The sequence below is a fragment of the Terrabacter sp. P2_E3 genome, from assembly GCF_056403915.1.
In genome coordinates this window covers 1-57170 of sequence record NZ_JBFUEN010000014.1, presented here as the reverse complement: position 1 = coordinate 57170, position 57170 = coordinate 1, and the positions used below count along the sequence as shown (strand labels likewise).

The window sequence follows — 57170 nt, the reverse complement described above, 5'->3', positions numbered from 1 at the left end:
CTCCGGGACCGTTGGAGAAGAAGACGCCGTCGGGGCCGGACTCCCCCACCGCCAGGACGTCGTCGATCGTCGCGGTGGCCGGCAGCACGTGCACCTCGATGCCGCGCTGGGCCATGAGCGCCGGGGTCATCGCCTTGATGCCGAGGTCGACGGCCGCGACGGTGAACCTCTTGTCGCCGACGGCCGGGACGGCATACGGCTCGGAGGTGGTGACCTCGGCGGCGAGCGCGGCCCCGGCCATCTGCGGGCTCGTGCGAACCGCCTCGAGCAGCTCGGCCTCGGGGCGCTCGGCGGCGTCACCGCTGAAGATGCCGACCCGCATCGCCCCGCGCTCGCGCAGGTGGCGGGTCAGGGCGCGCGTGTCGATGTCGCAGATGCCGACGACGCCCTGGTCGACGAGCTCGTCCTCGAGGTCGCGCGTGGCGCGCCAGTTCGACGCCCGGATGGCGGGGTCGCGCACGACGTAACCGGCGACCCAGATGCGGCTGCTCTCGTCGTCCTCGGTGTTGACGCCCGTGTTGCCCACGTGCGGCGAGGTCATGACGATGACCTGCCGGTGGTAGCTCGGGTCGGTCAGCGTCTCCTGGTAGCCCGTCATGCCGGTGGAGAAGACGGCCTCGCCGACGGTCTGGCCCAGTGCACCGTAGGAAGACCCGTGGAAGGTGCGGCCGTCCTCGAGCACGAGGGTCGCCGCCACGCGGGTGCGTCTGGGCCACCCGTCACGGGTGGGCACGGTCAGGGGGGTCTGGGTGGTCACAGGTCTGCTCCCGAGGTCGTCGCGTTCGTCAGTTCTCGTCGGGTGCCCGCGCCGTTGCGGACGTCGTGGGTGACGCGCCCCGCGTGGACCGTCGCGAGGACGGCTCCGTGCAGGGTGCGCCCGTGCCACGGGTTGTTGCGCGAGCGGCTGCGGCTCGCGGCGGCGTCGACCGTGACCTCGCGGTCGGGGTCGACGAGGGTGATGTGGGCGGGGCTGCCGACGGCGAGCTCCCTTCCCTGGTGGGCGAGCCCGCCGATCCGTGCCGGCGCGGTCGACATGACCCGTGCCACGTCGGCCCAGTCGAGCAGGCCGGTTCGCACCATGACGTCGCTGACGACCGAGAGGGCCGTCTCGAGGCCGAGCATCCCGAAGGCCGCGTCGACGAAGGCGTGCTCCTTGTCGTGAAGAGCGTGGGGGGCGTGGTCGGTGGCGACCGCGTCGATGGTGCCGTCGGCCAGGGCCGCGCGCAGGGCCTCGACGTCCTCGGTCGGGCGCAGCGGCGGGTTGACCTTGTAGACGGGGTCGTAGCCGAGCAGGAGGTCGGTCGTCAGCACGAGGTGGTGGGGCGTGACCTCGGCGGTGACGTCGATGCCCTGCGCCTTCGCCCAGCGGATGACCTCGACGGTCCCGGCGGTCGAGACGTGCGCGACGTGGATGCGGGATCCGGTGTGTCGGGCCAGCATGACGTCACGCGCGACGATCGACTCCTCGGCGATGCCGGGCCAACCGGGCAGGCCGAGCCGACCGGAGACCTCGCCCTCGTGGCAGCAGGCCTCGCGGCCCGCGAGGCGCGGGTCCTGCGCGTGCTGGCTGACGACGCCGCCGAAGGGCTTGATGTACTCGAGTGCCCGGCGCATGATCCGCGCGTCGTGCACGCAGTGGCCGTCGTCGCTGAAGACACGCACCTTCGCCCGCGAGCGGGCCATGAGACCGAGCTCGGCGAGCTCGGCGCCCTCGAGGCCCTTGGTCACGGCGCCGACGGGGACCACCTCGGTGAGCCCGCACGCGCGCCCGAGGTCGAGCACGCGTTCGGCGGCCTCGGCGGTGTCGGTGACGGGGCTCGTGTTGGCCATGGCGAAGACGGCGGTGAAGCCGCCGGCGGCAGCGGCCGCCGAGCCGGTGGCGATCGTCTCGGCATCCTCGCGGCCCGGCTCGCGCAGGTGCACGTGCAGGTCGACGAGGCCGGGAAGTGCGACGAGGCCGTCGGCGTCGAGCACCTCGGCGTCCGAGGGCACCGAGACCGAGCCGACCTCGGTGATGACGCCGTCCTCGACGAGCAGGTCGGCCTGGTCGGCACCGAGCAGCCGGGCGCCGCGGATCACGAGGCGGGTCATCGGACGGCTCCTTCGGTGGCACTGGCGGGCATGGGCGCGGGCGTGTCCTCGCCGGCGAGCAGGTGGTAGAGCACGGCCATCCGGACCGCGACGCCGGCCGAGACCTGGTCGAGCACGACCGACTGCGGGGAGTCGGCCGCCTCGGGTGCGATCTCGAGGCCGCGGTTCATCGGGCCGGGGTGGAGCACGAGGACGTCGTCGTTGCGGGCGACGAGGCGCTCCAGCCGGTCGCGCGTCAGGCCGTAGCCGACGGTGTACTCGCGCGCCGTCGGGAAGTAGCCACCGCTCATCCGCTCGCGCTGGACGCGGAGCATCATGACGGCGTCGACGGGCCCGTGCTCGCCCTCACCGTCGAGGACGGGGTCGAGGTCCCAGCTCGTCGCGAAGCCGTCGGCCGCGCTCCACGCCCCGATGCCGCTCGGCATGAGCGTCGGCGGCGCGACGACCGTGACGCGGGCGCCGAGCGTCTTGAGCGTGATGACGTTGCTGCGGAAGACGCGGGAGTGGGTCAGGTCGCCGACGATGACGACGTGCTTGCCGTCGAGGTCACCGAGCCGGGTGCGCAGCGTGTACGCGTCGAGCAGGGCCTGCGTCGGGTGCTCGTGGGTGCCGTCGCCCGCGTTGATGACGCTGCAGCGCACCCACTGCGCGACCTGGTGGCAGGCACCGGACGCGTGGTGCCGGATGACGAGCGCGTCGACCGCCATGGCGGCGACGGTCATCGCCGTGTCGCGGAGGCTCTCGCCCTTGCTCGTCGAGGAGCCCTTGGCCGAGAGGTTGATGGTGTCGGCCGACATCCACTTGCCCGCGATCTCGAACGAGCTGCGGGTGCGGGTCGAGTCCTCGAAGAAGAAGTTGATGACCGTGCGCCCGCGCAGGGTCGGCACCTTCTTGACCTCGCGTCGCTGGAGGTCGTGCATCGAGGCCGCGGTCTCGAGGATGTCCTCGACCTCGGCGCGGCTGAGGTCGGCGGAGGAGATGAGGTGCTTGGTCATCGCGCGTCACCCCCGCTGATCCGCACGATGTCGAGGCCGTCGACCTCGGCGACCCGGACGTGCACCCGCTCGGCGCTCGAGGTCGGCAGGTTCTTGCCGACGTGGTCGGCGCGGATCGGCAGCTCGCGGTGGCCCCGGTCGACGAGCACGGCGAGGCGCACGGCGCGGGGTCGGCCGAGCTCGGAGAGCGCGTCGAGGGCGGCGCGGATGGTGCGCCCGGAGTAGAGGACGTCGTCGACGAGGACGACGACCTGGTCGTCGATGCCGCCGGCCGGGATGCGCGAACGATGAGCCGTGCGCACCGGGTTGCGGCGCAGGTCGTCGCGGTGGAGCGTGATGTCGAGCTCGCCGACGGGCACCGCGGTCCCCTCGACCTCCTCGATGCAGGCCGCCAGGCGGCGGGCGAGCGGGACCCCGCGCGAGGGGATGCCGAGGAGGACGAGCCCCTCGCTGCCCTTGTTGCGCTCGAGGATCTCGTGACCGATGCGCCGCAGCGCCCGGGAGATGTCTCCCTCGCTCATGACGTCGCGAGCGTCCTCAGGGATGCTCGAGCGGTCCGTCGATGACTGGTCAGGTGCGCTCAGGTCAGGGCAGGGCATCGCCGCTGGACCTCCTTCCCCGCCTCACAGGACGGTGGTTAAAGGATGTCTACGGCGCCGAGTGTAACGTCCGGCTCACGACGCCCCGACACCGCGCCACACCGTGAGAACGTCCCGAACGGTCGCAACGACGGGTCCGTCCGTGACCCGGACCCCGATCGTCCGCCACCGCGGCTAGCCTCCGAGGGTGTCGATCACCTGGGCCGGGGCCCTCTCCTGGCGGCTGCAGCAACAGCTCCTCGATCCCGTGGGCGGAGGGTCGGTCGCCGAGGTCGTGCGGCGGCTCGGGGCCGTCCCGGCCAAGGAGGAGCGGCTCGCCGAGCTCACCGTGCGGCTGCGGCGCGCTCGGTCACGCCCCCACGAGGTGGCCCGGGCGCTCGTCGACGGTCGCCTCGTCAAGGTGTACGCGTTCCGCGGGGGCACCCACTACCTCACCCCGGAGGACGGCGGCGCCTACCTCGCGCTGCGCGCGGCCGGCCGTCAGTGGGAGCGGAAGAGCTGGCAGGAGTACTACCGGCTCGGCCCGAAAGACTGGCCGGGGTTCCGCGCTGCCGTGCGCGAGGCCCTCGCCGACGGGCCGCTCACCGTCGCCGAGCTCGGCTCGGCCGTGACCCGGGGCTCCGCCTACCGCCACCTACGCCCCGTCTTCGACGAGGGAGCCGTCACCCTCAGCAAGGCACTGACGTGGCAGGGCGACATGGGGTTCGGGCCGCCACGCGACGGACGGGCGACGTTCCAGCGGCTCGAAGCCAACCCCCGGTGGGCGGGCGTGTGGGACCTCGCTGCGGCGGGCCCGCACGCCGTCCGCGCCTACCTCCACGCGTACGGCCCCGCGACGCCCGAGCACGTCCACTACTGGCTCGGCGACGGCCTCAGCGCCGGACGCCGGCGGATCGACGGCTGGCTGGCGGACCTGCGCGAGCACCTCGAGCCCGTCGAGGTCGCGGGCGGGACAGCGTACGTGCTCGCGGAGGACGCCGACAGCCTGCGCGCGGCCCAGCCGACGGACGCCGTGCGGCTGCTCCCCGGCCACGACCCGTGGGTCATGGGCGCAGGCACGAAGGACGCGCATGTCGTGCCCCCGGCGTTGCGCCCGGCGGTGACGCGGGGAGCCGACGTCGTCCTGCGCGGCGGGGTCGTGTGCGGCACGTGGTCGGTCGTCCGCGGAGAGCTGCGGGTCGCGTGGGCCGCCGGTCACGGATCGCCCCCGAGGACCTCGCTCGACGAGGAGGCCGTGCGGTTGGGCGAGGTCCTCGGGCGCTCGCTCGAGCCGGTCGTGACGACCGCCTGACCGACCCTGACCGACCCCGAGCGACCCCGACCGACGGGGCAGCGACGGCGAAGGGCACCCACCGGCCGCGGTGGGTGCCCTTCGATCGCAGGGGCGTGCGCCGCTGCGTCAGACGATGGTGGCCTTGACCTCGGCGATGCGCGCGAGCAGTCCGTTGACGAAGGCCGGCGACTCGTCCGTCGAGAGGTCGGTGGCGAGCGCCACGGCCTCGGAGATCGCCACGCCGTCGGGGATCTCGTCGTTCCAGAGGACCTCCCACGCGCCGAGGCGCAGGATCGTGCGGTCGACGGCAGGCATCCGGTCGAGGGTCCAGCCCTGGCTGTAGTCGGTCAGCGCGGCGTTGATGTCCTTCCAGCGCCCGACGACGCCGCGCACGAGGTCCGCGGTGTACGGATTGTTCGCGGCCCGCGACTCGCGGTCGCCGAGGCGCTCGTCGAGGAGCGTCTCGGCGTTGAGGCCGCGCTGGTCCGCCTCGAAGAGGATGTCGAGCGCCCGGGTACGGGCCTTGCTGCGTGCTGCCAAGGGAATTCGCGTCCGCTCAGTCGTTGACTCGGCCGAGGTACGACCCGTCGCGGGTGTCGACCTTGACGCGGGTGCCGGACTCGAGGAAGAGCGGCACGTTGATCTGGGCGCCGGTCTCGAGGGTGGCCGGCTTGGTGCCGCCGGTCGAGCGGTCGCCCTGCAGGCCCGGCTCGGTGTGCGTGATCTCGAGGACGACCGACGCGGGCAGCTCGACGTAGAGCGGCAGGCCCTCGTTGGTGGCGACGAGCGCGTTCTGGTTCTCGAGGAGGTAGTTGGCGGCGTCGCCGACGACGGTCTCCGACACGTTGAGCTGGTCGTAGGTGTCGGTGTCCATGAAGACGAAGTCGGTGCCGTCCTTGTAGAGGTACTGCATCGTCCGCTTGTCGACGTTGCTCGTCTCGACCTTGGTACCGGCGTTGAACGTCTTGTCGACGACCTTGCCCGAGAGGACGGCCTTGAGCTTGGTGCGCACGAACGCAGGGCCCTTGCCGGGCTTCACGTGCTGGAACTCGACGACGGACCAGAGCTGTCCCTCGATGTTGAGCACCATGCCGTTCTTCAGGTCGTTGGTCGAAGCCATCGTCACAAACCACTTTCGTATGCCGGCCGGTCGGGGCGCGCGCCTCTGGGCACGCCGGATCGCCGGGCGTTCACTGTCTTGGGGAGTTGCCGCACGAGTCTAGCCGGGACGCCACCCGATCGCGGAATCGCGCACACCCGTCGCCGTCCTCGCCGGTGTACGCTGACCCGTTCCCCCGCCCGCAACGCACCGAGCAGGTCGCCACCCACCGCCTCGAAGTCCCGGTGAGTCTGCACCTTCTCGGCGTGCTGCCCTGCACGGAAGGCTGCTGCGCGTGACGTCGCTCGACTCCGAACTCGCCCGGGAGCAGGCCTACCTCGACGACGCGCGGGAGCAGCTGGCCCGGATGCGCCGGCTCGCGGAGTCGCTCGACGCGTCGAAGGCGAGCGATGCGATCTCGGGCGAGGTCCTCGGCTGGGTGCTGGCCCGACGCATCGCGTCGCTGCAGGACGACCCGCGCACGACCCTCTTCTTCGGCCGGATCGACCTCGACCCCACGGACGGGCCGGCGGAGCAGTTCCACATCGGCCGACGGCACGTCTCCGACGAGGCGGGCGACCCCGTCGTCGTCGACTGGCGCGCCCCGATCTCGACCGCGTTCTACCGGGCGTCGCCGCTCGAGCCGATGGACGTCGTGCTGCGGCGTCGGTTCGGCGTCGACAGGGGTCGCCTCACCGCCCTCGAGGACGAGCACCTGCGCGAGCCCGATCAGTCCGGCTCGCCGGCAGGCTCGCTCCTCGCGGCCGAGATCGAGCGCCCCCGCACCGGTCCGATGCGCGACATCGTCTCGACGATCCAGCCGGAGCAGGACGACATCGTCCGCAGCGACGTGGCCGTGAGTGTCTGCGTGCAGGGTGCGCCGGGCACGGGCAAGACGGCCGTCGGACTGCACCGTGCTGCGTGGCTGCTCTACTCCTTCCGCGACCGCCTGGACCGCTCCGGTGTGCTCGTCGTCGGCCCCAACCGCGCCTTCCTCGACCACATCGGCGCCGTCCTGCCGTCGCTCGGCGAGGTGCGAGTCGGCCACGCGACGATCGAGAGCCTGCTCGACCACGGCCGGGTGCGCGCCGAGGAGACGGCCGACGTCGCCGCCCTCAAGGGCGACCCGCGCCTCGCGTCGGTGCTGCGCCGGGCCGTCTGGTCGAGCATCGTGCGCCCCACGGAGGCGGTCGTCGTACCGCGCGGTGTGCGCAAGTGGCGCGTGCCGGCCTCCGAGGTGGCCGACATCCTCGACGAGCTGGCCGCCCGCGGCGTGCGCTACTCCGCCGCACGCGACCTCCTCCCCCAGCGGCTCGCGCACCACGTCCTGCTCGAGATGGAGCGCGCCGGCGAGGCGCCCGACGACCGCGTGCAGGACGCCGTCGCCAGGTCGGCCGCCGTCAAGACGTACGTCTCGTCCGTCTGGCCCGCGCTCGACCCGCAGGGGGTGCTGCACCGGTTGTGGTCCGACGCCGACGCGCTGCGGGCCGCTGCCGGCGACGACCTGACCGACGCGGAGCAGTCGATGCTGCTGTGGGACAAGCCGGCCCGCACCAAGGGCGCCGCCCGCTGGTCGCGGGCCGACATGGCCCTGCTCGACGAGCTCGCCGACCTGCTGCGTCGCCTGCCGAGTCTCGGCCACATCGTGCTCGACGAGGCGCAGGACCTCTCCCCCATGCAGCTGCGCGCCGTCGGCCGGCGGTGCTCGACGGGCTCGGTCACCGTCCTGGGCGACATCGCCCAGGGCACGACGCCGTGGGCGACCGCGTCCTGGGACGAGGCCATGCGTCACCTCGGCAAGGAGGACCACGACCTCGTCGTGCTCGACCGCGGCTTCCGGGTCCCAGCCGTCGTCATCGAGTACGCCGCGCGCCTGCTGCCCGTCATGGCGCCGGGCCTCGGCGCACCGGTGTCGGTGCGCGACAACCCCGGACGGCTCGAGATCCGACCCGCAGCGGCGGGCGAGCTCGACGTCGAGGTCGTGCGGGCGGTCGAACGCGCTGCGAGCGCTGCCGGCTCGGTCGGCGTCATCGCGCCGGACACCGACGTCGACCGGGTGTCGGCCGCCCTCGCGGCTGCCAGTGTCTCCCACGGCCGGCTCGACCGCGACCACGGCGACGACGAGGACCACCAGGTCGAGGTCGTGCCGGCCAGCGTCGCCAAGGGTCTGGAGTTCGACCGCACCGTCGTCGTCGAGCCGGCCGCGATCGCCGCGGCCGAGCCCGACGAGCGCACCGGACTGCGGCGCCTCTACGTCGTGCTGACCCGAGCGGTCTCGGAGCTGACGATCGTGCACGCCGAGCCGCTCCCCGAGGCGCTCGGCGCTGCCTGACGCGGGCTCAGCCGAGCCCCTGGTGGGCCGCCCACCTCTCAGCGGCCCGGTCCGCGGCGGCCGCGACGAGTGCAGCGAGCTCGGGGCGGTCCGGCACGGTGAACGACACGTAGGCCCCGCGCCCGCCCTCGACGGGTCGGCCGTACGCCTTGGCCGCGAGGTGGCCGTCAGGGAGCATCCGGACGTTGAGGGTGTCGAGCCGGAACTCCTGACCCCGGCGGGAGTCGTTCCAGCGCAGCGGCTCCGGGATCGTCACGTTGATCGCCATCGCACTGACGACGAGCACCTCGTTGTCACTCATGGCATCAGGCTCCCACTCGTCCCGGTCTGATCGCGGTCAGACGCCGATCGTCAGCGCCGCGGTGTAGCCGGACGACGCGCTGCCCGACATCGTCGCGAGCTGGTGGATGCCACCGTCGTCACCGAAGACGTTGTCGCGCTGGAGACTGACCTGTGAGAGGTTGCCGACGCTCTGCTCGTAGCCGGTCGCGGCATAGACCGCCTCGCAGGTGGCTTGGGGCAGGGCGATCTGTGACGTCTTGACGATGGGGCCGCTCGACGTCGCGTCGCTCACCTTCGAGTAGACCTCGAAGTGGATGTGCGGCCAGCGCCCCGCGTAGCAGGCCGGGAAGATCGACGTGAAGGTCGCCGTGCCCGACTCGTCGGTGGCCTGCACGCCGCGCAGGTAGTTCTCGTCGGCCGCGGCCTGGCTGTACATCGAGTAGTTGCCGTCGCGGTCGCAGTGCCAGACGTAGACGGCGGCGCCGACGAGCGCCGAGCTCGTCGCGAGATCCTTCACCGTCAGCTTTACCGTGAGGGGCACTCCCTGGGCCGTCGTCGCCGACGAGCCGAAGCTGCTGCGGATGTCGCGGCGCACGATGCCCGAGTCGTCGAGGACGTTCTGGCCGTTGGAGCCGTCGCCCGGGTAGGGACCCGCGGTCTCGTCCGGCGCCTCGACGAGGTCGGCGTCGGCCGTGTCGCCGGAGGTGGCCGTAGACGTCCCGGCTGCGGCACTCGTCGTGGACGCCGAGGACGTGCTCGCACTCGTCGAGCTGCTCGTCGCCGATCCGGTCGAGGCCGCGGACGGCGTCCCGGTGCTGCACGCCGCGAGCGCGCCGGCGACCCCGAGACCACCGAAGAGGGTCAGGGCACGACGCCGGTCGACGAGCGTCTGGAGGTCGTAGACGAGACCCCGGTCGTGGTCCTCGATCTCGTGGCCGTGCTCGTCGAGCCACTCGTGCGGAGGAGCCGAGGGAGTACGCGGTGCCATGGGCCGACCCTTTCGTCGCGGGACCCGGTGGTCCCTCCTGAGAAGACTCTGGGAGTCGCGTCCGTGCTGAGCCGTTGCGCCGTCTGTGCGGCCGCTGTGAGAGGGGCTGTCATCGAGGGGCACCCTCGGTCCCAGGCATCACGAACGCTCGTCCTGCGTCCACCGGCCGGGGTCGAGCGCACACTCCTTGACCCTGGAGGCGTCGGGCGTGTCGACCGTGGCGAGGTAGACGTACCACCTGCCGTCGTGCTGGGCGGCGAGGCGACAGGCCGCCGACCATCCCTTGAGCTCGAACACCGGTGACCGGGCCGGGATGAAGCCGGCCGAGTGCTCAGTGGCCTCCGGCAGCTCGGACTGGGTGAGCTCGTTGAGACTCGAGTAGGTGCACGAGACCCGGAAGACCTCCGGTCCGAGCTGGGCGGGTGCGAGCGCCTGCGGCCGATCAGGGCGCGAGCTGTAGGTGACGCCGTCGTGCACGACGAAGTCGGTGAAGTCGATGAGTGCGCGCTGCACCGGCGTGACCACCACCGGCGGGCAGCCGGGCACCGCGACGGTGGTCGCTGCCGGGGCCGCTGGCGGATGCCGGACCGGCTGCACGCATCCCGACAGCGCGCCCGCGGCGACGAGCACCGCGCCGCCGGCTGCAAGCCGCCCTGCGAGGGTCACAACAGCAACGTACGACGTCCGGAGTCGAGCCGGACCGCCAGCCTCGGGCTCCGTCACCACATCGTGACGGGGCGCCCGTCCGTGGCGTCAGACGAGGGCGCGCAGCGCCAGCAGGTAGGACTGCAGGCCGAAGCCGGCGACGGTGCCGGTCGCGACGCCCGCGACGACGGACGTGTGCCGGAACTCCTCGCGCGCGGCCGGGTTGCTCAGGTGCACCTCGACGAGGCTGCGACCGCTCGTCGTCACGATGGCACACGCGTCGCGGACGGCATACGAGTAGTGGGTGAAGGCGCCCGGGTTGAGCACGACGTCGGCGCCGACGTCGACGGCCTCGTGCAGCCAGTCGATGAGCTCGCCCTCGTGGTTGGTCTGGCGGCAGTCGGCGACGAGTCCGAGTTCGCGCGCCTCGCGCTGCACCGCGGCGTGGACGTCGTCGAGCGTGTCGGAGCCGTAGACCTCCGGCTCGCGGCTGCCGAGACGGTTCAGGTTGGGGCCCGACAGGACGAAGACCGTGGGTGCCGTCATGGCCGTGAGTCTAGTGAGCCCTCGCGTCGGGGCGCCGCGACACGAGGCCGTAGGCCGCCTGGAGCAGCGCGTCGTCAGGCCCGGCCAGACGGTTCGGCCGGCCCAACCCGTCGAGCACGACGAAACGCAGCGTCGAGCCCCGGGACTTCTTGTCGCGTCGCATCGCGGTGAGCAGCTCGTCCCAGCGCCCCGCGGCATACGTCGTCGGGAGGCCGAGCGACTCGAGGACCGAGCGGTGTCGCGCGACGAGCGCGTCGCCCTCGGGACCGGTCAGGTGACCGGTGAGGCGGGCGAGCTCGGCGACGTAGACCATGCCGACTCCGACTGCCTCGCCGTGCCGCCACGAGTAGTGCTCCACCTGCTCGATGGCGTGGCCCAAGGTGTGGCCGTAGTTGAGGATCTCGCGCAGCGAGCTCTCGCGCAGGTCCGCGGCGACGACCTCGGCCTTGACCCGGACGGCGCGCTCGATGAGCTCACGCAGGTGCGGGTTGGCGGCGCTGCGCGCCTGCTCCGCGTCGTCGGCGACGGCCATCTCCACGAGGTCGAGGATGACCGGATCGGCGATGAAGCCGCACTTGACGACCTCGGCCAGTCCCGCGACGAGGTCGGCCTCGGGCAGGCTCGAGAGGACGTCGACGTCGCAGAGCACCCCGGCCGGGGGGTGGAAGGCACCGACGAGGTTCTTGCCCTCGGCGGTGTTGATGCCGGTCTTGCCGCCCACGGCTGCATCGACCATCCCGAGCAGGGTCGTCGGCACCTGGACGACGCGCACGCCGCGCAGCCATGACGCCGCGACGAAGCCGGCGAGGTCGGTCACCGTGCCGCCTCCGACTCCCACGACGGCGTCGGTGCGGGTGAAGCCCGCCCGGCCCAGCTGGGCCCAGAGGGCTGCCGCGACCTCGGCCGTCTTGGCGGCCTCCGCGTCGGGCACCTCGGCGACGTGGACGGCATACCCCTGGCTCTCGAGGGCCGCGGTGAGACGCGAGGTCAGCTCCGGCAGCGTCGGGGGGTGGACGACGAGGACGCGCTCGACGTCGTCGCCGAGCAGGTCACCGACCCGGTCGAGGACGCCGGACCCGATGACGACGTCGTAGTCGTCGCCGACGGGGATCGTCGTCGGCTCGGCCGCACCGCTCACGCGCGGGCCGCCTCGAGCTCGGCGACGACGACGTCGACGACCTCCTCGGGCGTGCGTCCCGCGGTGTCGACGCGCACGGTCGCGACGCGCTCGTAGGTGGGGCGACGGTCGTTCATCATCCGCACCCACGATGCGCGGGGGTTGACCGACAGCAGCGGGCGCGAGCGGTCGAAGCCGATCCGCTTGCTCGCGTCGGCGATGGCGACGTCGAGGAAGACGACGGCGTGGCGGGCGAGGGCCACCTCGGTGAGCGGGTCCATGACGGCTCCCCCACCGAGCGAGAGGACGCCAGACTCCTCCGCGAGGGCACGCGCCACCTCGGCACGCTCGAGGTCGCGGAAGACCGACTCGCCGTCGTCGACGAAGATGTCGGAGATCGAGCGTCCCTGCGCGGCCTCGATGGCCGCGTCGACGTCGTGGAACGGCACGCCGAGCCGCGCCGCGAGGGCCTGGCCGACCGTGGTCTTGCCGGCGCCGGGAGGCCCGACGACGACGGCGACCGGTCGGGTCACGTGCTCGTTCACCATGTGCGCAGCCCCTCCCGGATGCCGTCGAGGTATGCCGTGTGGTTGCGTGACGTCTCGGCCACCGAGTCGCCCCCGAACTTCTCGAGGCAGGACTGCGCGAGCACGAGCGCGACCATCGCCTCGGCGACGACGCCCGCTGCGGGCACGGCGCACACGTCGGAACGCTGGTGGATGGCGGTCGCGGCCTCGCCCGTCGCGACGTCGACCGTCGACAGGGCGCGGGGCACCGTGCTGATCGGCTTCATCGCGGCGCGGACGCGGAGCACCTGACCGGTCGACATGCCACCCTCGGTGCCACCGGCGCGGCCGGTGCGACGGGTGATGACGCCGTCGACCATCTCCATCTCGTCGTGCGCCTCGGAGCCACGACGGCGGGCCGTCTCGAAGCCGTCGCCGACCTCGACGCCCTTGATCGCCTGGATGCTCATGAGGGCCTGGGCGAGCTGCCCGTCGAGCTTTCGGTCCCAGTGGACGTGCGAGCCGAGGCCCGGCGGCACGCCGTAGGCGAGCACCTCGACGACGCCCCCGAGGGTGTCGCCGTCCTTCCTCGCCGCGTCGACCTCCGCGACCATGGCCGCGGACCCCGACGGGTCGAAGGCGCGCACCGGGTCGGCGTCGAGACGCTCGACGTCGTCGGGCGTCGGCAGGGCCGCGCCTGCGGGCACACCCGTCGTCCCGATCGAGACGGTGTGCGAGACGAGGCGGATGCCGTAGGACTGCTCGAGGAACCGGGCGGCGATCTCACCGAGGGCGACCCGGGCCGCCGTCTCACGGGCCGACGCGCGCTCGAGCACGGGGCGGGCGTCCTCGTGGCCGTACTTCTGCATGCCGACGAGATCGGCATGACCCGGCCGCGGGCGGGTCAGCGGCTTGTTGCGCGCGACCTCCTTCTCGGCGTTGACGTCGTCGGAGGCGGCGAACGCCTCGTCGCTGACGGCCTCGGGGCTCATCACGGTCGTCCACTTGGGCCACTCGCTGTTGCCGATGCGCACCGCGATCGGCGAACCGAGCGTCAGGCCGTGGCGCAGCCCGCCGAGGAACTCGACCTCGTCCTGCTCGAACTTCATCCGCGCGCCGCGGCCGTAGCCGAGCCGGCGGCGGGACAGGGCGTCCTGCAGGTCCTTCGCGCCGACCTCGACTCCGGCGGGGAGCCCCTCGATCATGGCGACGAGTGCGGGACCGTGCGACTCACCGGCCGTCAACCAACGCAACATGACCCGATCCTCCCACGGGGTCCGTCGTCGCCCCCGACCCGCCCGCTCCGCGGGACCGCGGGCCGGGGCCGGCTCCGTCGGGTTCGGGTCGGTCAGACGAGCGGGCGCACCTGGACGAAGAGCGAGATGAGCAGGCCGAGCAGCATCCACGGGCCGAAGGCGATGTCGTCCTTGCGGGTGCCGCGCCGGAGGACGAGCCGCACGAGCCCGTAGACCCCCGCGAGGATGAACGCGGCGTACGACGCGACCAGGGTCGTCGACACGCTCACGTAGCCCGTCGCGAGACCGACGAGTCCGGCGAGCGTCACGTCGCCGTAGCCGAAGCCGCTGCCGAGCAGCGCGGCCACGAGGGCGAGGACGAAGTAGATCGTCCAGAGGACGGCGCCGGCGATCGCCGCCCGCCGCAGCGCCTCCCAGTCGCCCGAGGCGAGGGACGCCAGCGCGAGCTGGGCGACGAGCAGGGGGTATGCCGGCCGCGTCAGTCCGCGCGGGAGGCGGTGCACGTCGGCGTCGATCCAGGCGAGTGCGACCGCGACGAAGGCGAACGCGAGGTAGGCCGGCGTCAGCGCCCAGTCCGACAGCGGACCGAAACGCCAGCCCAGCAGCCCCCAGAGCAGGGCGAGCGCGACGGGGACGACCACCGAGGGCACCCGCGGCAGCGGCCCCGTCTCGTCGTCGAGCCGGTAGCCACCCGTCGCGACGCGGCGACGGAGCACCGCTCCGACGAGCGCACCGGCGACGGTGAGCGCCAGGACGAACCACCACGGCGCACCGGGGGCCTCGGCCCACGTCATCGGCGGGATCACGGCTCGTCACGCCGATCGCGCAGCGCCACCCGGAGGGCGTCCGCCATGGCGCCGAGCGGTGCCTCGTGACCCGTCATGAGGCGTACCTGCTCGGTGGCCTGGTGCAGGAGCATGTCGGTGCCCTCGGCCACGCTCCAGCCACGCCCACGGGCTGTGCGCTGGAGGCGCGTCTCGCCCGAGCCGTAGACGACGTCGAGGACGACGGGGCGGTGGTCTCGGTGGGTCGCGACGGGGAAGCCGTCGAGGCCGGGCACCGACGCAGGTGGGACGGTGCTGACGACGGCGTCGACCTCGGCCCCTGCGGCCCACTCCCCCAGTCCGACGGTCTCGACGGCCAGTCCGGCCGCCTCGGCCTGTGCCAGCGTCTCGGGGCGGACCCGGTCGCGGACCATGAGGACGACGCGCCCGCCGGGTGCCAGCGTCGCGATCGCCGAGCGGGCGGTGGCGCCCGACCCGATGACCAGCAGGCTCGTGGGTTCGGTGCACCCGGCGAGGCGCAGCGCCGTCGTGAGGCCGTGGACGTCGGTGTTGTGGGCCGTCCAACCGGACGAGTCGTCTGCGTGGCGCACGAGGGTGTTGGCGGCCCCCGTGGCCGCCGCGACCGGCGTCACGGTCGTCGCAGCGCGCAGCGCGACCTGCTTGAGCGGCATCGTCAGCGACAGACCGACCCAGGTCTCGTCGAGCCCTGCGAAAGCGCCGGCGAAGCCGGCCTCGTCGACCTCGCGCCGCTCGTAGGACCAGTGGTGCAGGGCCAGGGCCGCATACGCCGCGCGGTGCAGCACGGGTGAGAGCGAGTGCCCGATCGGGCTGCCCCACACCGCACAGTGTCGGGCGACGCCGCGCCCCTCGCTCAGCACTTGCCCTTGTTGTCGGTGCACCACTTCTGGAACTGCGCCACGTTTCGCTGGTGCTCCTCGTACGTCGCGGCGAACTTCGTCTCGCCGGTGTCGAGGTTGACCGTCACGAAGTAGAGCCACGGTCCGGCCACCGGGCTGGCGGCTGCCTCGAGGGCGCTCTCGCCGGGGTTGGAGATCGGGCCGGGAGGCAGGCCCGTGAACCGGCGCGTGTTGTAGGGGTTGTTGCTGTCGAGCATCTCCTGCGTCGGCACGCCGCGCTTCTTGAAGATGTAGTTGACCGTCGAGTCGAAACCGAGCGACATCTTGGCCGCGAGACGGTTCTCGACGACTCGGGCGACCTTGGGGCGGTCGGAGTCGAGCTGGGCCTCACCCTCGACGAGGCTCGCGACCGTGACGACACGCTCCATCCGGTCGGGTGTGATGCCGAGTGCGTCCAGACGCTTCGTCGACTCGGCGACCATCTGCTTGAGCTGGTCGAGCGCCGTGGCCGTCGGGCCGAACTCGTAGCTCGCCGGGAAGAGGTAACCCTCGAGGTTGCCCTTGGCCGACGGCGGCAGTCCGAGCTCGTCGACCTTCTTGGCCGCGGCGGTGTACTGCGCCACCGGGATGCCCGACGACGCGGAGAGCTTGGCGTAGATCTCGGTCGCCCAGAGCCCCTCGGGGATGGTGACGCGGGTGACGAGGCGGTTCTTCGGGTCGACGAGGATCGAGAGGGCGTCGGACGCCTTCATCTGCTTCTTCATCTCGTAGACGCCCGGCTGGATGCCTGCGCTCTTCGGGTCGTTGTTGGCGGCCTCGATGAAGGCCTTGCTCGACTTGACGACGTCCTGCTCGGCGAGGGTCTTGGCGATCGCGCTGCCGCCCGCACCCTGGTCGACGGTCACGCGGATCTCGCCCGTGCCCGGCCCCGGGTAGTCGTTGGACTCGAGGAAGCCCTCGACGACGGGCTTGAGCGCCTTGTAGGCGACGGCCACGCCGCCACCGATGACGGCGAGGGCGAGCACGATGACGACGAGTCGCCGGAAGACGGACGGCCTTCCCTTCGGCGCACCGGAGGAGCCGCCCTTGCCGCCGCGACGGCTGCTGCGCTTGCGAGCGGCGAGCTCCTGCTCGCGCATCTCGCGTCGGCTCATCGGGGGCGCGGCGTGCGTTTCCTCGACGTGCTCGACGGTCTCCTCGTGGTCGCCGAAGATGGATGTCTCGAGATGGTCCTTCATCGGCGACGTTCCTTCTTCCGTTTGCCCCCCGGGGTGACGGTCTCTCCGGGCGGCCTGCCCGACAGCGCTTCGGTGTCGAGGGCCGACTGCAGGATGAGCACCGCAGCGGCCTGGTCGACGACGGCCCGTTGCCCCCGACCCGGGACGCCGCTGTCGCGTAGTCTGCGGTGCGCGTCCACGGTGGTCAAGCGTTCATCGACCATCCGCACCCCCACCGTACCCAGACGGGCCGCGAGCCGACCGGCATAGTCGCGCGCGATGCGGGCGGCCTCGCCCTCGTCGCCCGACAGCAGCCGCGGCAGGCCGACGACGACCTCGATCGCCTCCAGCTCCCGAGTCAGGGCGACGATGGCCTCGACGTCGCTGTCGGACGCGACGTCGCGGGGCAGCGTGCGCACCGGGTGGGCGAGCACTCCCGAGGCGTCCGACGCGGCGACGCCGACGCGGGCATTGCCCACGTCGACGCCGACGCGTGCCCCGGGACGGGTGCGGGGGTCGGTCAAGTCACGCGCTCCGGTTTCGGAGCTGGTCCTCGACGGTGCCGAGAGCCACCGAGACACGGGTCGCGTCGGTGCCTCCGCCCTGGGCCAGGTCGTCCTTGCCGCCGCCACCGCCGCCGAGCGCCTGAGCGGCCGACTTGACGAAGGCCCCGGCCTTGAGCCCGGCCTCCCGGGCGCGCTCGTTCGTCGCGACGATGACGACGGGACGACCGTTCGCCACGGAGGCCATCGACACGAGCACCGGCCGGTCGTTGCCGAGGCGGCCCCGCACGTCGGTGACGAGCTTGCGCAGGTCGTCGCCGGTGACCCCGTCACCCGCGTCGTGGCTGACGAACGTCACGCCGGCGATGTCGCGAGCCGACTGGACGAGACCGGACGCAGCCCCGAGCACCTGGCTCTGGCGCACGGCGGCGATCTCCTTCTCGGCGTCGCGCAGCCGTCCGAGGATCGTCGCGATGCGGTCGGGGAGCTCGTCCCGGCGGACCCCGAGCGTGTCGGTCAGCTGGCTGACGATCGTGGCCTCGCGGGCCAGGTGGGAGTACGCGTCGGCACCCACGAGCGCCTCGACGCGTCGCACGCCGGAACCGATCGAGCTCTCGCCGAGCAGCTTGACGACACCGATCTGGCCGACGCGAGGTGTGTGCGTGCCGACACACAGCTCACGCGACCACTCGCCGATCGAGACGACCCGGACCCGTTCGCCGTACTTCTCGCCGAACAGCGCCATGGCGCCGAGCTTCTTCGCCGCGTCGATGTTCATGACGTCCGCCGTGACGGGCAGGTCGTCGAGCAGCACGGCGTTGATCCGCGCCTCGATCTCACCCATCGCCGCGGCCGGGGGGGCCTGGAGCGACTTGAAGTCGAAACGCAGGCGGCCCGGGGAGTTCTCGGACCCGGCCTGCGTCGCCGTGTCACCGAGCTCGTCGCGCAGGGCCTGGTGCACCATGTGGGTCGCCGTGTGGGCGCGCGAGATCGACCGGCGGCGCACGACGTCCACCTCGGCCTCGGCGTCCTCGCCCAGGCCGGCCTCGCCCTCGAGCACCGTCGCGCGGTGCACGACGAGGCCGGTGATGGGTCGCTGGACGTCGGTGACCTCGATGAGGGCACCGTTCGCGAGGCGGATGTGCCCGTGGTCGGCCTGCTGACCACCGGACTCCGCGTAGAGCGGCGTGCGGTCGAGCACGACCTCGATCTCGTCGCCGGGACCGACCCGGTCGACGACGGCGCCGTCGCGGATCAGTCCCCGGATGCGGGTGTCGGTCAGCGTCTGGTCGTAGCCGGTGAACTCGACGTCACGCCCGAGGGTGTCGGACAGCTGCCGGTAGACGCTCGTGTCACCGTGCGCCGACTTCTTCGCCCGCGCATCGGCCTTGGCCCGGTCGCGCTGCTCGCCCATGAGCCGGCGGAAGCCGGGCTCGTCGACCTGCAGCCCCTGCTCCGCGGCCATCTCGAGCGTCAGGTCGATCGGGAAGCCGTAGGTGTCGTGCAGCGCGAACGCCTCGGCCCCGCCGAGGGTCGTCGCACCGGACGACTTGGCCCGCGCCACCGCCGTGTCGAGGATCGTCGTGCCCGAGCTCAGGGTGCGCCGGAAGGCGTCCTCCTCGGCGTACGCGACCTGGCTGATCCGGTGGAAGTCGGTCTCGAGCTCCGGGTAGGAGGCCTTCATCCGATCCATGCTGACCGGCAGCAGCTGCTCGAGGGTCGGCGCGTCGACGCCGAGCAGGCGCATCGAGCGGACCGCACGGCGCAACAGTCGGCGCAGGACGTAGCCGCGGCCCTCGTTGCCGGGCGTGACGCCGTCACCGATGAGCATGAGCGAGCTGCGCACGTGGTCGGCGACGACGCGGAAGCGCACGTCGTCCTCGTGGTCGGCGCCGTAGCGACGGCCCGTGAGGTCCTCCGCGGCGGCGATGACCGGGAAGACCTCGTCGGTCTCGTAGATGTTGTCGACGCCCTGGAGCAGGAACGCGACGCGCTCGAGCCCCATGCCGGTGTCGATGTTGCGCTTGGGCAGCTCGCCCGCGATGTCGAAGTCCTCCTTCGACCGGACGTTCTCGAGCTCGTACTGCATGAACACGAGGTTCCAGAACTCGAGGTAGCGGTCGCCCGCCTCCCAGTCGCCGTCGGCGCCGAACTCGCGACCGCGGTCGAGCAGGATCTCGGAGCACGGGCCGCCGGGACCCGCGACGCCCATGTTCCAGTAGTTGTCCTTGCGCCCGAGGCGCACGATGCGGTCGTCGGAGAGGCCCGCGATCTTCTTCCAGAGCGCGATCGCCTCGTCGTCCTCGTGGTAGACGGACGCGTAGAGGTCCTTCTCCTCGAACCCGAGGCCACCCTCGGCCTGGCTGCGGGTGATGAGCTCCCACGCCAGCTCGATGGCGCCTTCCTTGAAGTAGTCGCCGAAGCTGAAGTTGCCGTTCATCTGGAAGAACGTGCCGTGCCGGGTGGTCTTGCCGACCTCCTCGATGTCGAGGGTCCGCACGCACTTCTGCACGCTCGTGGCGCGCGAGAACTGCGGGGTCTCCTGACCGAGGAAGTACGGCTTGAACGGGACCATGCCGGCGTTGACGAACAGCAGGTTCGGGTCCTCGTGCACGAGCGGGGCGCTCGGCACGACGGTGTGGCCGCGGCTGCCGAAGTACGAGAGCCAACGACGCCTGATCTCAGCGGTTTCCATGATGAGTCCTTGGGGTCGACGGGTGTGGTCTGCGGGAGCCCGTCGCGCGTGCGGACGGGCGGGCGGGGCGGGGTCAGCGAGGCGCCTCACTCGGGCGCGGCTGACCCCCGGGGAGCTCGCCTCGCCGGCTGCAGGCCACCGCTCCGGGTCGGCCTGGGTCCCTTGTGGGCCACGATCATCGTCCTTCGGTCGTCGGCGCACGCTCGCGCCGAGGTGGTTCAACCCTAACGGACCGCGTGAGACTCGTCCCACCACCTTTGCCCGGGTATGCCGCTGGGCCGGCCCCCCGTGCGGGAGCCGGCCCAGCGGCACATGTCGTGCTGCGTCGCGCCCTCGGCGCTCACTCCGTGCTCAGGCGGAGTGCTCGACCTCCGCGACGAGGTCGGTCTTGACCTCCGGGAAGTGGCACGCCTGGAGGTGGACGCCGCCCTCACGGAAGGTCCGGGTCGACTCCTCGGCCGTCGCCGAGACGAGCGGCGGCTCCTGCTGGGCGCAGATGTCCTGCGCCTTCCAGCACCGGGTGCGGAAACGGCAGCCGCTCGGCGGGTCGATCGGGCTCGGCACGTCGCCGACGAGGCGGATGCGCTCCTTGGGGGCGATGCCGCGCGCGACGTTGATGTCGGGCGCCGCCGAGAGCAGGGCCTGGGTGTAGGGGTGCTCCGGGGCCTCGTAGATCTTCTTCTTGTCGCCGTACTCGACGATCTTGCCGAGGTACATGACCGCGACCTGGTCGCAGAAGTGGCGCACGACGCCGAGGTCGTGGGCGACGAAGATGAACGCGAGGTCGAGCTCGTTGCGCAGCTTGGCCAGCAGGTTCATCACCTGCGCCTGGATCGACACGTCGAGGGCCGACACCGGCTCGTCGGCGATGATCAGCTTCGGCTCGACCGCGAGGGCCCGCGCGATGCCGATGCGCTGGCGCTGGCCGCCCGAGAACTCCGACGGGTAGCGGTTGATGTGCTCCGGGTTGAGGCCGACGAGCTCGAGCAGCTCCTGCACGCGAGCCTTCTCCTTGCCCTTGTGCAGGCCGTGCACGCGCAGCGGCGTGCTGAGGATCGCCCCGACCGTCTGCCTCGGGTTGAGCGAGGAGTAGGGGTCCTGGAAGATCATCTGCACGTTGCGACGGATGTCTCGCAGCTCGTGCTCCTTGAGGTGCGTGATGTCGCGCCCCTCGAACTCGACGGTGCCGCCGGTGGGCTCGTCGAGCCGCGTCACGAGACGGGAGGTCGTCGACTTGCCGCAGCCGGACTCTCCCACGAGTCCGAGGGTCTGGCCCTCGTTGACCGTGAAGCTGATCCCGTCGACGGCCTTGACCGTCGCCTTGACCATGCGCAGGCCCTGGACCTCGCGGAACGGGAAGTGGCGCTGGAGGTCGGTGACCTTGAGCAGCGTCTTGTCGCTCATCGGACTCCCTCGTCGTGCTGCAGCGTGGCCACGGGGTCGGCCAGGTGGCAGCGGATCTCACGGTTGGACAGGCCCGGCGTCGGGCGCCACTCGGGCAGCTGGGTCCAGCAGGTGTCGCCCTCGACCTGCGTCTTGAACTCGCAGCGCGGGTGGAACGAGCAGCCCGACGGCAGGTTGAGCAGGCTGGGCGGCGTGCCCTTGATCGCCTTGAGCTCCTCGAGGTCCTCGGAGTGCGAGGGCAGCGACTGGAGCAGGCCGTAGGTGTAGGGGTGCGACGGCTGGGCCAGCACCTCCTTGGCACTGCCCTTCTCGACGCCGCGACCGGCATACATCACGAGGATGTCGTCGGCCGTCTCGGCGACGACCGCGAGGTCGTGCGTGATGAGGATGACCGCCGAGCCGAACTCCTTCTGGAGGTCGTTGACGAGGTCGAGGATCTGCGCCTGCACCGTGACGTCGAGAGCCGTCGTGGGCTCGTCGGCGATGAGCAGCTTCGGGTTGTTGACGAGTCCGAGCGCGATCATCGCGCGCTGGCGCATGCCGCCCGAGAACTCGTGCGGGTAGGAGTTGGCGCGCCGCTGCGGGTTCGGGATGCCGACGAGGTCGAGCATCTCGACGGCACGCTTGAGGGCCACCTGCTTGCTCACCTTGTTGTGGGCCTGGTAGGCCTCGGCAATCTGTCGGCCCACCTTGTGGAACGGGTGGAGCGAGCTCTGCGGGTCCTGGAAGACCATTGCGGCCTTGGTGCTGCGGATCTTCTGGAAGGTCGAGTCCGGTGCACCGACGAGCTCGAGGCCGTCGAGCTTGATGCTGCCGGTGATCTGGGTGCGCTTGGGGTTGTGCAGGCCGAGCACCGCCATGCTGCTGACCGACTTGCCGGAGCCGGACTCGCCGACGATGGCGAGCGTGCGGCCCAGGCGGGCCTGGTAGGTCAGGTTGGAGACGGCCTTGACCACGCCCTCCTCGGTGGGGAAGGCCACCGAGAGGTCGTTGACGTCGAGAACGACGTCGCCGGCGTTGCGGGCTTCTGTGGTCTGGGTCGAGATGGTGTTGACGGTCGCGGTCACGAAAGCCTCACTCGCGGGTCGATGAAGGAGTACGCGATGTCGACGACGAGGTTCATGACCACGACGACGACGGCTCCGATGAGCACGGTGCCCATGATGACGGGCAGGTCGAAGGACCTGAGGGCCGCGAGGCCGCGACGGCCGATGCCGTCGACACCGAAGATCTGCTCGGTGATGAGCGTGCCGGTCAGCAGCGCGGCGATGTCGAGACCCAGGATCGTGGCGATCGGGCTCATCGCGGCGCGGAAGCCGTGCTTGAACAGGACCGTGCGCTCGTGGATGCCCTTGGACCGTGCCGTACGGATGTAGTCCATCGAGAGCGTCTCGATCATCGAGTTGCGGGTGTAGCGGACGTACGACGACGCCGTGACGAGCCCGAGGATCAACGCCGGAGCCAGCATGCCCATGAAGTACGGGCCGACTCCTGCGGATATCGAGGAGTACTGCGGAAGGACGTTCCACAGGATGACCGGGTAGAGCGCGACGAGGAGCGCGAGGACGTAGTACGGGATCGAGCCGAGCACCTGGGAGGCGCCGACGAGCCCGCGGTCGGTCGCGGAACCGCGGCGGACCGCCGCGATGATGCCGAGCGTCACGCCCACGGTCACGAACACCACGGCGGCCATCAGGGCCAGCACGACGGTGTTCGGGAAGCGGGTGAAGAGCTCCTCGTTGACGGAACGACGCGTCACGAAGGAGAAGCCGAGGCAGGGAGCACCGCAGTGGACGGTGTCACCGGCGTAGACGAAGTCGCGGCCGACGAAGAGTCCCTTGAAGTACGTGAGGAACTGCTCGATGAGGGGCTTGTCCAGCCCGATGCTCTTGGTGATGGCCTCGAGCCGTGCGGGGTTGCACTTGGTCTCGGGGCACATGGCCTGGGCCGGGTCGGCGGGGCCCGCGAAGAACAGCAGGAACGCCGAGACCAGGGTGGCCATGATGACGCTCAGGGCGAGAGCCAACCGCCTGAGGATGTACGTGAGCACGTTTTGCCTTCCAAACGAGGTGGGCGCCGGTGGTGGGGGCCCGGGAAACCCGGACCCCCACCACGGCTGTCAGTTCAGATCTTGCTCCCCCGGAGGGGCGCTGTCACTGACGACTTACTGGTCGAGCCACACGTCGGTGAGGTCCGGCATACCCTTGTTCGGGTTGTTGTGGACGTTCTTGACCTTCGTGCCGAAGACCGAGTTGCCCTTGTCGTTGTTGTCCGGGATGGCCAGGAGGTAGTTCTCCGTCAGCCACTTGTCCATCTTGCCCCACTCCGGACCCTGCTCCGTGATGGAGAGGGCCTGGATGCGCTTGATCTCGGCGTCGATCTTGGCGTCGGAGAAGTTGCCGAACGTCGTGCTACCACCCGAGAGGGCGATCGTGCCGAAGGTGGGCGGGATGATCGAGTCGGCGGACGGCCAGTCGAAGCACCATCCACGCGGCGACTGGAGCATGTTGTACTTGCCCTTGGGGTCGCTGACGATCTTGCGACGCTCGGCTCCGGGGACACCGATGTCCTGAACCTTGAAGCCGGCGGCCTCGAGCTTCTGCTTGCGGACCTGGTTGACCTTCTGGGCGATGTCGTCGTCGTTCGTGTAGTAGTAGATGAGCTCGAACGGCTTGTCGGGGCCGTAGCCGGCCTTGGCAAGCATGTCCTTGGCCATCGTCGGGTTGCCGTCGCCCTGGCCGTTCATCTTGACGCCCGGGACAACCTCGGCCGTGTAGTCGAGGTGGCCGGGGATCTGCGGCGGGATGATCGTGCTGGCGGGCGAGAACGAGTGCGTGGTCTCACCGCCGGCCTTGTGGATCGAGTCGAAGGGCCACGCCACGGCGATGGCCTTGCGGATCTCGAGCGGGATCTTGCGGGCGTCCATGTTGACCATGAGCACGCACGAGGAGGGGCCCTCCTCGAACTGGGCCTTCTTGTCGCCCTCGATCTGCGGGATGAGCGAGGAGTCGATCGGGTCCCAGTTGAGGCTCGTGGCGTCGTCACCGTTGGAGGCGAGGATGGCCGTCTGCGTCTTGATGGTGTCGACGCCCCACTTGAAGTGGAAGCCGTCGGGGTAGTTGTGACGCGCCGGGTCCGTGGCGGGGTCCCAGTTGGGGTTGCGCTTGAGGACCAGCTCGGTGCCCGGGGTGTACTTGTCGAACATGTACGGACCGGTGGCGAGCGGGTGCAGCTGGTAGTCGGCCTTCTTGTCCTTCGCCTCGGGGATCGGCGTGAACTGGTTGAAGGAGACGAAGTAGGGCAGCGTCTCGAAGCGCTTCTCGAGGTGGAAGACGACGGTCTTGTCGTCGGGGGCCTCGACACCCTTCCAGTTCTTGTCGCCCTTGTAGGGGCCCTGGTAGTCGGCGCCACCCTTGAAGAACTCGCGCTGGTACGTCGGGCCGTTGGCCGCTAGGTCGGGGTCGAACGAGCGCTTCGCGGCGAAGACGATGTCGGCGGCCTTGACCGGCGTGCCGTCCTCGAACTTGACGCCGTCCTTGAGCGTGAACGTCCACGTCAGGCCGTCCTCGGACGCCTTGCCGAGGTCGGTCGCGAGGTCCGGAACGAGGACCTGCTTGCCGTCACGGCTGACGTAGGTCGTCAGGGCGCGGTGCGTGAGCGAGAAGATGACGGCCGTGTCCTGGAAGAACTGGTCGCTCGGGTCCATGTTGGCGGGCGTCGAGGCGTAGGGCACCGTGAGGATGCCGCCCTTCTTCGCACCGGGGACCTCCGGGGCCGGGCCCTTGGCGTTGGGGTCGAGGGCGGCACCGGCGGTGTCGACCTTGCCGCCCGTGCCGTTGGTGCCACCGGCACCGCCGTTGTTGGCGGCAGGTGCGCCGCAGGCCGCGACGAAGCCGAGGGAAGCCGCGGCTCCCACGGTCAGGACTTTGGTCCAGCGCATTGTTGTTTGCTCCCTTTGTGCTTGTCCCGGCGTTTTGCCGAGAACATCTGATGACCGTGACCCGGTGGGGTCAGCGGCGGCTGGTGGGGTCGAACGCGTCGCGGATCGAGTCGCCGAGCAGGCTCAGGGCGAGGACGAGGAGCGACAGGCCGATGACCGACGGCCAGAGCCACAGGGGGTACGTGGCGAAGAGGTTCTGCGCGTCGGCGATGGTGCGACCCCACGACGCGGTGGGCTCGACGAGACCGGCACCGAGGTAGCTCAGCGTCGCCTCGTAGGTGATGTAGGCCGGCACGGCGATCGAGGCCGACACGATGATCGGGCCGACGAGGTTGGGCAGGATCTCCCGGAAGAGGATCGAGCGGGTCGGCACGCCGATGGCTCGGGCGGCCTGGACGAACTCCCGCTCGCGCAGGCTCTTGACCTCTCCACGCACGAGTCGGGCCAGACCCATCCACCCGAACACCACGAGGATGACGATGAGGACCCAGAAGCGGATCGTCGAGGTCTCCTCGGGGGTCAGGTCACCGCCGGCGGCGATGCGCTTCTGCATGATCGGGATGATCGCCAGGACGAGGAGCAGGATCGGCAGCGACAGGAAGAAGTCGATGACCCAGGAGATGACCTTGTCCGAGGCGCCACCGAGGTAGCCGCCGATGAGGCCGAGCGCCACGCCGACGACGGTCGACGCGAAGGCCGCGACGAAGCCGATGATGAGCGAGGGGCGGGCGCCGTAGGCCCAGCGGGCGAAGAGGTCGCGGCCGAGGCGCGGCTCGACCCCGAGCCAGTGGGCCGAGCTGGCCCCGACGGTCGGCAGGCCGTTGAAGTCGACGAGCTCGGTGTGCACGGTGCTCGGGTCGGCCTTCGCGCCGGTGATGGGGTCGACCGCCTCGAGCGAGACGAGGAACGGGGCGAAGATCGCCACGAGCAGGAAGAACAGGATGATGGCGAAGCAGATGATCGCGACCTTGTCCCGCTTGAGCCGGGCCCAGGCCACCTGGCCGGGAGAACGTCCGGTGCGGACCTCCTGGTGCTCAGGGGCGGTCGTCGAAGACGTCTCCTCGGATTCCTCGGTCAGCGTTGCTGCTGAGGGCTCCGGCATTGCGTTCAACGCGTTGTCTCCATCCTTGTGGGATCACATCCGACCCGGGGATTCGTCACCCGAGCCGCCCTCGGGAGCGCACCAGTTGATCCGGATGCCACCCCCGCCGGGACGACGTGAGCCTGCCACACAGTTTCGCGCTGTCCAAGCATCGAGACGTGCATGGATGACAAATCGTTACCGAGTACCGCGTCCCGCGACACAATGTCCGTCCACGCGCGGCGGGCCCGAAACAATCCCCGACCACGCACCGGCTGACACGTCCGCCGCTCACTCTCCGCGCGTGCGCCCCAGACGTCCCGAGAGCCATTCCCAGCGCGCCCGGAGGCGCTCCTCGAACCCACGGTCCGTGGGGCGGTAGTAGCTGACGGTGTCGTGGAGGTCGTCCGGGAGGTACTGCTGCGCGGCGACCCCGTCGGGCTCGTCGTGGGCGTAGACGTAGCCCTTCCCGTGGCCGAGGCGCTCGGCCCCGGCGTACCCGCTACCCCGCAGGTGCGCGGGGACGACGCCGCCGCGCCCCGCGCGTACGTCGGCGATCGCCTCGTTGATGCCGAGGTATGCCGCGTTGGACTTGGGTGCCATGGCGTTGTGCACGACCGCCTGGGCGAGGATGATCCGCGCCTCCGGCATGCCGATCTGCGCCACCGCGTGCATCGCGGCCACGGCGGTCTGCAGGGCGGTCGGGTCCCCCATGCCGACGTCCTCGCTCGCGGAGATGACGATGCGGCGGGCGATGAAGCGGGGGTCCTCCCCCGCTTCGAGCATCCGCGCCAGGTAGTGCAGGGCAGCGTCGACGTCGCTGCCGCGCATCGACTTGATGAGGGCGCTCGCGACGTCGTAGTGCTGGTCGCCGGCGCGGTCGTAGCGGACGGCTGCCTGGGCGACGGCCTGCTCGACGTGGGCAAGAGTGATCTGGACGGGGTCGTCGCACGTGCGACCGGCCGGCTGCGCGTCGAGCGCCACACCCGCGGCGGCCTCGAGAGAGGTCAGCGCGCGACGGGCGTCGCCGCCGGCGATCCGCACGAGGTGCTCGGTGGCGTCGGCGGCCATGGTGTGCGCACCGTCGAATCCCCGCTCGTCGGTGAGCGCAGCGGCGAGGAGCTCGGCGATCTCCTCGTCGGAGAGCGACTCGAGCGTGACGAGCACCGACCGCGACAGCAGCGGAGCGATGATGCTGAACGACGGATTCTCGGTCGTGGCGGCCACGAGGATGACGGTCCGGTTCTCCACGCCGGGCAGGAGCGCATCCTGCTGGGCCTTGGTGAAGCGGTGGATCTCGTCGAGGAAGAGCACCGTCTGGCGGGCGTAGAGGTCGCGCTCGCGCACGGCCGACTCCATGACCGAACGGACGTCCTTGACGCCGGCCGTGACGGCCGAGAGCTCGACGAAGCGGCGCTCCGCCGCGGTGGCGACGAGGTGGGCGAGCGTCGTCTTGCCCGTCCCGGGCGGCCCCCAGAGGATCGCGGACAGCGGTCCGGCGGCCCCGCCGGAGCCCTCGATGAGCCGGCGGAGCGGGCTGCCGGGGCGCAGCACCTTGGCCTGGCCCCGGACCTCGTCGAGGGTGCGGGGCCGCATCCGGACGGCGAGCGGGGCGACCCCCGCCGACGCGGGCTGCTCGCCGCGCTCGGCGGCGGAGGCCGCACCGAAGAGGTCCTCCGTGCTGTTCGACATCACTGTGGAAGGCTATCCGCGTGCAGAACCCCTCAGCGGCGGGCCCGGCGCCGCGCACCCGTCTGGCTCGCCTCGGTGCACTCATCGCCCGCCACCCGCGCACGTGGATCGTCGCCTGGGCCGTCGTCGCGATCACGTGCTTCGCCGTCGCGGTCGGTGGGGTCACCGGCGAGTCGCTCTTCGAGCGCCTGCACTCGGGTGTGCCGACCGTCGAGTCCGAGTCGTCGCGCGCCCAGGAGGTCATCGCCGAGAGCCAGCCGGCGCTCGAGACGCTGACGATGCAGGTGACCGGTGCCGACCTCGCTGACGCCGCGACGGTCGCGGCCGGGACGGCGGCGACGCGCGAGGTCGCGCAGGTCCCCGGGGTCAAGAGCGTGCGGTCGACGCTGCTCGCGCCGGGCGGCGTCACCGACCCGTCGGTGGCTCCCCTGCTCAAGGGCGGCACGCCGACCGCGGGCGGCTTCGTCACCGTCGTCGACTTCGCGCCGGGTCTCGACAAGGCGGCACAGGACGCGGCCGAGACCCAGGCGGAGGCCCGACTGCTCGGTGTCGCCACGGCCATGCACGCCCAGGGCTCCGTCGGCAGCACGAGCAAGGTCATCGAGGCCATCACGACGACGGTCGAGCGGGACCTGCTGCGGGGCGAGGGCATCGCCCTGCCGCTCACCTTCGTCGTCATGTTCTTCGTCTTCGGCGGCTTCGTCGCCGCAGGCATGCCCATCGTCGGGGCCGTCGTCTCGATCGGTGGTGCGCTGCTGTCGCTCTTCGGCTTCTCGCACGTCGTCGAGCTCGACGCGACCGTCGTCAACATCGTCACCCTGCTCGGGCTCGGGCTGTCCATCGACTACGGCCTGCTCACCGTCAGCCGCTTCCGCGAGGAGCTCGCACACCGGGAGCACGACGTGCCGACGCGCGCGGAGATCGCCCACGCGGCCGAGCGCACGGTTGCGACCGCGGGCCGCACCGTCCTCTTCTCCGGACTGACCGTCGCCATCGCCCTCGCCGGCCTGCTCATCTTCGAGGCGTCGATCATGCGCGCCATCGGCGTGGCCGGGGTCAGCGTCGTGCTCGTCGCGATGGTCGTGGCCATCACGCTCGTGCCGGCACTGTGCGTGGTGGGCGCAAAACGGCTGTCCCGCAAGGCTGTCGAGAAGCCGTCCGACGTCGGCCTCTTCTCTCGCCTGGCTGTCGGCGTGCAACGGCGCCCCGTTGCCGTCATCCTCGGTGTCGTCGTGGTGCTCGTGACGCTGGCCCTGCCCACCCTGTCGATGAAGCTGACGTCGTCCGGGACCGAGCTGCTCCCCAAGGACGCTCCCCAGCGGGTCTTCTTCGAGCAGCTCGACCGCGACTACCCGGCCCTTTCCGCCCCGGAGGTCACCGTCGTGGCCCGCACGGCCGACACCGCCGCCGTCACGGCATGGTCCCAGCAGTTCCGCTCGCGTCCGGGCGTCGAGGGTGTCGTCGTCCGTCCGCTCGGCAGCGGCGACCAGCGCGTCGACATCCGCGTCGCCGGGCGGCCCACCTCCGACGAGGCGCAGGACCTCGTGACGACGATCCGCGCGACGAGCGCCCCCTTCGAGACGCTGACGACGGGCCAGGCCGCCGGACAGATCGACTTCCTCGACTCGATGTCGGCCCGCGCCCCGTATGCCGTCGCGCTCGTCGTGCTCGGCACCTTCGTCCTGCTCTTCCTCATGACCGGGTCCGTCGTGCTGCCGGTCAAGGCGTTGCTGCTCAACGTCATCTCGCTCGGTGCCGCCCTCGGCGTCGTCGTGTGGATCTTCCAGGAGGGCCACCTCGAGGGGCTGCTCGGCTTCACCTCCGTGGGAGCCCTCGAGTCGATGGTCCCCTTCCTCGTCCTCGCGTTCGGGTTCGGCCTGTCCATGGACTACGAGGTGTTCCTGCTCTCGCGGATCGTCGAGTTCCACCGGCACGGCGCCGGCAACGACCGGGCCGTGTCGCTGGGCCTCCAGCGCACCGGCCGCATCATCACGTCGGCCGCCCTGCTCATCGTCATCGTCTTCGGCGGTTTCGTCGCCGGCGACATCCTCATCATCAAGGAGATGGGGGTGGCTCTCGTCGCGGCCGTCGTCATCGACGCGACCCTCGTGCGGATGCTGCTCGTGCCCGCGACGATGACGGTGCTCGGCCGGTGGAACTGGTGGGCGCCTGCACCGATGCGTCGCCTCCACGACCGGTTCGGGATCACGGAGTGACCACCGTCGTCGCGGCGCACGGACTCGACGGCCTGCTGGACGCGACCGGCGGCCATCCCTTCGTGCGGTGGGAGGTGACGGACGAGCTCGCCGCGACGTGGTGGGCCGCGACCGACGCCGTCGCCTTCCAGCGCACCCGCAAGACCGTGCGGCGCACCGTCAACGTCCTCGGCGGAGACGACGGCGTGACGGCGCTCCTCGACCACCTGCCGGAGATCGCGGCGACCGTCTCGCCCGACCGTCGCGCCTTCTCCGTCAGCGTGCCGCAGCACCTCGAGCCGCACCTCCGGGAGCGCTACCGCGTCATGGACGGCGGCGACTGGGAGTGGTTCCACACGACCACCGCTCCCGACGAGCACCCCTCGCACGAAAGGGTGGTCGTCATCGACGACGTCGCGCGCGCCGACGAGCTCCGGGCCTTCCTCGAGGCCCAGTCCCCCACCGCCGACACCGAGCCCGGCTCCGGCGAGCGGTGGTTCGCCGTGGAGGACCTCGACGGCTCCCTCTGCGCGGTGGCCGCCTGGGGCACCACCCGGGCCGGCGCGCCGCACCTGTCGTCCGTCGCCGTCGACACCCGCCTGCGGGGACAGGGGCTGGGCCGCACGATCGTCGGCGCCGTGACCCGCCTGGCCGTCGCCGAGACCGGCGTCTGCACCCTCGGGATGTACTCCCACAACACCGTCGCTCGAGGGCTCTACCTGTCGCTCGGCTACGACCGGCTGTGCGCCTGGTCGAGCCGCCCGGTCGTCATCGACCGCTGACCGGGCGGCGCACCGCGCTGCGCCGTCAGGCGAAGTCGGCCGCGGTGACGGTCCGGTCGGCGGGCTCCACGAGCACGACCCAGTTGCCCGAGTTGTCGCGGCACACCGCCTCGGTCCCGTACGGACGGGCCGACGGGGGCTGGAGGAACTCGACGCCCTTGGCCGACAGGTCGGCATACGTCTGCTCACAGTCGTCGACCGTGAGGCCGAGACCGTTGAGCCCGCCGGCGTCCTGCGCTCGCTTCATCGCGGTGACGAGCTCGTCCGGGAAGGGCGGGCCGGGGATGGCGAGGCTGACCTGCAGCTCCGGCTGGCTCGGGTGCACGACCGTGCACCAGCGGTAGCCGTCGCCGAGGGTGATGTCGTCCTTGTCCTCGAACCCGAGGACGTCGACGTAGAAGCGCTTGGACTCGTCGATGTCCTTCACGAAGACACTGACGATGGAGATGTTGGTGATCATGTGACCACGCTAGGACGGGTCCGCCGCCTCGGGCTTCTCCTGGGTTGCGGAGCCTGCGGGCGCGCTCTCCACCAGGCCCCACATGAACAGGACGCAGCCCGGGATGTGCGGCGCCCCGGTCGTGGCGTACCTCGCCTGGTACTCGCTGGGGCTCTGCCCCACGACCGTGCGGAACCGGCTGCTGAACGAGCCGAGGCTCGAGAAGCCGACGGCGTGGCACACCTCGGTGACGGTGAGGTTCGTGGCACGCAGCAGGTCCTGGGCGCGTTCGATGCGGCGGCGCGAGACGTAGCCGGCCGGCGTCACGCCGTACGTCGCGCGGAAGAGCCGGAGGAAGTGGTACTTCGACAGCCTCGCTTCGGCCGCGAGCGCGTCGAGATCGAGGGGCTCCGCGTAGTGCCGGTCGGCGTGGTCGCGAGCGCGGCGCAGGTGGACCAGCACGTCGTCGGGGGCGCGTCGCTCCATCGTGGTCACCCTCTCATTGTCGCCCTCCGAGCCTCAGCCGACGGCATCCGTCACGAACGTGCCGTTGACGGCGCGCAGCCGGTGCTCCCAGGAGGTCGCCGGCCGGCCGATGACCTTCTCGCTGAGGGTGGCCCGGGCACGGGTGTCCGCGGTCGCGTGCCGCTGGTCACGCGGCACCCCGTAGATCCAGCTCGCCTGCCCCTCGTAGGACGAGGTCTCCGACCGGCTCGACAGGTGCGCTCCGCCGCGAGTCAGGGACTCGTCACGCGACCACGTGATGGCGAGATCGCCCGTGACGTCGTACGCGCCGGCGACGTCGCTGCGCGGGTGGAAACCGAGGACACCGTCCTTGTCCCAGCGCTGCTCGGTGCGCTCGAGGGTCGGAGCTCCCCGTCCGTGCCCGGTCGCGACGACCTGGGTGTCGGTCCACGAAGCCGTCAAGGTGTCGTCGGCCTCGTCGTCGGTCCACGAGTGCCTTGACGTGTTGGAGAGACTGCGCGTGACCGTCGTCGTGACCGGTCCGCGTGAGGTGGACAGCGTTCCCGTGACGCGGAGCTCACGTCGCGCGTCGAGATCGACGTGGCCCGCCCGGTCCCCCGCCCCCGACACGCTGCTGTCGACGGCGGGGTCGCTTGCGTATGCCTTCCCGGTCGTTCCCGACACCACGCTGCGGGCCGCGTCGCGCCAGATGCGGAAGCGGGGCGCGAGAGTCCAGCCGCCCTGGCCTGCCGGAAGACCCACGACGGAGATGCGGACGTCGTGGGGCCGCCCGTCGTTGAGCCTCGCGAGGTAGGGCGTGAGGTCGTAGCCGAGCGGCGGGATGTCGAACGCCTTGGGCGAGGGGATGGTGTACCAGAGGAACGGGTTGCTCCAGCCGCCCGTGTAGACGACGGGGTAGGGCGCCGCGATGCCTGCGAGCTGCCCGTCGATGTGCACGTCGACCTCGCGGTAGGGCAGACCGTCCGGGCACGAGTAGCCCGTGCTCGCAGGGGCGCTCGTGTCCCAGAACTCCTCACAGCCACCGCCGGACCCGGTCGCGAAGACGTCGGCGAGCAGCCGGGTCGAGTTGCGCGGCACCATGAGGGACCCGACGAGGTCGCTGCCGTCGCGGGAGGTGTCGGTGAGGGGAAGGACGGCATCGGACGTCCTGGCCGCAGGCGCTCCACGCCCGGTCGTGTAGAAGTCGAGGTCGACCGTCACGTGGATGACCCCGGTGTAGGTGCCGTCGACGACGTTGCCGATGAAGGCCTGCACCTGCTGCGGGTCCGCCAGCAGCGGAGCGAGGTCCGTGACGTCCTTCTCGACGTGCCAATGGATCCCATCGACGCTCGGCTCGGGCGTCGAGAGGGTCAGCATCCGCACTCCCCCGACATCGACGTAGCCGATGCGGTCGAACTGTCGCCCGGCCACCGACCCCTCGAGCCGCATGACGACCTTCGACCACGGACCTGCGCAGCCGGCCGGCGGCGTGTAGGCCCTGGCGTGGACGTCGAAGTCGTCGAACGCGTCGTCGACGACGCGAACGGTGCAGTGGTGCGTGGCGGGTACCGGGACGCTCGGCTCCGGTGTGCGCGGGTCGTCCCAGTCGGTGCCGAACTCCTGTGGCGGGGTGGCCGCGGGCACTCCCGAGGGACTCGGCGCGGGCACGGCGGCGGACAGGCCCGACGCGGAACTGGCTCCGGTCATGGCGAGGACCGCACCCAGGAGGACCGCGGTGACCGGACGTCGACGTGGTGATCGCATGCCTTCGACCGTAGGACGGCCCGAGTCAAGGGTGGGCAAAGCACACGGCAGATGACGGCATACGCGTGGAGGGTCGTCCTCGCTCTCGCGACGACGACCCTCCACGGTCGGCTCCTGCCGGAGGTCAGCCCTGCTTCGGCTCGACCTCGGGGGCACCCTGCGCGGCCGGTGCTGAGGCCGCGGGCTTCGCGTCCACGCCGGCCTCCTTGCGCTGGGCGGGCGTGATCGGGGCCGGCGCCGCGGTCAGCGGGTCGTAGCCGCCACCGGACTTCGGGAAGGCGATGACGTCGCGGATCGAGTCGGTGTGCGCGAGCAGCGAGACGATGCGGTCCCAGCCGAAGGCGATGCCGCCGTGCGGCGGGGCACCGAAGGCGAAGGCCTCGAGGAGGAAGCCGAACTTCTCCTGGGCGTCCTCCTCCGACAGGCCCATGACCGAGAAGACGCGCTCCTGCACGTCGCGGCTGTGGATACGGATCGAGCCGCCACCGATCTCGTTGCCGTTGCAGACGATGTCGTAGGCGTAGGCGAGCGCCGGACCCGGGTCGGTGTCGAAGGTGTCGAGGAACTCGGGCTTGGGCGAGGTGAAGGCGTGGTGGACGGCCGTCCACGCACCGGCACCGACGGCGACGTCGCCCGAGGCGACGGCGTCGGCGGCCGGCTCGAAGAGCGGGGCGTCGACGACCCAGAGGAAGCTCCACGCCTCCTCGTCGATGAGCTCGCAGCGACGGCCGATCTCGAGACGGGCCGCCCCGAGCAGCGCCCGCGACGGCTTCGCCGCACCCGCGGCGAAGAAGATGCAGTCGCCGGGCATGGCGCCGACGTGCTCGGCGAGGCCGGCACGCTCGGCGTCCGTGAGGTTCTTCGCAACCGGGCCGCCGAGCTCGCCGTCCTCCTGGACGAGGACGTAGGCGAGGCCACGGGCGCCGCGCTGCTTGGCCCACTCCTGCCAGGCGTCGAGCTGCTTGCGCGGCTGGCTCGCGCCACCGGGCATGACGACAGCGCCGACGTAGTCGGCCTGGAAGACGCGGAAGGTCGTGTCGGCGAAGTAGCCGGTGCACTCGACGAGCTCGTTGCCGAAGCGCAGGTCGGGCTTGTCGGAGCCGTAGCGGGCCATGGCGTCGGCGTAGGTCATCCGCTGGAACGGGGCGTCGAGCTCGACGCCGATGAGGCGCCAGAGCGCCTGCACGATCGACTCGCCCAGCTCGATGATGTCGTCCTGCTCGACGAAGCTCATCTCGATGTCGAGCTGGGTGAACTCCGGCTGGCGGTCGGCGCGGAAGTCCTCGTCCCGGTAGCAGCGGGCGATCTGGTAGTAGCGCTCCATGCCGGCCACCATGAGCAGCTGCTTGAACAGCTGGGGGCTCTGCGGCAGGGCGTACCACGACCCTGGCGCGAGACGCGCCGGCACGAGGAAGTCACGGGCACCCTCGGGCGTGGAGCGGGTCAGCGTCGGCGTCTCGATCTCGACGAAGTCGCGGGCCCCGAGCACGGCGCGGGCGGCAGCGTTGACCTTGGAGCGCAGGCGGATCGCAGCGCCGGCCGAGCTCGCGCCGGGGCGCCGCAGGTCGAGGTATCGGTGCTTGAGGCGTGCCTCCTCGCCGACGGTGACGCGCTCGTCGATCTGGAACGGCAGCGGCGCGGCCGGGTTGAGGACCTCGAGCTCGCTGACGATGACCTCGATGTCGCCGGTGGGCAGGTCGGGGTTGGCGTTGCCCTCCGGACGCTCGCGCACCTCACCGGTGACCTTGACGCAGAACTCGTTGCGGACGTCGTGGGCACCGCCCTGGGCGAGCACCTCGTCACGCGCGACGACCTGGGCCACGCCCGAGGCGTCGCGCAGGTCGAGGAAGGCGACCCCGCCGTGGTCTCGACGCCGCGCCACCCAACCGGTGAGGGTGACGGTCTGGCCTGCGTGGTCGGCGCGGAGAGTGCCGGCCTCGTGAGTGCGGAGCACGGAGGGTCCTTCCGGGACGTGGTTCCCGCGGCACGAGGGCCGCCGGGGCTGAGCGAGGTGGTGAGCGAGTGTCGTGCGCAGGTGCCCGGCCGCTGGTCGGCCGTGGGCACCGAGGACCAATCCTAGACCGCCTGCGCCTAGGCTCTTCGCCGTGCAGCACTCCCGCAACCGCGACCTCGACGGCGTCCGAGGTCTCGCGATCCTCCTCGTCGTCGCCGCCCACTCCGGGCTGCCGGCGCGCTGGGGTGGGCTGTCCGGGGTGACGCTCTTCTTCGTCCTGTCGGGCTACCTCATCACGAGCCTGCTCATCCGGGAGTGGGACCGCTGGGGGTCGGTCAGCCTGTGGCGCTTCTGGGGACGGCGCGCCCTACGCCTCCTGCCCGCCCTCATCCTCCTGCTCCTGCTCGCTCCCCTGCTGCTCTGGGCGACCGGCGACGACCGGCTCTCGACCTACCCGACGGCGGCGCTCGCATCGCTCTTCTACGTCGGCAACTGGGTGCGCATCGCCGGCACGGACCTCGGGGTGCTCAACCACCTCTGGTCGCTCTCGGTCGAGGAGCAGTTCTACGTCGTCTGGCCGGCGATCTTCATCGTCCTCATGACGTGGCTTCGCAGCCGAGCGCTCGCCGTCGTCCTCAGCCTCGCGGCGCTCGCGACCTTCTACTCCGTCTGGACGGTAGGGAGCGCGATCCGCCTCGACATCTCGACCGAGACGAACGCGTTCGCCCTGCTGCTCGGCGTGGCGCTCGCCTTTTCACTGGCCGCCATACGGTCCCGTGGCTGGGAGCTGCCGGCCACGAGCCCGCTCGTCCCCTTCGTCGTCATGGTCACCGTCTCGGCCTTCCCCGGGCACGGGCTCGAGGTGGACCACCCGCTCTTCCGACCTCTCGGCGCCGTCTACGCCGTCGTCGGGGTGTGGCTCGTGTATGCCGCCGTGTCGGGCCACTCGCGCGTCGTGGGCTCCCGCGTCATGGTCTTCTTCGGCACCATCAGCTACGCGCTCTACCTCTGGCACCAGACGTTCATCAACAGCCGGCTCCTCGGTGAGCACACGACACCCCGCAACCTGCTGCTCATCGCGGCCGCCGTGCTCGTCTCGTGGCTGTCGTGGGTGCTCGTCGAGCGGCCCGTGGGTCGCCTGCGCGGACGCCTCCGCCTCGACCAGCCGTCACGCCGCCAGCAGGAGTTCGCCGACGCCCGCGACCCGCAGGCCGCTCCGCGCGCCACGCCCACGACGTAGGGCGGTCCGGCCGATCGTGGCCGCGACGCCCGCGGCGCGGTCTCCTCGGTCTACGCGGTCTACGCGGTCGGTCGCGCTCCCGCGCCCACCGCGTCAGCCGGGGCGTCCGGCACGTCGTGCTCCTCGACGCTGCGTGAGTCGGTGAGGGTGAGGGCGCCCCACGTGGTCACGACCCCGACGATGACGGCGAGCACGGCATACGTCACCCGCTCACCGTGGAAGAAGGACGACACGAGCTCAGGACTCCACGTGCCGGCCGGCAGTGTGGTCGTCACGAGCACGGCGACGAGGGTGCCCACGACGGCGGTGCCGACGCTCGTGCCGACCTCCTGGGCCGTGTCGTTGAGCGCCGTGCCGATCGACGTGCGGTTGGCGGGCATCGCCTCGACGAGGGCAACCGCGCAGATCGTCATGACCGTGCGGAGGCCGAGGGTCATGACGACCATCGCGACGGCGATGGCCGGGTAGCCGCGGTCGACACCCCAGGCCATCCCGATGAGCGCGACGACGAGCAGGCCCGCTCCGACGAGGCACGCGACCCGGTGGCCGAAGCGGCGGGCGAGCCACTCCGAGAGCGGTGTCGCGAGGACCATCGTCATGATGAGCGGGAGGTTGGCGAGCCCGGCACGCACGGGGCTCCAGCCCCACGCGTACTGGAAGTGCAGGATGAGGCCGAACATGACGCCGGCCATGGCGACCGAGGTGCCGGCCTGCGCCAGCGTGGCCCCGCGCACGGTCCCTGACGAGAAGAGCGTCAGGTCGAGCATCGGGGACGCGGCACGCCGTTCGTGGCGGACGAACCCGACGAGCGCGAGCGCGGAGCCGACGACGGCCGAGAGCGTGGTCGCCGACGTCCATCCGTGCTCGACGCCACTGGTCAGGGCGTAGCAGCCGAGCCCGATGGCCGCGATGCTCAGCAGGGCACCGGGCAGGTCCAGCCGGTCGGTGGTGAGGTCCTCGGGCCGGTCTGCCGGCACCCCCAGCCGGACGCCGACCCAGGCCACGAGCGCGATGGGGGCGTTGACGAGCAGGAGCCACTCCCAGCCGACGTGGGCGAGGGCCGTGCCCCCGAGCAGCGGACCGAGGACGAAGCCCGACATCCCGACGACGATCATGACGGTCATGGCCCGCATCCGCAGGGCCTGGTCGTCGAAGAGACGGAAGACGAGCGAGTTGGTGATCGGCGCCATCGCTGCCGCCGCGACCCCGAGGGCGGCGCGCAGGGCGATGAGCTCGCCCGTCGTCGTCACGGCGGCCACGGCGAGGCTGATGATCCCGAAGCCGGCGAGCCCCCAGAGGAGCACCCTGCGGCGGCCGAGCCGGTCCGCCGCCGAGCCGGCGGTGAGCAAAAGTCCCCCGAACGTCAGCGAGTAGGCCCCGGTGACCCACTGGAGAGCGGTGGTGCCGCTCCCGAGGTCGCGGCCGATCGTCGGCAGCGCGATCGTCAGGAGGGTGTTGTCGACCATCTCGACGAAGAAGGCGAGACAGAGCGCGAGCATCGGGATCCACGCCGCGCGGAGCGACGGATAGGTACGGGTCGGCGTCGTGGTCGTCATGTGCCGTCTCCTCTCATCGAACACCGTTCGACTATCGAACGTGGTTCGATGTTATAGAACGGTGTTCGATGAACGCAAGTCCGCCCGGGGATCGTGTGATGGGATGGGCACATGAGCCCTCAGCGACAGCACGTTGCTCGGCCCTCCCGCGAGGCTCGGGCCGTGCGTGAGCGCCCCGCACGGGGCCGCCGGCGGGCCTCGCACTCGCTCGAGGCCGTCCTCACGGAGGCCGTCGCCCTGCTCGACACGAGTGGCGAGCAGGCCCTGACGTTCCGTGCCCTCGCGGCCCGTCTCGGCGGTGGCGCCGCGAGCATCTACTGGTACGTCTCGAGCAAGGACGAGCTGCTCGACCGAGCGGCGGACCACGTCCTGGCCGACGTGCTCGCCGCCATCGAGGACGTCGGGGCCGGCGACCCCGTCGACGACCTCCGAACCATCGCCCTGGCCCTCTTCGACGCGATCGTCGAGCGGCCCTGGCTCGGTGCCTACTTCATGCGCGACACGGGCGTTCAGCCCAACGGCCTGCGCCTCTACGAACGGCTGGGACAGCAGGTCATGCGGCTGGAGCTCACTCCGCGCGAGAGCTTCCACGCGGTCTCGGCGGTCGTCGGCTTCGTCGTCGGCACGGCGGCCGACATGGGTCAGCAGCCACCCGAGGCGGTGCTCTCCGGCGAGGTCGACGGTGACGCGTACCTCGCCCGCTACGCCGCCCAGTGGCGCGCCCTCGACGCGGACGAGTTCCCCTTCATCCACCACGTCGTCGACGAGTTCGCCGGACACGACGACGCCGAGCAGTTCCGGGCCGGTCTCGACCTCATCCTCGCCGGGCTGCGCCTCCAGGCCGCCGGCTGACGCGTCGCGTAGGCACCCCCGGTCAGTCTCCCGAAAGGGGCCGGAGGTCCCGGGAGGCTTCTGCGGCAAGGCAGTCCACGGCTACGGCCAGCGCGGGGCTTGCCGTCATGGTGCTCCGCCAGACGAGGCTCACGGTGCGCTCGGAGATCGGGTCGACGATGGGGACAGCGACGACGCCCGCGGGGAGCGGTCCCCGGCCGAGGCGTGGCACGAGGGCGATGGCCTCCCCCGCCGCGACGAGGGCGACGTGCGTGGCGAACTCGAGCGCCACGTGCGCGATCCGAGGGGACCGACCCACGTCGGCATACATCTTCTGGAGCCACTGGTGGCAGATGGAGCCGGGCGCGACGCTGGCCCAGTGCTCGTCGAGCACGTCCCGCACGCCGATGCTGCGCCGGGCGGCGAGCGGGTGGCTCTCGTGGACGAGGACGTCCGCGCGGTCCCGGCCGAGGTCGCGCACCTCGAGGTGGTCGGGGATGGCGAGCGGCAGCGGCTCCCAGTTGTGCACGAGGGCGAGGTCGTGGGTGCCGGCCGCGACCGCGTCGACGGCGTCCCAGGGGTCGATCTCGTCGGGACGCAGGACGACGTCCGGCGCGGTCGATCGCAGGCGGCCGATAGCGCCCACGACGACCCCCCGGTACGCCGTGGCGAACGTCGCGAGGCGCACCGTCCCGACCGTCTCTCCGCTGTCCCTGTGGAGCCGGGACTCGAGTCGCTCCATGTCCGCGAGCAGGGACCGCGCAGCGTCGGAGAGCGTGCGACCGGCCTCCGTGAGCAGGACACCGCGCCCCTGCCGCTCGAGCAGCTGCACCCCCGTCTGGGTCTCGAGGCGCTTGATCTGCTGGGACACCGCGCTCGGGGTGTAGTCGAGCGCGGCAGCGGCGGCGCCGACGGAGCCGTGCGCCTCGACGGCGACGAGCGAGCGCAGCGCGACGGGATCGATCATGCAGTGATGCTACACAGTCATGGCCACGACAGTTTGATGGACGTGAACGGTGTGCGGCCGCCACGATGGGCACATGCGCCGCCGTGACACCGCCCTCGCCGTCCTCGTCGCCCTGATCTGGGGCACGAACTTCGTCGCCATCCGCACCGGCATCGACTCGGTGCCGCCGTTCCTCTTTCTCGCGGTGCGCTTCGTCGTCGTCTGCGTCCCCGCGGTCTTCCTCGTCCGGCGCCCGGGACTCCCCTGGCGCGACCTCGCCCTCATCGGGCTCTTCACGAGCCTCGGCCAGTTCGCCCTCATGTACCTCGCGCTGCACCTCGGCATGCCGCCGGGTCTCGCCTCGCTCGTGCTCCAGGCGCAGGTGCTGCTCACCGTCGTCATCGCGGCGGTCTGGCTGCGCGAGCGCCCGTCCACGGCGCAGCGCCTCGGCGTCGCCCTGGGCGGGGCGGGGCTGCTGACGATCGCGGTCGGACGCGGGCTGTCGGCGCCGCTGCTCCCTCTCGTCGTGCTCGTCCTGGCCGCCGTGTCGTGGGCGGTCGGCAACGTGCTGACCCGCCGGGCGGGAGCCCTCACGGGTCCGGGCGCCGGGCTCGGGGTCACGGTCTGGTCGGGGCTCGTCGTGCCGCTGCCCGCCCTCGCCCTCTCGTTCGTCTTCGAGGGGCCGACGGCCATCGGGGCGGCGCTGCAGCACCTCCAGTGGCAGGCCGTGGCCTCGACCGCCTACACGGCCTACCTCTCGTCGCTCGTCGGCTACGGGATCTGGAACACCCTGCTCAGCCGCCACCCCGTGGCGAAGGTGACGCCGTTCGCGATGCTCGTCCCGGTCTTCGGGATGGTCGCGGCCGCGGTCGCGTTCCACGAGCGACCCAACGCCCTCGAGCTGGCCGGGGGGCTTGCGCTGCTGGCCGGTGTCGGCGTAGCGGTGATCCGCCCCCGCGGCGGCGTGACGGCGCCCGCTCCGGCCGTCCCTGCCGACGCGTCACCCGTGCTCGCCGTCGACGTAGAGCCAGCGGCCGCCCCGGCGGGCGAAGCGGCTCACCTCGTGCAGCTCGCCCCGACGCGTGGCGCCCGCTGACGGTTCCGTCCAGTGGGCCACGAACTCGACGACGCCGTCGTCGTCACCGAGCCCGCCGCGCTCCGTGCGCAGCACCGTCAGGCCCGTCCACCGTGTGTCCGGGTCGAGTCCCACCCGCGCGGGGCGCGTCCGTGGGTGCCAGGTGCGCAGGAGGTACGCCTCGTCCCCCACGGCGAACGCCGCGTAGCGCGAGCGCATCAGCTCGCCTGCGGTCCCGGCCGGGCGGTCGCCCGCGTGGAGCGGGCCGCAGCACGCGGCATACGCCAGGTCTTCCGGGCCGCCCCCACAGGGGCACGGCCCCGAGACGCCTGTACCGAAGGCCCCGCTCACGAGCGCTGGGCGCGTTGGGCCTCGCGGGCGGGCCACGGCGCGTCGTGCGGCCGCAGCGTGGACCACCCACGCCCGCGCGACAGTCCGGCGGAGAGCAGGCCGACGAGCGTCGCCGAGTTGCTGATGCGTCCGTCGAGCGCTGCGTCGACGGCATCGTCGAGGGACACCCAGAGGGGCCGGATCCCGAGCTCCTCCGCAGTGCGTTGGTGGGCGTCGGCGGCGGCGACCTCGTGGAGGCCGCGCGCGAGGAAGATCCGCACCGTCTCCGGGAAGGCCCCGGGAGACGTGACGTCGTCGGCGAGGACGTGCCACTCGTCGGCCGTCAGGTCGACCTCCTCGGCGAGCTCACGCGCGGCGGCCTCCCACGGCGGCTCGCCGTCGACATCGAGCAGGCCGGCGGGCAGCTCCCACACGTGGCCACCGCTCGCGTGGCGGTACTGCCGGATGAGCAGCACGTGCGGGGCACCCTCGAGCTCACGCAGGGCGAGCACGGCGACGGCGCCGGGGTGCGTGACGAAGTCACGTGTCACGACACCCCCGGCGCCGAGGTCGACGCGCTCGCGCACGACGTCGAAGATGATCCCCTCGAACGGGGTCGTCGTCTCGACCACCGGCTCGGGGGTCCACTCCTCGACGAGGTCGGCTGCGGTGCCCCGCGGCGCGTCCAAGCTCACCCGCGTCTCAGTCGGCGTCCGGGGCGGCGCCCGACGCGGACACCGAGGCGAGCTCGTCGTGCCCGGTCCGTGCCTCGGCGTCCCGCTCGGCCTGGCCGGCGTCGACCGCGGCGCGGTGGCGCTCGACCTCGACGAGGCGCTCGCTGCGCTGGCGCTCCAGGGCGGCCCCGACGAGACCCGCGAAGAGCGGGTGTGCGCGGTTGGGGCGCGACAGGAACTCCGGGTGCGCCTGGGTCGACACGTAGTACGGGTGGACCTCGCGCGGCAGCTCGACGAACTCCACGAGGTTGCCGTCGGGCGAGGTACCCGAGAAGACGAGACCCGCCTGCTCGAGGTCGGCCCGGTAGGAGTTGTTGACCTCGTAACGGTGGCGGTGGCGCTCCTTGACCTCGGCCTCGCCGTAGGCCCCACGGATGACGCTGCCCTCCTTGAGGGCGGCCGGGTAGAGGCCGAGGCGCATCGTGCCGCCGAGGTCGCCGGCGCCCTCGACGAAGGCCTTCTGCTCCTCCATCGTGGCGATGACGGGGTGCTCGGTATCGGGGTCGAACTCCGTCGAGCTCGCGTCCTGGTTGCCGAGGACGCTGCGGGCGTACTCGATGACCATGCACTGCAGGCCGAGGCAGATGCCGAGGGTCGGCACCTGCTTCTCGCGGGCCCAGGTCAGCGCGCCGAGCTTGCCCTCGATGCCGCGCACCCCGAACCCACCGGGGACGAGGACGGCGTCGACGCCGCCGAGCGCCTTCTGGGCGCCGGCCGGGGTCTGGCACTCGTCGCTGGCCACCCAGCGGATGTTGACCTTGGCGTCGTGGTGGAAGCCGCCGGCGCGCAGCGCCTCGGTGACCGAGAGGTACGCGTCGGGCAGGTCGATGTACTTGCCCACGAGGGCGATCTCGATGTCGTGCTCCGGGTCGTGGACCCGCTCGAGCAGCTCGTCCCACTCGGTCCAGTCGACGTCGCGGAAGTTGAGCCCGAGCCGGCGGATGACGTAGGCGTCGAGGCCCTCGCGGTGGAGCACCTTGGGGATGTCGTAGATGCTCGGGGCGTCGACCGCCGCGGCGACCGCGGCGACGTCGACGTCGCACATGAGCGAGATCTTGCGCTTGATCGGGTCGGGGATCTCGCGGTCGGCGCGGAGCACGAGCCCGTCGGGCTGGATGCCGACCTGGCGCAGGGCGGCGACCGAGTGCTGGGTCGGCTTCGTCTTCAGCTCGCCGCTCGGCGCGAGGTACGGCACGAGGGAGACGTGCAGGAAGAAGCTGTTGTCGCGGCCGATGAGGTGGCGCACCTGGCGCGCGGCCTCGAGGAAGGGCAGCGACTCGATGTCGCCGACCGTGCCGCCGATCTCGGTGATGATGACGTCCGGGGCGTCCGGACCTCCGGTGGCGAGGGCGCGCATCCGGGCGACGATCTCGTTGGTGATGTGCGGGATGACCTGGACGGTGTCGCCGAGGTACTCACCGCGCCGTTCCTTGGCGATGACGTTGTTGTAGACCTGCCCGGTCGTCACGTTCGCGCTGCCGACGAGGTTGACGTCGAGGAAGCGCTCGTAGTGACCGATGTCGAGGTCCGTCTCGGCTCCGTCGTCGGTCACGAAGACCTCGCCGTGCTGGAACGGGTTCATCGTCCCGGGATCGACGTTGATGTAGGGGTCGAGCTTCTGCATCGTGACCCGCAGGCCCCGCGATCTGAGAAGTCGTCCGAGGCTCGAGGCGGTGAGCCCCTTGCCGAGAGAGGAGGCGACGCCCCCGGTCACAAAGATGTGCTTCGTCGTATCCACCACGGGCTTTGAGTCTACGTCACTCCGCGGGTCTCCGTGACGTAGCGTTCCACCCACCGGCGCGTCTCGTCGTCAGGAGTGGGCCATCCGGCCGCCCGGGCTCGTCCCGCGTCACCCTCCCGGAGCCTGGCGTCGGCGTCGGTGAGCAGGCGGTCCACCTCGGCTGCTACCGCGGCCGGGTCCCCCACGGGGACAAGAGAACCCGCGTCCCCGACGAGGTCGAGCAGACCGCCCGTACGGGTCACGACGACCGGGAGCCCAGCCGCCATCGCCTCCTGCACGACGAGCGCCCGGGCCTCCCAGCGGCTCGTGAGGACGAATACGTCCGCCGCCCGCAGCCACTCCGACACATCGGTGCGCGCCCCCACGAACCGGACCTTTGCCCTCGCGTCCTCCCCCTGCCGTATGCCGTCCGCCTCCTCCTCGAGACGGGCACGGAGCCGATCGTCGCCGTCGCCGACGACGACCCACGTGGCGGCGGCGTCGGAGCGCCGCGCGGCCGCGAGGAGGGTCGGGAGGTCCTTCTGGGGCGCGATGCGCGAGACCGTGAGCACGACGGGGCGGTCGGTCGGCAGGCCGGCTCCGGCCAACAGGGCGGCGCGTTCGGTCGGCTCGAGGGCGGCAGGACGCTCCAGCAGGTCGGCGACCGCGGCGGAGGGCACGAGGGCGAGCTCGGTGCGCCGGGCACCGAGGGCGTCTGCGAGCTCGACGAGGTCGGCGCTCGCGCCCGTCACGAGGTCGGCTCGGTGCAGGGACCACGCGACCAGCCGCCGGGCGGCGGACGCCGCGGCGCGCGCGACGGGGGAGCCCTGGACCGGCGGGAGGTCGTTGTGGAGAGAGACCACGAGCCGCGGGCGTGGCCGCGCGCGGGCGACGGCCACGGCAGCGACGACGGCGGCCTGGTGGCCGTGCGCGTGGACGACGTCGACCGTGCCCGCCAGGCGCATGATGCGGTGCCAGTCCACGAGACCACGGGGTGCGCGTACCCCGCCGTGGACCGGCCAGAGCCGGTGGGCGTCGGCCCAGTCGAAGGCCCGCGCCGTCGACTCCGCCGTCACGACCTGAACGTCGTGCCCCTGCCCACGAAGTCCCGTGAGGAGGGCGTCGACGTGCGCACCCACGCCACCGGCCGCGTGTCCGAGCACCATGAGCACCCTCATCGCGTCTCCGGAGGCGCGGCCGGGTGCGGGTCCTGCTCGCCGGCAGGGGCGGACATCGGCGCGGACGAAGGGGCGGTCATGGACGTCGGCGAGGTCGCGGCGGTCGGTGACGGCCGCCGCAGCCGGGCGACGACCGAGCGGTCGACGAGGAGCACGACGACGACGAGGGTCACGGTGGCCGCGAGCGCCACGGCGACGCCCTGCGCGGCGGCGACGAGGAGTCCGTCCGCGGTCCAGAGGCCGCCGAGCCACCAGCCGAGGATCGCGGCTGACGCGGCGCCGAGCAATCCGGCTGCCACGGGGCGCGCCGGTACGGTCAGGGCCGCGCGGCCCCAGCTCCGCGCGACGAGGACCGTGAGCGCGACGGCCCCGGCCACGAGCCCGACGCTGGTGCCGAGGGTGAGAGCGCGCACGGTCGTCGCGGGTCCGGCCGCGCCTCCGAGGGCCACGAGCGGGACGACGGTCGTCGCGAGCCACGCGACGGCGACCACGGCGCCCGCGACCCGGGCACGGCCTCGCACGTAGGAGGCCCGGGTCAGCAGCCCGATCGCGCAGAGGCCGACGATGCCCGGGGCCACGAGCACGAGGGCGTCGGGGATGGCGGACAGGGCCACGGCCCCGTTGCCGTCCGCTCGCCCGGCGTCGAGCAGGGCGAAGAAGGCGCCGACCGGTCGGGCGACGGCCACGAGCAGACCCCCGGCCAGCAGACCGGCCAGGAGGGTGGCGAGCCACGTCCGCCGCAGCACGTCCACGGCCGCGGACCCCGGCGCGGAGGTCGGCGCGGAGGCCGGCGCTGCTGATCCCGCGTCCGGCTCGGGCCCGCCGGCTTGCGCGCTCCCCGCCAGCGTCGGGAAGGCCGCGGTGGCGAGCGGGACGGCGAGGACGGCATACGGGAGCAGGGAGACGGCCTGGACGTAGGTGTACACGTTGAGCGTCCCGGGGCCGCCGCGGTCGTTGGCGAGGCGGATGAAGACGAGCGTCGCCAGCTGCTGTCCGGCGACGGCGAGGAGCCCGGCGACCGCGAGCCGCCGGACGCGGGCGGCGACGCCGTGCGGGAAGTGTGTCGTCACCGTGAGGTGGACCCCGGCGCGACGCACCGGAACGAGGAGCGGCAGCGACAGCGCGACGACCCCGAGGGTCGTGCCCACGGCCAGGATCGTGGTCGCGCCCGCGGGGACCTGCGCGATCGGGGCGGCCGGGTCGGTGGCGACGGCGGCGTAGGCCACGTAGGTCGCGATGACGACGAGGCTCGACATGAGCGGGGCGATCGCGGCCGCGACGAACCGGTGGTGAGACTGGAGCACACCGCCGAGCACGATGCCGACGCCGTAGAGCGGGATCTGGATCGCGAAGACCCGCAGCAGGTCGGCGCCGAGGCCCACCCCGCCGGGACAGGTGTCGCCGGCTCCGAGCAGGCCCCGCGCGATCGGCTCCGCGGCAAGGGCCACGACCAGGCCCAGCGGCACGAGCACGACGAGCACCCACGTCAGCAGCGCGGAGGCCGTGTGGTCGGCCTCGATCCGGTCGCCGCGGGCCAGTGCGCCTGCCACGAGAGGCACGGCGACCGCCGCGAGCACTCCCCCGGCCGCGATCTCGAAGAGCACGTTGGGGACCGCGTTGACCGACTGGTAGACGCTCCCGACGCAGGTCGCACCGACGGAGTGGGAGAAGACGAACCATCGTCCGAAGCCGACGACCCGGGCGACGAGCGTGATCACCGCGATGGTGCCTGCGGCGGCGAACAGCCCGCGCCGTGAGACGGGCCCGCCCCCTGCGCTCCGGTCGGTCATCGGGGGGCCCGGCCCCACTCATCGAGCCGGCGCAGGGCGGGGTGGGCCTCGATGACCCGGGTGAAGCTGACGCGCTCCGAGGCGAGCGTCAAAGCCGCGAGGCCCGTCAGGGCGACGACCCGGCCCACGAGCCCGGTGCGCTCGACGAGCGCGAGACCGACGAGCGCCCCGGCGGCGTTGGCACCCGTGTCGCCGAGCATGGCGGTGGCGCGGAGGTCGTCCCGGACGACACCGAGCGAGGACCCGACGGCGGCGGCCGCGGGCACCCCTCCCACGAGCGGGAGACCTGCGACCACCGTGACCTTGAGCGCCCGTCCGGGGCGCAGGTCGAAGAGGTTGACGGCGTTGGCGGCACCGGCGACCACGGCCCCGCCGACGAGGGTGGCCAGCAGTCCGGGACGGGAGGGACGGCTCGCGTCGGAGAGCGCCGCGCCGACCAGCCCGGTGACGCCGAGACCCACGATCTTGACCGCGCCCGTCGTGACCTCGCCCCGTGCCAGCGCACCGAGGTGGCCCTTGAGACCCTTGTCGGACGCGCCTCCGGCGAGGTCGTCGAGCGCCCCGAGGGCACCTGCGGCGACGGCGACGACGCCGGAGCTCATCGACCTGCGGCTCGCTCCCTCGGTCAGGCGCGAGGCGACTGCCGCTGCAGCGGCACCGGCAACAGCGCCTGCCACGGCGCCGCCGACCCAGGCCGGCCCCTCGAGCAGGGTGACCGGGTCGCCGGCGTGGTTGGTGCGCTCCCAGGGCTGGCGGAGGTCAGGGGGCGCCGCTCGGCCGAGACGCAGGACCGCCCACGAGGCCGCCGCCGAACCGAGCAGGGCAGCCAGTGACGCGGCGGCGGTCGAGTCCGCGCGGCGGCTCGACCTCACGGAAGCACCCGCGGGACGGTGGCGGTGGCGCCGGCCGCGACGCCGTAGTGTCCGACCCGCTCGTCGAGGGCGTCCTCGACGGCGAGGACCACCGTGGCAGGTCCGTCACCGGCCCGGGCGTGGTCGACGGTGGAGACGATCCCGGCCGTCTCGGACTTCTCACGCACGGCCTGGACGGCGTTGGACGTCACGGGCTGGCCCGCCGCTGCAACCGTCTCGCCGCTGGCGACGACGGTCGACCGGGTCGAGCCGGCGAAGGAGGTCACCAGCGCGCGGATGGCGTCGGAGCGGGACTCGACGACGGACTCGGTGCCGGCGTAGTCCGCGGACACGACGACCGCGAGGTCGGCAGGCGCGAGGTCGGCCACCGAGCTGTCGACGAGGTTGGCGTCGACGAGCACCTTGAGCGCGGCGGTGCGCTGGGCCGAGGTGCCGGTGTCGCTCGTCGACACGACGAGGTCGGTGAGCACCTGCACGAGCAGCTCGTCGCCCGTCGCGGTCGACCCGACCCCGAGGGCCGACGCGGCTTCCTTGGCCGCCTGTGCTCGGTCGGAGGCCTGGCTGGGGTCGAACCAGTCGGGGCTCAGCGTCACCGTGCCCGTGAGGCCGGCGCCGCTCTGGGTCACGACACCCTCGAGGTTCGTGGTCATCGTGCCGTCGGCGGAGGGCAGCACGACGACGACCGCGCGGTGACCGGACAGTCGGCTCTTGACGACCCGTTGCTGCACGGCGGTCGCGTACTCGTCGGACGCGTCGACGAGCTTCTCGCTCGTCGTCAGCTTGTCGTTGAGGGCCTGCTTCTCGGTGCGCAGCGCGGAGACCTGGTCGCTCAGCTGGTTGCCGAGGTTGGCCTGCAGGGGGCCGGCCCCGAGCACGATGCCCACCGCGAGGGCGAGGAACACCGAGATGATCGAGACGAGGTGGTAGCGGAAGTCGATCACGTGAAGATCCCAACGATGGCGGTCCAGAGGTCGTCCCAGCGGGCGGCGAGGACCTGCAGCCACGCCTGCCCGGCCGGTGTCGACGCGAGGGCTGCGAAGAAGGCGAGCACGCCCGCGAGCAGCATCGTCACGAGCAGCCGGCCCGGGATGCGGGCGCGGTAGAGCTGGCTCACGCCCTTGGCGTCGACGAGCTTGCTGCCGACGCGCAGGCGCGTGAGGAACGTCGACGCCTGCCCGTCGCGACCCTTGTCGAGGAACTCGACGAGGGTGACGTGGGTACCGACGGCGACGATGAGCTCGGCACCGGAGTCGTCGGCGAGGAGCATCGCGACGTCCTCGCTCGTGCCCGCGGCGGGGAAGACGACCGGCGTGATCCCGAGAGCCTCGACCCGTGCGAGGCCGGGGGCACGCCCGTCGCGGTAGGCGTGCACGACGATCTCGGCGCCGCAGCGCAGCGCCTTGTCCGAGACGGAGTCCATGTCGCCGACGATGAGGTCGGGCTGGTGGCCGGACTCGAGGATGGCGTCGGCGCCGCCGTCGACCCCGATGAGGATCGGGCGGTACTCACGGATGTAGGGCCGCAGGGTCTCGAGGTCCTCGCGGTAGTGGTAGCCGCGCACGACGATGAGGCAGTGCCGGCCGTCGAGCTGGGTGGTGATGGGGGGCACGCCGATGCCGTCGAGGAGGAGGTCGCGCTCCTTGCGGATGTACTCCATCGTGTTCGTCGCGAAAGCCTCGATCTGCACGGCGAGTCCGGCCCGCGCCTCGTGCATCTGGGCCTGGACCGCCTCGACGTCGAGCAACGTGCCCGTCGCGACACGGGTCTCCCCCGACCACAGGTCGGCACCGTCGAGGCGTAGCGTCTGCCCGTCCGTGAGCGCCATGACCTCCGGGCCGGCGGCGTCGAGCACGGGGATGCCGGCCTCGACGAGGATCTGGGGTCCGAGGTTCGGGTAACGACCGCTGATCGAGGCGCTCGCGTTGACCACGGCGGCGGGGCGCACGGTGACGAGGGCGTCCGCGCTCACCTTGTCGAGGTCCGCGTGGTCGATGACGGCGATGTCGCCCGGCTGCAGCCGCTTCGTCAGCGCCTTGGTGCGCCGGTCGACGCGCGCGGTGCCGACCACGCCGGGACCGGTGTCCCGGGCGCGCGAGCGACGTCGGATGGAGAGGGCCATGATGGCCTCAATCGTGCCACGTCGGTGGGTCGGCGACCCCATCGGTCCGGGCCGTGGCGCACGGCTCGGGACGACACTCGGGACGGCCTTCGGGAACGAGGTCCAACGGCTGCGCGGACCGCAGGACGGTGCCGCGGACGGGACTCAGACGCGTGAGCCGCTGCGGGCGGCCGGCCGCGTGCCGACGCGGGCACCGCTCGTCTGCTCGAGCAGGTCGCCGGCGTGGGCCAGCCCGGCCTCGGAGTCGGGGTCGCCGCCCATCATCCGCGACAGCTCCCGCAGCCGGGCGTCACCGTCGACGACGCTGACGCTGCTCGAGGTGATGCGGCCGTCGTCGGCCTTGTGCACGACGAGGTGGCGGTCGGCGAACGCTGCGACCTGGGCGAGGTGGGTGACGACGATGACCTGGGCGTGCTCGGCGAGGGCAGCCAGCCGGGCACCCACGTCGAGGGCCGCCCGCCCGCCGACACCGGCGTCGACCTCGTCGAAGACGAACGTTGGTGGTCCGCTCGCCGCCTCGCCCGAGGCGTTGCGTGAGCCGACGACCTCGAGCGCGAGCATGACGCGGGAGAGCTCACCGCCCGAGGCGGCCCGCGCGACGCTGCGCGGCGTGGCTCCGGGGTTGGCCGCGAGCAGGATCTCGACGTCATCGATGCCGTGTCGGGCCAGCCGCACGCGGTCGCCGTCGGGCAGGGCCACACCCTCGGGGTCGGTGCGTCGGCGCAGCTCGACGTGGACGACGGCCTTGCCCATGGCCAGGTGCGAGAGCTCCTCCGAGACGCGGGTGCCGAAGTCGTCACCGGCGGCCCGGCGAGCCTCGGACAGCGAGAGGGCGGCCGCGACGACGGACGACTCGAGCTCGGCCACCTCGACGCCGAGTCGCTCGACGCGGTCGTCGGCGGTCACGAGCTCGTCGAGGCGAGCGGCCCCGCGGCCCGACCACTCGAGCACCTCGTCGACGGTCTCGCCGTACTTGCGCGTGAGGACCCCGAGGGCGGCCCGCCGCTCCTGCACGTAGCCGAGCCGCTCGGGGTCGAGATCGACGTCCTGGAGGTATGCCGTGAGGTCGGCCGACAGGTCGGTCACGAGCGTGCCCACCTCGTGCAGGCGCTCGTCGAGCCCGGCGAGGGCCTGGTCGTGCGCCGTGGCCGGGCCGAGCGCACCCCGCGCCGACCCGATGAGGTCACGGACGTTCGGAGCCGGCTCGGCGGCATACTCGTCGCCGCTGAGATCTGCGAGTGCCTGGGCTGCGGCCAGGCGGAGCGTGTCGGCGTGCGCGAGGCGCTCGTCCTCGGCACGCAGCGCCGCGTCCTCGCCCGGCTGGGGGTCGACGACCTCGATCTCCTCGAGCGAGGCGGTGAGCGAGTCGATCTCGCGGGCGCGCTCGCGCGCCTCCGAGACGAGGCGCTCGTGCTCGCGGGCCGACGCACGCCAGCGGTCGTAGAGCTCGCCGACGCGGTCGCGGAGAGCCGTGAGTTCGGGACCCCCGAAGTCGTCGAGCACGACGCGGTGGGCATCGCCCTGCTTGAGCCGCCACTGGTCGGCCTGCCCGTGCACGGCCACGAGCATCTGGCCGAGCTCGGCGAGCACGGAGACCGGCGCCGTGCGACCGCCGACGTGGGCGCGCGACCGGCCGGCCGCGGCGATGGTGCGGGCGATGACGAGCTCGCCGTCCTCGTGGTCGGCGCCCGCCTCGTCGGCCCGGACGAGGGCCGGGTGGTCGAGGGGCAGCTGCACGACACCCTCGACGAGCGCCGAGGCCGAGCCGGTGCGCACGAGGCCGGAGTCGGCGCGCTCGCCCAGCAGCAGGCCGAGCCCCGACACGACCATGGTCTTGCCGGCGCCGGTCTCACCGGTGAGCACGTTGAGCCCGGGGCTCAGGTCGAGGACGGCGTCGTCGATGACACCGACGCCCCGGATCCTCATCTGGCTGAACACGGGTCCACCTTAGGGCCGGGCACCCTCACCGCCGTCGACGTCGTCCACGGGCGAGGCGGTGTCGCCGTTGCCGCGCCACCCGGCGACCGAGAGGTCGAACTTCGCGACGAGACGGTCGGTGAACGGTGCGCTCGTCAGCCGGGCGAGACGGAGCGGGCGCAGCCCACGGCGCACCTCGATGCGGGCTCCCGGAGGGAGGTCGACGTGACGCCGGCCGTCGCACCACATGACTCCTGCGCCCTCGGTGGCCGCCTTGATCTCGACGGCCAGGTGGGTGTCTGGGCCCAGCACCAGCGGCCGGGCGAAGAGCGCGTGGGCCGCACTGGGGACGAGGAGCATGGCCTCGACCTGCGGCCAGACGACCGGCCCGCCGGCCGAGAAGGCGTATGCCGTCGACCCCGTCGGCGTGGAGACGATGACGCCGTCGCAGCCCCAGCTCGACAGCGGTCGACCGTCGACCTCGACGGTGACCTCGAGCATCCGCTCGCGGGCGGCCTTCTCGACGCTGACCTCGTTGAGGGCCCAGCTGCTCGCGATGAGGTCGCCGTGCAGCTTCGCGTCGACGTGGAGCGTCATGCGCTCCTCGACGGCGTAGTCGTTGCTCGCGATGTGCTCGACCGTGGCGTCGAGGTCGTCGCGCTCGGCCTCCGCGAGAAAGCCCACGTGGCCGAGGTTGACCCCGAGGAGCGGCACGTCGACGCTGCGGGCGAACTCGGCGCCGCGCAGGATGGTCCCGTCGCCGCCGAGCACCACGACGAGGTCGCACCCCTCCGCGACCTGCTCCTCGGCGGACGCGATGTGTACGCGCGAGCTGTCCTTGAGGTCGAGGGCCTCGGCCTCGTCGGCCTGGAGGGACACGTCGATGCCGAGATGGGTGAGACGTTGCACGACGCCCTTGGCGACCGTCAGCGCCTCGGGGCGCCTCGGGTGGGCCACGAGCAGGATGCGGCGCGTCACGGGACTCCTTCCAGGTCGACGGCCTCCAGCATGTCATCCACCGCCGTCACCGAGGCGCCCGGCACGGGTCTCGGGGCGAGCCAGAAGAGGAACTCCCGGTTGCCGTCGCCCCCCGCGATGGGGCTGGCCGTCGCACCGTGCAGGTGCAGGTGGAGGTCGGTCGCGACCTGGGCCACGTCACGCAGCACCCGACGGCGCTCGTGCGGCGAGGTGACGACTCCTGTGCGGCTGAGCCGCTCGCGCCCCACCTCGAACTGCGGTTTGACGAGGACGACGACGTCGCCGTCGTCGGTGACGAGAGGTCGCATGGCGGGCAGGGCGATGGCGAGCGAGATGAAGCTGAGGTCGGACACGACGAGGTCGAAGCGGCCGCCGAGCGCCTCGGCGTCGACGTCACGGATGTTGGTGCCCGGCAGGTCCCGCACCCGCGGGTCGGCGCCGATCGACACGACGAGCTGGTCGTGCCCGACGTCGAGGGCCGTCACGTGGGTGGCACCGCGCTCGAGGAGCACCTGGGTGAACCCACCCGTGCTCGCCCCGACGTCGAGGCACCGTCTGCCGTCGACAGGGACCGGCCACGTGTCGAGGGCGTGGAGCAGCTTGACGGCCGCGCGCCCCACCCAGCGGTCGGGCTCACGCGTCAGCTCGATGGCCGACGAGTCGTCGACGGGCAGGGCGGGCTTGCCGGCCGGGCGACCGTCGACGAGCACCACGCCGGCGGTGACGAGCTCACGGGCCTGGGTGCGCGATCGGGCCAGGCCGCGGGCGACGAGCTCGACGTCGAGACGTCGCGTCACGCGCCACCCAGACCGCCGAGGCGGCTCTGCAGGCTCCGGTGGGCGTGCTCGCCGGACTCGATGCGCTCGGCGAACGACCCGGCCTGCGACTCGGCCAGACGCATCATCGCCTCGTCGACCGCCTGGTCACCCGTCAGGGGCGGGGTGGGCACGTCTGGCGTCGCGTCCAGCGGGGCGTAGGGCACCTCGGCCGTCGCGGTGTCGTCGTCGGTCCGGCGCTCGTCGTCCTCGCCGTCCTCATCGGTGAGGTCCTCGAGGTCGTCTCCCGACACGTCCGCATCGCTGACGTCGTCGGACTGGTCGTCTGAGTCGTCCCACTCGTCGACGGCGTCGTCGCTCGCGTCGACGTCCGAGTCCATCGGGTCGAGCTCCTCCGCGACCTCGAGCGGTTCGCCGGACCCGAGATCGTCGCGTCGAGGGTCGCTGTCGCCGAACATGTGCTGCCTCCGTGCCGAGTGGTTGGTTCGCCTGCGGTCACGCTACCGGGTCGAGGTCGGTGAGTCGTCGAGCAGGCGGTCGAGCGTCGCCGCCGCCCGACGCAGGTGCGCGGAAGGCACTCCCTCGTCGCGCGACGTCAGCAGGGCCGCCAGGCCCGCTCGCACCACCTCGATGGGGCCCGCGCTCCCCCGCTCGATGACGAGGTCCTCGCCGTCGAGGGCCACCCGGGCGGCGCCGCAGCGCCAGCCGCCGGCGTCGGCCACCGGGGCGGCATACGGCATCAGGAGCTCGGCGAGGGAGGCGATGACGTAGGTGGGCGACGACTCGCTCGCCACGACGTCGGAGGGTCGGTCGACTCCTGTGAGAACCCACGCCGAGTCGAGGCCGGTGGCCTCGGCGCCGACGATGTCGGTGCCGATCCGGTCGCCGACTGCGAGCGTCCTGGCAGCGACGGTGCCGAGGCGCTCGAGGGCGAGCCCGTAGAGCGGCGGGTGCGGCTTCCCGACGACGTCTGGACGTCGCCCGAGCACGGCGACGAGCAGCTCGATGTAGGCGCCGTTGCCCGGGGACTGCCCCCACGGCAGCGGCAGCGTCGCGTCGTCGTTCGTCGCGACCCACGGCAGGCCGGAGGAGAGGAGACGGGCCGCCGTCTCGAAGTCGCGCACGCGCAGCTCCTTGCCGAAGCCCTGGAGCACGGCCGCGACCTCGTCTGGTCCGGAGCGGGCATGGTCACGGGCGGCGGCCACGGGGACGAGGCCTGCGTCTCGCAGCGCCTCGACCACGCCCTCCCCACCCAGCGCGAGGACGGCGGCTCCCGGTGGGAGGTCGGTGGCGAGCCGGGCGGCCCCTGCCTGAGCGCTCGACACGACGTCGGATGCCGTCGCGGGAGCACCGAGGCCGGCGATCTGGGTGGCCACCTCGATCGGGACGCGGGAGGCGTTGTTCGTCGCGTAGACGACTCGGATCCCCCGAGCCACGATGTCCTGCAGGGCTTTCGGCGAACCCGGGACGGCATCCGCTCCGCGGTAGACGACACCGTCGAGGTCGCACACCACCCCGTCGTAGCCCGCGACCAGGGGCTGCGTCGATGTTTCCGTGTCCATGCGTCCTCCTGGGCCAGACCCTACGTCGGGAGCCGTCAGCGAGACCCGTCGGTCCGGAACGCAGAACGGGCCCGACCGAGGAGGTCGGGCCCGTTCCGGGTGGGGTACTCAGCGCTCGTCGTCACCGTCGGCGTGGGCGTCGTCGTCCGCGTCGTCGTCCGCGTCGTCATCCGCGTCGTCGTGGTCCTCGTCGTCAGCTTCCTCGTCGTCGTCCTGGTCGTCGGAGTCGTCGTCCGCGTCGACGTCGTAGAACTCGGGGCTGTCCTCGTCCTCGTCGCCGAGCAGATCGGTGACGTCGACACCGTCGAGCTCCTCGAGCCGCTCCGCCGCATCGGTCGTCAGCTCGTGGTCGGCATCCGCCGCCCGGGCGAACCAGTCACGTGCGACCTCGAGGTCGCCGGCGGCAAGCTTCGCGTCCGCGTAGGCATAGAAGAGCCGCGCCGCCGACGGGCGGTTCGGGTTGATCCGCTTGACCAGGTCGCTCAGACCGGCGACGGCGGCATCGAGCTGACCGAGGTCACGGCGGATCCCGGACACCACGATCGCCAGCTCGACACGGTCGTCGATCGCCAGGTTGGCAGCCTCGTCGGACTGGGCGAGCTCGAGCGCCTTGTCGTGGCGTCCGAGGGCACGCTCGCAGTCCACCATGAGCGGCAGCAGGTGACTCGAACCCGAGAGCCGGCGGACCGTGCGGAACTCCCCCAGCGCCCGCGCCCAGTCGCCGAGTCGGTACGCAACGAGACCGAGGGACTCACGGGCCGCCGGGACGCGTCCGGCGCGGCGCACGGCGGTCTCCGCGTGGGCCAGGGCTGCCTCGGGCTCGACGTCCAGCAGCTCAGCCACCATGACAAGGTGCTGGGCGACGCCCTCGGCGTTCTCCTTGGAGAGCGTGCGCAGCTGGTTCTTGACGCCCCGGTCCACCTCGTGGCCCGTGACACCCTCGCGGATGGCGGGCTCGGGCTTCCTCGGGGACTTCGGGGTCAGCCGAGCGCCACCGCGACGGTCGTCGTCCTGGGGACGACCCGATCCCCCTCGGGGGCGGTCGTCGAAACGTCGGGGACCACGGTCGCTGCCGCCGCCGGAGCGACGGTCGTCCGAGCGGTAACCGCCACGGTCATTGTTACCGCCGGAGCGACGGTCRTCSGAGCGGTAGCCACCACGGTCACTGCTGCCGCTGCTCGAGGGGCGGTAACCGCCGCGGTCACTGCCGCCGCCGGAGCGACGGTCGTCCGAGCGGTARCCRCCACGGTCATTGCTGCCGCCGCTGGAATGACGGTCGTCCGAGCGGTAGCCACCACGGTCATTGCTGCCGCCGCTCGAGGGACGGTAACCGCCGCGATCGCTGCCGCCGCCGGAGCGACGGTCATCGGAACGGTAGCCACCACGGTCGCTGCTGCCGCCGCCCGAGGGGCGGTAACCGCCGCGGTCCCTGTCGCTGCTGCCGCCGGAACGGCGATCGTCGGAGCGGTAGCCACCACGGTCACTACCGCCGCTGGAGCGACGATCATCCGAGCGGTAGCCTCCGCGGTCATCTCGACGCGGCCCCGACGATCGGGGTGCACCCGACCGGGGAGCCCCTGAGCTCCGGCCGGCGCCACTGCCTCGTGCGGGACCTCGCTGTCCGCCGTCGCGGTCGCGTCGGTCGCCTCGGCTGTCGTTGCCGTCCTGGTCACTCATGTTCATCATCCTTCCGCGCCGACCGCGGTCGGCGCCACCTCTGGTGTCGTCGAGCACAAAAAGAAAGAGCGCCCCAGTCGGATCAATGAAGTTCCGTCTGGGGCGCTCTGACAAAGTGTGTCCGGCTGCGTCCTACTCTCCCACACCGTCACCAGTGCAGTACCATCGGCGCTGAAGGGCTTAGCTTCCGGGTTCGGAATGGAGCCGGGCGTTTCCCCTTCGCTATGACAGCCGAAACTCTATGGAGATATCAATCAGTGGGTGGTGTTCCCGTTTGTATCTCGGGAACCGCACAGTGGACGCGTAGCATCTTTGTAAGTCAAGTTATCGGCTTATTAGTACCGGTCAGCTCCACACATTGCTGTGC

General features: G+C 71.9%; 51 protein-coding genes and 1 rRNA gene (1 of these 52 running past the window's edge). 7 read left to right on the top strand and 45 right to left on the bottom strand.

Annotation, left to right across the window (positions count from 1 at the left end; translation table 11 throughout):
• The 4 genes in view from carA to pyrR are tightly spaced (at most 20 nt apart) and all read right to left on the bottom strand, a layout consistent with a single transcriptional unit that may run on beyond the window.
• Positions 1-733, bottom strand: the 5' portion of a protein-coding gene (gene carA / locus AC1DW8_RS17915; protein ID WP_200961802.1) for a glutamine-hydrolyzing carbamoyl-phosphate synthase small subunit. 530 nt of this gene lie to the left of the window's left edge; the window shows 733 of its 1263 coding nt (coding positions 1-733); the start codon lies at positions 731-733; its stop codon lies beyond the left edge, outside the window.
• A gap of 20 nt (positions 734-753) precedes the next feature.
• Positions 754-2091, bottom strand: coding sequence for a dihydroorotase (locus AC1DW8_RS17910; protein ID WP_056826932.1), 1338 nt, complete (start codon positions 2089-2091; stop codon positions 754-756).
• Positions 2088-3086, bottom strand: a complete 999-nt coding sequence (locus AC1DW8_RS17905; RefSeq protein WP_478095366.1) for an aspartate carbamoyltransferase catalytic subunit — start codon at positions 3084-3086, stop codon at positions 2088-2090. Before AC1DW8_RS17905 ends, AC1DW8_RS17910 begins: the two co-directional genes overlap by 4 nt.
• Positions 3083-3685 (bottom strand): bifunctional pyr operon transcriptional regulator/uracil phosphoribosyltransferase PyrR, encoded by a 603-nt coding sequence (gene pyrR, locus AC1DW8_RS17900; RefSeq protein ID WP_056776468.1) that lies wholly within the window; start codon positions 3683-3685, stop codon positions 3083-3085. The genes AC1DW8_RS17905 and pyrR overlap by 4 nt, the downstream gene beginning before the upstream one ends.
• Positions 3686-3872: 187 nt before the next feature.
• Between pyrR and AC1DW8_RS17895 the strand changes: the two genes are divergently transcribed.
• Positions 3873-4976, top strand: a complete 1104-nt coding sequence (locus AC1DW8_RS17895) for a DNA glycosylase AlkZ-like family protein (protein ID WP_478095365.1) — start codon at positions 3873-3875, stop codon at positions 4974-4976.
• 108 nt (positions 4977-5084) lie between these two features.
• Here the strand turns inward: AC1DW8_RS17895 and nusB are convergent, their stop codons facing one another.
• Together nusB and efp are read right to left on the bottom strand one after the other, a co-directional pair.
• Positions 5085-5498 carry a transcription antitermination factor NusB gene (gene nusB / locus AC1DW8_RS17890; RefSeq protein WP_478095364.1) on the bottom strand — a complete coding sequence of 138 codons (414 nt, stop codon included), beginning with the start codon at positions 5496-5498 and terminating at the stop codon, positions 5085-5087.
• Between the two features lie 16 nt (positions 5499-5514).
• Positions 5515-6078 carry an elongation factor P gene (efp, locus tag AC1DW8_RS17885; protein ID WP_020143980.1) on the bottom strand — a complete coding sequence of 188 codons (564 nt, stop codon included), beginning with the start codon at positions 6076-6078 and terminating at the stop codon, positions 5515-5517.
• Between the two features lie 274 nt (positions 6079-6352).
• Here efp and AC1DW8_RS17880 point away from each other — a divergent pair, with 274 nt between their 5' ends.
• Positions 6353-8389, top strand: a complete 2037-nt coding sequence (locus AC1DW8_RS17880) for a HelD family protein (RefSeq protein WP_478095363.1) — start codon at positions 6353-6355, stop codon at positions 8387-8389.
• Positions 8390-8396: 7 nt separating this feature from the next.
• On the opposite strand, the gene AC1DW8_RS17875 is transcribed toward AC1DW8_RS17880, so the two are convergent.
• From AC1DW8_RS17875 to AC1DW8_RS17790, 18 genes are all read right to left on the bottom strand, one after another.
• The gene (locus tag AC1DW8_RS17875; protein WP_478095362.1) at positions 8397-8690 is read right to left on the bottom strand and encodes a hypothetical protein; all 294 of its coding nucleotides are present in this window, start codon (positions 8688-8690) and stop codon (positions 8397-8399) included.
• 36 nt (positions 8691-8726) lie between these two features.
• Positions 8727-9659, bottom strand: a complete 933-nt coding sequence (locus AC1DW8_RS17870; RefSeq protein WP_478095361.1) for an intradiol ring-cleavage dioxygenase — start codon at positions 9657-9659, stop codon at positions 8727-8729.
• Positions 9660-9797: 138 nt separating this feature from the next.
• Positions 9798-10325, bottom strand: a complete 528-nt coding sequence (locus AC1DW8_RS17865) for a hypothetical protein (protein ID WP_478095360.1) — start codon at positions 10323-10325, stop codon at positions 9798-9800.
• An 87-nt stretch (positions 10326-10412) separates the two neighbouring features.
• Positions 10413-10850 carry a type II 3-dehydroquinate dehydratase gene (gene aroQ / locus AC1DW8_RS17860; protein ID WP_056776452.1) on the bottom strand — a complete coding sequence of 146 codons (438 nt, stop codon included), beginning with the start codon at positions 10848-10850 and terminating at the stop codon, positions 10413-10415.
• A gap of 10 nt (positions 10851-10860) precedes the next feature.
• A complete protein-coding gene (gene aroB / locus AC1DW8_RS17855) occupies positions 10861-11988 on the bottom strand; it encodes a 3-dehydroquinate synthase (protein ID WP_478095359.1) in 1128 nt (375 codons plus the stop codon).
• Positions 11985-12515: a shikimate kinase gene (locus AC1DW8_RS17850; RefSeq protein ID WP_478095358.1), complete on the bottom strand. Its 531-nt coding sequence runs from the start codon at positions 12513-12515 to the stop codon at positions 11985-11987. Before AC1DW8_RS17850 ends, aroB begins: the two co-directional genes overlap by 4 nt.
• The gene (gene aroC / locus AC1DW8_RS17845; protein ID WP_478095357.1) at positions 12509-13729 is read right to left on the bottom strand and encodes a chorismate synthase; all 1221 of its coding nucleotides are present in this window, start codon (positions 13727-13729) and stop codon (positions 12509-12511) included. Before aroC ends, AC1DW8_RS17850 begins: the two co-directional genes overlap by 7 nt.
• A gap of 92 nt (positions 13730-13821) precedes the next feature.
• Positions 13822-14523, bottom strand: a complete 702-nt coding sequence (locus AC1DW8_RS17840) for a prepilin peptidase (protein ID WP_478095356.1) — start codon at positions 14521-14523, stop codon at positions 13822-13824.
• Between the two features lie 8 nt (positions 14524-14531).
• Positions 14532-15392, bottom strand: coding sequence for a shikimate dehydrogenase (locus tag AC1DW8_RS17835; protein WP_478095355.1), 861 nt, complete (start codon positions 15390-15392; stop codon positions 14532-14534).
• Positions 15386-16609: an endolytic transglycosylase MltG gene (mltG, locus tag AC1DW8_RS17830; protein WP_056776440.1), complete on the bottom strand. Its 1224-nt coding sequence runs from the start codon at positions 16607-16609 to the stop codon at positions 15386-15388. The genes AC1DW8_RS17835 and mltG overlap by 7 nt, the downstream gene beginning before the upstream one ends.
• On the bottom strand, positions 16606-17112 hold the full coding sequence (ruvX, locus tag AC1DW8_RS17825) for a Holliday junction resolvase RuvX (RefSeq protein ID WP_056776437.1): 507 nt from the start codon (positions 17110-17112) through the stop codon (positions 16606-16608). The genes mltG and ruvX overlap by 4 nt, the downstream gene beginning before the upstream one ends.
• Position 17113: 1 nt before the next feature.
• On the bottom strand, positions 17114-19786 hold the full coding sequence (gene alaS, locus AC1DW8_RS17820) for an alanine--tRNA ligase (RefSeq protein ID WP_056776432.1): 2673 nt from the start codon (positions 19784-19786) through the stop codon (positions 17114-17116).
• Positions 19787-20137: 351 nt separating this feature from the next.
• A complete protein-coding gene (locus tag AC1DW8_RS17815; RefSeq protein WP_056776430.1) occupies positions 20138-21190 on the bottom strand; it encodes an ABC transporter ATP-binding protein in 1053 nt (350 codons plus the stop codon).
• Positions 21187-22257 (bottom strand): ABC transporter ATP-binding protein, encoded by a 1071-nt coding sequence (locus AC1DW8_RS17810; RefSeq protein ID WP_056776428.1) that lies wholly within the window; start codon positions 22255-22257, stop codon positions 21187-21189. The genes AC1DW8_RS17815 and AC1DW8_RS17810 overlap by 4 nt, the downstream gene beginning before the upstream one ends.
• Positions 22254-23240 carry an ABC transporter permease gene (locus AC1DW8_RS17805; RefSeq protein WP_235508745.1) on the bottom strand — a complete coding sequence of 329 codons (987 nt, stop codon included), beginning with the start codon at positions 23238-23240 and terminating at the stop codon, positions 22254-22256. Before AC1DW8_RS17805 ends, AC1DW8_RS17810 begins: the two co-directional genes overlap by 4 nt.
• Positions 23241-23354: 114 nt before the next feature.
• The gene (locus AC1DW8_RS17800; RefSeq protein ID WP_056776426.1) at positions 23355-25130 is read right to left on the bottom strand and encodes an ABC transporter substrate-binding protein; all 1776 of its coding nucleotides are present in this window, start codon (positions 25128-25130) and stop codon (positions 23355-23357) included.
• 70 nt (positions 25131-25200) lie between these two features.
• Positions 25201-26232: an ABC transporter permease gene (locus AC1DW8_RS17795; RefSeq protein ID WP_478095398.1), complete on the bottom strand. Its 1032-nt coding sequence runs from the start codon at positions 26230-26232 to the stop codon at positions 25201-25203.
• A 270-nt stretch (positions 26233-26502) separates the two neighbouring features.
• Positions 26503-27903 (bottom strand): replication-associated recombination protein A, encoded by a 1401-nt coding sequence (locus tag AC1DW8_RS17790; RefSeq protein ID WP_056776419.1) that lies wholly within the window; start codon positions 27901-27903, stop codon positions 26503-26505.
• Positions 27904-27923: 20 nt separating this feature from the next.
• Between AC1DW8_RS17790 and AC1DW8_RS17785 the strand changes: the two genes are divergently transcribed.
• Complete coding sequence (locus AC1DW8_RS17785) at positions 27924-30119, top strand: MMPL family transporter (protein ID WP_478095354.1); 2196 nt, start codon at positions 27924-27926, stop codon at positions 30117-30119.
• Positions 30116-30880, top strand: a complete 765-nt coding sequence (locus AC1DW8_RS17780) for a GNAT family N-acetyltransferase (RefSeq protein ID WP_056776414.1) — start codon at positions 30116-30118, stop codon at positions 30878-30880. The genes AC1DW8_RS17785 and AC1DW8_RS17780 overlap by 4 nt, the downstream gene beginning before the upstream one ends.
• A 25-nt stretch (positions 30881-30905) precedes the next feature.
• Here the strand turns inward: AC1DW8_RS17780 and AC1DW8_RS17775 are convergent, their stop codons facing one another.
• From AC1DW8_RS17775 to aspS, 4 genes are all read right to left on the bottom strand, one after another.
• Positions 30906-31340: a VOC family protein gene (locus AC1DW8_RS17775; protein WP_056776409.1), complete on the bottom strand. Its 435-nt coding sequence runs from the start codon at positions 31338-31340 to the stop codon at positions 30906-30908.
• 9 nt (positions 31341-31349) lie between these two features.
• Complete coding sequence (locus AC1DW8_RS17770) at positions 31350-31805, bottom strand: helix-turn-helix domain-containing protein (protein ID WP_056826921.1); 456 nt, start codon at positions 31803-31805, stop codon at positions 31350-31352.
• Between the two features lie 33 nt (positions 31806-31838).
• A complete protein-coding gene (locus AC1DW8_RS17765; RefSeq protein WP_478095353.1) occupies positions 31839-33548 on the bottom strand; it encodes a peptide-N4-asparagine amidase in 1710 nt (569 codons plus the stop codon).
• A 124-nt stretch (positions 33549-33672) separates the two neighbouring features.
• Positions 33673-35502 (bottom strand): aspartate--tRNA ligase, encoded by a 1830-nt coding sequence (gene aspS / locus AC1DW8_RS17760; protein ID WP_056776401.1) that lies wholly within the window; start codon positions 35500-35502, stop codon positions 33673-33675.
• Positions 35503-35653: 151 nt separating this feature from the next.
• Between aspS and AC1DW8_RS17755 the strand changes: the two genes are divergently transcribed.
• Complete coding sequence (locus AC1DW8_RS17755) at positions 35654-36742, top strand: acyltransferase family protein (RefSeq protein WP_056776399.1); 1089 nt, start codon at positions 35654-35656, stop codon at positions 36740-36742.
• A 59-nt stretch (positions 36743-36801) separates the two neighbouring features.
• On the opposite strand, the gene AC1DW8_RS17750 is transcribed toward AC1DW8_RS17755, so the two are convergent.
• Entirely contained in the window at positions 36802-38298 is a 1497-nt protein-coding gene (locus AC1DW8_RS17750; protein WP_056776396.1) for an MFS transporter, read from the bottom strand.
• Between the two features lie 111 nt (positions 38299-38409).
• On the opposite strand from AC1DW8_RS17750, the gene AC1DW8_RS17745 reads away from it, so the two are divergent.
• On the top strand, positions 38410-39150 hold the full coding sequence (locus AC1DW8_RS17745; RefSeq protein WP_478095352.1) for a TetR/AcrR family transcriptional regulator: 741 nt from the start codon (positions 38410-38412) through the stop codon (positions 39148-39150).
• A 22-nt stretch (positions 39151-39172) separates the two neighbouring features.
• Here the strand turns inward: AC1DW8_RS17745 and AC1DW8_RS17740 are convergent, their stop codons facing one another.
• Positions 39173-40096, bottom strand: coding sequence for a LysR family transcriptional regulator (locus AC1DW8_RS17740; protein WP_478095351.1), 924 nt, complete (start codon positions 40094-40096; stop codon positions 39173-39175).
• Between the two features lie 73 nt (positions 40097-40169).
• On the opposite strand from AC1DW8_RS17740, the gene AC1DW8_RS17735 reads away from it, so the two are divergent.
• Positions 40170-41171, top strand: coding sequence for an EamA family transporter (locus AC1DW8_RS17735; RefSeq protein WP_478095350.1), 1002 nt, complete (start codon positions 40170-40172; stop codon positions 41169-41171).
• Here the strand turns inward: AC1DW8_RS17735 and AC1DW8_RS17730 are convergent.
• From AC1DW8_RS17730 to rrf, 15 genes are all read right to left on the bottom strand, one after another.
• Positions 41076-41369 (bottom strand): YchJ family protein, encoded by a 294-nt coding sequence (locus AC1DW8_RS17730; protein ID WP_056776383.1) that lies wholly within the window; start codon positions 41367-41369, stop codon positions 41076-41078. The genes AC1DW8_RS17735 and AC1DW8_RS17730 overlap by 96 nt on opposite strands.
• 128 nt (positions 41370-41497) lie before the next feature.
• Positions 41498-42175: an NUDIX domain-containing protein gene (locus AC1DW8_RS17725; RefSeq protein WP_478095349.1), complete on the bottom strand. Its 678-nt coding sequence runs from the start codon at positions 42173-42175 to the stop codon at positions 41498-41500.
• Positions 42176-42182: 7 nt separating this feature from the next.
• Positions 42183-43955 (bottom strand): CTP synthase, encoded by a 1773-nt coding sequence (locus AC1DW8_RS17720; protein ID WP_082619819.1) that lies wholly within the window; start codon positions 43953-43955, stop codon positions 42183-42185.
• A gap of 11 nt (positions 43956-43966) precedes the next feature.
• Entirely contained in the window at positions 43967-45112 is a 1146-nt protein-coding gene (locus AC1DW8_RS17715; protein WP_478095348.1) for a glycosyltransferase family 4 protein, read from the bottom strand.
• Complete coding sequence (locus AC1DW8_RS17710; protein ID WP_478095347.1) at positions 45109-46830, bottom strand: lipid II flippase MurJ; 1722 nt, start codon at positions 46828-46830, stop codon at positions 45109-45111. Before AC1DW8_RS17710 ends, AC1DW8_RS17715 begins: the two co-directional genes overlap by 4 nt.
• 68 nt (positions 46831-46898) lie before the next feature.
• Positions 46899-47774, bottom strand: a complete 876-nt coding sequence (locus tag AC1DW8_RS17705) for a hypothetical protein (protein WP_056826910.1) — start codon at positions 47772-47774, stop codon at positions 46899-46901.
• Positions 47771-48715: a copper transporter gene (locus AC1DW8_RS17700; protein WP_056776370.1), complete on the bottom strand. Its 945-nt coding sequence runs from the start codon at positions 48713-48715 to the stop codon at positions 47771-47773. Before AC1DW8_RS17700 ends, AC1DW8_RS17705 begins: the two co-directional genes overlap by 4 nt.
• The gene (gene steA, locus AC1DW8_RS17695) at positions 48712-49893 is read right to left on the bottom strand and encodes a putative cytokinetic ring protein SteA (RefSeq protein WP_056777686.1); all 1182 of its coding nucleotides are present in this window, start codon (positions 49891-49893) and stop codon (positions 48712-48714) included. The genes AC1DW8_RS17700 and steA overlap by 4 nt, the downstream gene beginning before the upstream one ends.
• Before the next feature lie 144 nt (positions 49894-50037).
• A complete protein-coding gene (gene recN / locus AC1DW8_RS17690; protein ID WP_082619818.1) occupies positions 50038-51831 on the bottom strand; it encodes a DNA repair protein RecN in 1794 nt (597 codons plus the stop codon).
• Between the two features lie 9 nt (positions 51832-51840).
• Positions 51841-52788: an NAD kinase gene (locus AC1DW8_RS17685; RefSeq protein ID WP_056776368.1), complete on the bottom strand. Its 948-nt coding sequence runs from the start codon at positions 52786-52788 to the stop codon at positions 51841-51843.
• Complete coding sequence (locus AC1DW8_RS17680) at positions 52785-53585, bottom strand: TlyA family RNA methyltransferase (protein WP_478095346.1); 801 nt, start codon at positions 53583-53585, stop codon at positions 52785-52787. Before AC1DW8_RS17680 ends, AC1DW8_RS17685 begins: the two co-directional genes overlap by 4 nt.
• Entirely contained in the window at positions 53582-54022 is a 441-nt protein-coding gene (locus AC1DW8_RS17675; protein WP_056776361.1) for a hypothetical protein, read from the bottom strand. The genes AC1DW8_RS17680 and AC1DW8_RS17675 overlap by 4 nt, the downstream gene beginning before the upstream one ends.
• A gap of 42 nt (positions 54023-54064) precedes the next feature.
• Positions 54065-55126 (bottom strand): HAD-IIA family hydrolase, encoded by a 1062-nt coding sequence (locus tag AC1DW8_RS17670; RefSeq protein WP_478095345.1) that lies wholly within the window; start codon positions 55124-55126, stop codon positions 54065-54067.
• Between the two features lie 108 nt (positions 55127-55234).
• On the bottom strand, positions 55235-56047 hold the full coding sequence (locus tag AC1DW8_RS17665; RefSeq protein ID WP_478095344.1) for a tetratricopeptide repeat protein: 813 nt from the start codon (positions 56045-56047) through the stop codon (positions 55235-55237).
• Positions 56048-56922: 875 nt separating this feature from the next.
• Positions 56923-57039, bottom strand: a 5S ribosomal RNA gene (gene rrf, locus AC1DW8_RS17660).
• Positions 57040-57170 lie beyond the last annotated feature (131 nt).

Bases quoted from the DNA above. Each gene is read 5' to 3' on its own strand.
- AC1DW8_RS17870 (WP_478095361.1), bottom strand. From the start codon at position 9,659: ATGGCACCGCGTACTCCCTCGGCTCCTCCGCACGAGTGGCTCGACGAG.
- AC1DW8_RS17800 (WP_056776426.1), bottom strand. From the start codon at position 25,130: ATGCGCTGGACCAAAGTCCTGACCGTGGGAGCCGCGGCTTCCCTCGGC.
- mltG (WP_056776440.1), bottom strand. From the start codon at position 16,609: ATGAAGGACCATCTCGAGACATCCATCTTCGGCGACCACGAGGAGACC.
- AC1DW8_RS17905 (WP_478095366.1), bottom strand. From the start codon at position 3,086: ATGACCAAGCACCTCATCTCCTCCGCCGACCTCAGCCGCGCCGAGGTC.
- efp (WP_020143980.1), bottom strand. From the start codon at position 6,078: ATGGCTTCGACCAACGACCTGAAGAACGGCATGGTGCTCAACATCGAG.
- AC1DW8_RS17790 (WP_056776419.1), bottom strand. From the start codon at position 27,903: ATGTCGAACAGCACGGAGGACCTCTTCGGTGCGGCCTCCGCCGCCGAG.
- AC1DW8_RS17745 (WP_478095352.1), top strand. From the start codon at position 38,410: ATGAGCCCTCAGCGACAGCACGTTGCTCGGCCCTCCCGCGAGGCTCGG.
- AC1DW8_RS17770 (WP_056826921.1), bottom strand. From the start codon at position 31,805: ATGGAGCGACGCGCCCCCGACGACGTGCTGGTCCACCTGCGCCGCGCT.
- aroQ (WP_056776452.1), bottom strand. From the start codon at position 10,850: ATGACGGCACCCACGGTCTTCGTCCTGTCGGGCCCCAACCTGAACCGT.
- AC1DW8_RS17850 (WP_478095358.1), bottom strand. From the start codon at position 12,515: ATGGTGAACGAGCACGTGACCCGACCGGTCGCCGTCGTCGTCGGGCCT.
- AC1DW8_RS17815 (WP_056776430.1), bottom strand. From the start codon at position 21,190: ATGAGCGACAAGACGCTGCTCAAGGTCACCGACCTCCAGCGCCACTTC.
- AC1DW8_RS17840 (WP_478095356.1), bottom strand. From the start codon at position 14,523: ATGACGTGGGCCGAGGCCCCCGGTGCGCCGTGGTGGTTCGTCCTGGCG.
- AC1DW8_RS17740 (WP_478095351.1), bottom strand. From the start codon at position 40,096: ATGATCGATCCCGTCGCGCTGCGCTCGCTCGTCGCCGTCGAGGCGCAC.
- AC1DW8_RS17735 (WP_478095350.1), top strand. From the start codon at position 40,170: ATGCGCCGCCGTGACACCGCCCTCGCCGTCCTCGTCGCCCTGATCTGG.
- AC1DW8_RS17670 (WP_478095345.1), bottom strand. From the start codon at position 55,126: ATGGACACGGAAACATCGACGCAGCCCCTGGTCGCGGGCTACGACGGG.
- AC1DW8_RS17910 (WP_056826932.1), bottom strand. From the start codon at position 2,091: ATGACCCGCCTCGTGATCCGCGGCGCCCGGCTGCTCGGTGCCGACCAG.
- AC1DW8_RS17675 (WP_056776361.1), bottom strand. From the start codon at position 54,022: ATGTTCGGCGACAGCGACCCTCGACGCGACGATCTCGGGTCCGGCGAA.
- AC1DW8_RS17875 (WP_478095362.1), bottom strand. From the start codon at position 8,690: ATGAGTGACAACGAGGTGCTCGTCGTCAGTGCGATGGCGATCAACGTG.
- AC1DW8_RS17775 (WP_056776409.1), bottom strand. From the start codon at position 31,340: ATGATCACCAACATCTCCATCGTCAGTGTCTTCGTGAAGGACATCGAC.
- AC1DW8_RS17795 (WP_478095398.1), bottom strand. From the start codon at position 26,232: ATGCCGGAGCCCTCAGCAGCAACGCTGACCGAGGAATCCGAGGAGACG.
- AC1DW8_RS17715 (WP_478095348.1), bottom strand. From the start codon at position 45,112: ATGAGGGTGCTCATGGTGCTCGGACACGCGGCCGGTGGCGTGGGTGCG.
- steA (WP_056777686.1), bottom strand. From the start codon at position 49,893: ATGGCCCTCTCCATCCGACGTCGCTCGCGCGCCCGGGACACCGGTCCC.
- aroC (WP_478095357.1), bottom strand. From the start codon at position 13,729: ATGTTGCGTTGGTTGACGGCCGGTGAGTCGCACGGTCCCGCACTCGTC.
- alaS (WP_056776432.1), bottom strand. From the start codon at position 19,786: ATGGAAACCGCTGAGATCAGGCGTCGTTGGCTCTCGTACTTCGGCAGC.
- pyrR (WP_056776468.1), bottom strand. From the start codon at position 3,685: ATGCCCTGCCCTGACCTGAGCGCACCTGACCAGTCATCGACGGACCGC.
- AC1DW8_RS17765 (WP_478095353.1), bottom strand. From the start codon at position 33,548: ATGCGATCACCACGTCGACGTCCGGTCACCGCGGTCCTCCTGGGTGCG.
- AC1DW8_RS17750 (WP_056776396.1), bottom strand. From the start codon at position 38,298: ATGACGACCACGACGCCGACCCGTACCTATCCGTCGCTCCGCGCGGCG.
- AC1DW8_RS17730 (WP_056776383.1), bottom strand. From the start codon at position 41,369: ATGCGCTCGCGCTACGCGGCGTTCGCCGTGGGGGACGAGGCGTACCTC.